Annotated in this window: 54 protein-coding genes and 1 other RNA gene (1 of these 55 cut by a window edge); 31 read left to right on the top strand and 24 right to left on the bottom strand. The window is 56.6% G+C overall.

All coding sequences use genetic code 11. The annotated features are described in order from the left end of the window. The 11 genes from MV985_RS05010 to MV985_RS04960 all read left to right on the top strand — a co-directional run. Positions 1-623 carry the 3' portion of a TrkA family potassium uptake protein gene (locus tag MV985_RS05010; protein ID WP_297463807.1) on the top strand. 76 nt of this gene lie to the left of the window's left edge, so 623 of the gene's 699 nt are visible here — the last part of the coding sequence; its start codon lies off the left edge, out of view; it ends in the stop codon at positions 621-623. Positions 624-742: 119 nt separating this feature from the next. Beyond that, positions 743-1,054, top strand: coding sequence for a V-type ATP synthase subunit H (locus tag MV985_RS05005; RefSeq protein WP_297463805.1), 312 nt, complete (start codon positions 743-745; stop codon positions 1,052-1,054). A 1-nt stretch (position 1,055) separates the two neighbouring features. Next, on the top strand, positions 1,056-3,035 hold the full coding sequence (locus MV985_RS05000; protein WP_297463803.1) for a V-type ATP synthase subunit I: 1,980 nt from the start codon (positions 1,056-1,058) through the stop codon (positions 3,033-3,035). Between the two features lie 15 nt (positions 3,036-3,050). Further along, entirely contained in the window at positions 3,051-3,536 is a 486-nt protein-coding gene (locus tag MV985_RS04995) for a V-type ATP synthase subunit K (protein WP_297463801.1), read from the top strand. 37 nt (positions 3,537-3,573) lie between these two features. Beyond that, complete coding sequence (locus MV985_RS04990; protein WP_297463798.1) at positions 3,574-4,185, top strand: V-type ATP synthase subunit E; 612 nt, start codon at positions 3,574-3,576, stop codon at positions 4,183-4,185. Positions 4,186-4,190: 5 nt separating this feature from the next. After that, positions 4,191-5,291, top strand: a complete 1,101-nt coding sequence (locus tag MV985_RS04985; protein ID WP_297463797.1) for a V-type ATP synthase subunit C — start codon at positions 4,191-4,193, stop codon at positions 5,289-5,291. Next, positions 5,288-5,596 (top strand): V-type ATP synthase subunit F, encoded by a 309-nt coding sequence (locus tag MV985_RS04980; protein WP_297463796.1) that lies wholly within the window; start codon positions 5,288-5,290, stop codon positions 5,594-5,596. The genes MV985_RS04985 and MV985_RS04980 overlap by 4 nt, the downstream gene beginning before the upstream one ends. A 5-nt stretch (positions 5,597-5,601) precedes the next feature. Further along, positions 5,602-7,359 (top strand): ATP synthase subunit A, encoded by a 1,758-nt coding sequence (locus MV985_RS04975; RefSeq protein ID WP_366085213.1) that lies wholly within the window; start codon positions 5,602-5,604, stop codon positions 7,357-7,359. Positions 7,360-7,364: 5 nt separating this feature from the next. Beyond that, complete coding sequence (locus tag MV985_RS04970; protein ID WP_297463792.1) at positions 7,365-8,756, top strand: ATP synthase subunit B; 1,392 nt, start codon at positions 7,365-7,367, stop codon at positions 8,754-8,756. Positions 8,757-8,785: 29 nt separating this feature from the next. Then, positions 8,786-9,439, top strand: coding sequence for a V-type ATP synthase subunit D (locus MV985_RS04965; protein ID WP_297463790.1), 654 nt, complete (start codon positions 8,786-8,788; stop codon positions 9,437-9,439). 47 nt (positions 9,440-9,486) lie between these two features. After that, positions 9,487-10,713 (top strand): DHHA1 domain-containing protein, encoded by a 1,227-nt coding sequence (locus MV985_RS04960; RefSeq protein WP_297463788.1) that lies wholly within the window; start codon positions 9,487-9,489, stop codon positions 10,711-10,713. 1 nt (position 10,714) lies between these two features. Here the strand turns inward: MV985_RS04960 and MV985_RS04955 are convergent, their stop codons facing one another. The 8 genes from MV985_RS04955 to MV985_RS04920 form a co-directional block, all read right to left on the bottom strand. Further along, a complete protein-coding gene (locus tag MV985_RS04955; protein WP_297463786.1) occupies positions 10,715-11,983 on the bottom strand; it encodes an ABC transporter permease in 1,269 nt (422 codons plus the stop codon). Beyond that, positions 11,980-12,531 carry an ABC transporter permease subunit gene (locus tag MV985_RS04950; protein ID WP_297463783.1) on the bottom strand — a complete coding sequence of 184 codons (552 nt, stop codon included), beginning with the start codon at positions 12,529-12,531 and terminating at the stop codon, positions 11,980-11,982. The genes MV985_RS04955 and MV985_RS04950 overlap by 4 nt, the downstream gene beginning before the upstream one ends. 5 nt (positions 12,532-12,536) lie before the next feature. Then, the gene (locus MV985_RS04945) at positions 12,537-12,944 is read right to left on the bottom strand and encodes a hypothetical protein (RefSeq protein WP_297463782.1); all 408 of its coding nucleotides are present in this window, start codon (positions 12,942-12,944) and stop codon (positions 12,537-12,539) included. 110 nt (positions 12,945-13,054) lie between these two features. Next, on the bottom strand, positions 13,055-13,885 hold the full coding sequence (locus MV985_RS04940; RefSeq protein WP_297463780.1) for a 7-cyano-7-deazaguanine synthase: 831 nt from the start codon (positions 13,883-13,885) through the stop codon (positions 13,055-13,057). Between the two features lie 31 nt (positions 13,886-13,916). After that, positions 13,917-14,609, bottom strand: coding sequence for a hypothetical protein (locus tag MV985_RS04935; RefSeq protein ID WP_297463845.1), 693 nt, complete (start codon positions 14,607-14,609; stop codon positions 13,917-13,919). Between the two features lie 84 nt (positions 14,610-14,693). Continuing rightward, positions 14,694-15,602 carry a radical SAM protein gene (locus tag MV985_RS04930; RefSeq protein WP_297463778.1) on the bottom strand — a complete coding sequence of 303 codons (909 nt, stop codon included), beginning with the start codon at positions 15,600-15,602 and terminating at the stop codon, positions 14,694-14,696. Between the two features lie 47 nt (positions 15,603-15,649). Continuing rightward, the gene (locus MV985_RS04925; protein ID WP_297463776.1) at positions 15,650-16,351 is read right to left on the bottom strand and encodes a dihydroorotate dehydrogenase electron transfer subunit; all 702 of its coding nucleotides are present in this window, start codon (positions 16,349-16,351) and stop codon (positions 15,650-15,652) included. Beyond that, the gene (locus tag MV985_RS04920) at positions 16,335-17,561 is read right to left on the bottom strand and encodes a dihydroorotase (RefSeq protein WP_297463774.1); all 1,227 of its coding nucleotides are present in this window, start codon (positions 17,559-17,561) and stop codon (positions 16,335-16,337) included. The genes MV985_RS04925 and MV985_RS04920 overlap by 17 nt, the downstream gene beginning before the upstream one ends. A 359-nt stretch (positions 17,562-17,920) precedes the next feature. On the opposite strand from MV985_RS04920, the gene MV985_RS04915 reads away from it, so the two are divergent. From MV985_RS04915 to rnpB, 12 genes are all read left to right on the top strand, one after another. Beyond that, positions 17,921-20,383, top strand: coding sequence for an ABC transporter substrate-binding protein (locus MV985_RS04915; RefSeq protein ID WP_297463772.1), 2,463 nt, complete (start codon positions 17,921-17,923; stop codon positions 20,381-20,383). A gap of 171 nt (positions 20,384-20,554) precedes the next feature. Then, a complete protein-coding gene (locus MV985_RS04910) occupies positions 20,555-21,610 on the top strand; it encodes an ABC transporter permease (RefSeq protein WP_297463770.1) in 1,056 nt (351 codons plus the stop codon). Between the two features lie 11 nt (positions 21,611-21,621). Continuing rightward, the gene (locus MV985_RS04905) at positions 21,622-23,082 is read left to right on the top strand and encodes an ABC transporter permease (RefSeq protein ID WP_297463767.1); all 1,461 of its coding nucleotides are present in this window, start codon (positions 21,622-21,624) and stop codon (positions 23,080-23,082) included. 10 nt (positions 23,083-23,092) lie between these two features. Next, complete coding sequence (locus MV985_RS04900) at positions 23,093-24,052, top strand: ABC transporter ATP-binding protein (protein ID WP_297463765.1); 960 nt, start codon at positions 23,093-23,095, stop codon at positions 24,050-24,052. Positions 24,053-24,062: 10 nt separating this feature from the next. Continuing rightward, positions 24,063-25,070, top strand: coding sequence for an ABC transporter ATP-binding protein (locus MV985_RS04895; RefSeq protein ID WP_297463763.1), 1,008 nt, complete (start codon positions 24,063-24,065; stop codon positions 25,068-25,070). 24 nt (positions 25,071-25,094) lie between these two features. After that, entirely contained in the window at positions 25,095-25,577 is a 483-nt protein-coding gene (locus tag MV985_RS04890; protein WP_297463761.1) for a hypothetical protein, read from the top strand. Then, the gene (locus MV985_RS04885) at positions 25,574-26,338 is read left to right on the top strand and encodes an NAD+ synthase (RefSeq protein WP_297463759.1); all 765 of its coding nucleotides are present in this window, start codon (positions 25,574-25,576) and stop codon (positions 26,336-26,338) included. Before MV985_RS04890 ends, MV985_RS04885 begins: the two co-directional genes overlap by 4 nt. 9 nt (positions 26,339-26,347) lie before the next feature. Beyond that, a complete protein-coding gene (locus tag MV985_RS04880; protein ID WP_297463757.1) occupies positions 26,348-27,181 on the top strand; it encodes an EamA family transporter in 834 nt (277 codons plus the stop codon). 111 nt (positions 27,182-27,292) lie between these two features. Beyond that, on the top strand, positions 27,293-27,700 hold the full coding sequence (locus MV985_RS04875; RefSeq protein ID WP_297463843.1) for a DUF61 family protein: 408 nt from the start codon (positions 27,293-27,295) through the stop codon (positions 27,698-27,700). 5 nt (positions 27,701-27,705) lie between these two features. After that, positions 27,706-27,981 carry a hypothetical protein gene (locus tag MV985_RS04870; protein ID WP_297463755.1) on the top strand — a complete coding sequence of 92 codons (276 nt, stop codon included), beginning with the start codon at positions 27,706-27,708 and terminating at the stop codon, positions 27,979-27,981. A gap of 41 nt (positions 27,982-28,022) precedes the next feature. Further along, positions 28,023-29,648 carry a hypothetical protein gene (locus MV985_RS04865; RefSeq protein WP_297463753.1) on the top strand — a complete coding sequence of 542 codons (1,626 nt, stop codon included), beginning with the start codon at positions 28,023-28,025 and terminating at the stop codon, positions 29,646-29,648. Positions 29,649-29,686: 38 nt separating this feature from the next. Further along, positions 29,687-30,008: RNase P RNA component (gene rnpB / locus MV985_RS04860), an RNA gene on the top strand. Between the two features lies 1 nt (position 30,009). Here the strand turns inward: rnpB and MV985_RS04855 are convergent. The 3 genes from MV985_RS04855 to priL are packed head-to-tail and all read right to left on the bottom strand — an operon-like array spanning position 30,010 to position 33,107. Then, on the bottom strand, positions 30,010-30,855 hold the full coding sequence (locus tag MV985_RS04855) for an EamA family transporter (RefSeq protein ID WP_297463751.1): 846 nt from the start codon (positions 30,853-30,855) through the stop codon (positions 30,010-30,012). Further along, positions 30,845-31,885, bottom strand: a complete 1,041-nt coding sequence (gene priS / locus MV985_RS04850) for a DNA primase catalytic subunit PriS (RefSeq protein WP_297463749.1) — start codon at positions 31,883-31,885, stop codon at positions 30,845-30,847. Before priS ends, MV985_RS04855 begins: the two co-directional genes overlap by 11 nt. Continuing rightward, positions 31,878-33,107: a DNA primase large subunit PriL gene (gene priL, locus MV985_RS04845; RefSeq protein ID WP_297463747.1), complete on the bottom strand. Its 1,230-nt coding sequence runs from the start codon at positions 33,105-33,107 to the stop codon at positions 31,878-31,880. Before priL ends, priS begins: the two co-directional genes overlap by 8 nt. A gap of 175 nt (positions 33,108-33,282) precedes the next feature. Here priL and MV985_RS04840 point away from each other — a divergent pair, with 175 nt between their 5' ends. The 3 genes from MV985_RS04840 to MV985_RS04830 all read left to right on the top strand — a co-directional run bounded on the left by MV985_RS04840 (position 33,283) and on the right by MV985_RS04830 (position 36,381). Continuing rightward, positions 33,283-34,041 (top strand): ATPase domain-containing protein, encoded by a 759-nt coding sequence (locus MV985_RS04840; protein ID WP_297463746.1) that lies wholly within the window; start codon positions 33,283-33,285, stop codon positions 34,039-34,041. Between the two features lie 64 nt (positions 34,042-34,105). Continuing rightward, on the top strand, positions 34,106-35,272 hold the full coding sequence (locus MV985_RS04835) for a hypothetical protein (RefSeq protein ID WP_297463745.1): 1,167 nt from the start codon (positions 34,106-34,108) through the stop codon (positions 35,270-35,272). Next, positions 35,254-36,381: a tripartite tricarboxylate transporter permease gene (locus tag MV985_RS04830; RefSeq protein ID WP_297463743.1), complete on the top strand. Its 1,128-nt coding sequence runs from the start codon at positions 35,254-35,256 to the stop codon at positions 36,379-36,381. The genes MV985_RS04835 and MV985_RS04830 overlap by 19 nt, the downstream gene beginning before the upstream one ends. Before the next feature lie 8 nt (positions 36,382-36,389). Here the strand turns inward: MV985_RS04830 and MV985_RS04825 are convergent, their stop codons facing one another. Further along, on the bottom strand, positions 36,390-36,698 hold the full coding sequence (locus tag MV985_RS04825; RefSeq protein WP_297463741.1) for a DUF5748 family protein: 309 nt from the start codon (positions 36,696-36,698) through the stop codon (positions 36,390-36,392). Positions 36,699-36,766: 68 nt separating this feature from the next. Here MV985_RS04825 and MV985_RS04820 point away from each other — a divergent pair, with 68 nt between their 5' ends. Then, positions 36,767-37,957 carry a class I SAM-dependent rRNA methyltransferase gene (locus tag MV985_RS04820; protein WP_297463739.1) on the top strand — a complete coding sequence of 397 codons (1,191 nt, stop codon included), beginning with the start codon at positions 36,767-36,769 and terminating at the stop codon, positions 37,955-37,957. 70 nt (positions 37,958-38,027) lie between these two features. On the opposite strand, the gene MV985_RS04815 is transcribed toward MV985_RS04820, so the two are convergent. The 4 genes from MV985_RS04815 to MV985_RS04800 all read right to left on the bottom strand — a co-directional run bounded on the left by MV985_RS04815 (position 38,028) and on the right by MV985_RS04800 (position 41,408). Next, positions 38,028-38,771, bottom strand: a complete 744-nt coding sequence (locus MV985_RS04815) for an RlmF-related methyltransferase (RefSeq protein WP_297463736.1) — start codon at positions 38,769-38,771, stop codon at positions 38,028-38,030. 21 nt (positions 38,772-38,792) lie between these two features. Further along, positions 38,793-39,593 carry a serpin family protein gene (locus MV985_RS04810; protein ID WP_297463841.1) on the bottom strand — a complete coding sequence of 267 codons (801 nt, stop codon included), beginning with the start codon at positions 39,591-39,593 and terminating at the stop codon, positions 38,793-38,795. Positions 39,594-39,621: 28 nt separating this feature from the next. After that, complete coding sequence (locus MV985_RS04805) at positions 39,622-40,059, bottom strand: serpin family protein (RefSeq protein ID WP_297463734.1); 438 nt, start codon at positions 40,057-40,059, stop codon at positions 39,622-39,624. 86 nt (positions 40,060-40,145) lie between these two features. Continuing rightward, positions 40,146-41,408: a M20 family metallo-hydrolase gene (locus MV985_RS04800; RefSeq protein WP_297463733.1), complete on the bottom strand. Its 1,263-nt coding sequence runs from the start codon at positions 41,406-41,408 to the stop codon at positions 40,146-40,148. 112 nt (positions 41,409-41,520) lie between these two features. Here MV985_RS04800 and MV985_RS04795 point away from each other — a divergent pair, with 112 nt between their 5' ends. Then, positions 41,521-42,336 (top strand): MBL fold metallo-hydrolase, encoded by an 816-nt coding sequence (locus tag MV985_RS04795; protein ID WP_297463731.1) that lies wholly within the window; start codon positions 41,521-41,523, stop codon positions 42,334-42,336. Here MV985_RS04795 and glmM read toward each other — a convergent pair. From glmM to MV985_RS04760, 7 genes are read right to left on the bottom strand one after another with little or no spacing between them, the layout of a single operon-like run. Continuing rightward, positions 42,333-43,709: a phosphoglucosamine mutase gene (gene glmM, locus MV985_RS04790; RefSeq protein WP_297463839.1), complete on the bottom strand. Its 1,377-nt coding sequence runs from the start codon at positions 43,707-43,709 to the stop codon at positions 42,333-42,335. The genes MV985_RS04795 and glmM overlap by 4 nt on opposite strands. A gap of 13 nt (positions 43,710-43,722) precedes the next feature. After that, positions 43,723-44,133, bottom strand: coding sequence for a UPF0146 family protein (locus tag MV985_RS04785; RefSeq protein WP_297463729.1), 411 nt, complete (start codon positions 44,131-44,133; stop codon positions 43,723-43,725). Between the two features lie 32 nt (positions 44,134-44,165). Next, on the bottom strand, positions 44,166-45,284 hold the full coding sequence (locus tag MV985_RS04780) for an ABC transporter ATP-binding protein (RefSeq protein ID WP_297463727.1): 1,119 nt from the start codon (positions 45,282-45,284) through the stop codon (positions 44,166-44,168). Positions 45,285-45,312: 28 nt separating this feature from the next. Continuing rightward, positions 45,313-49,353 carry a glucodextranase DOMON-like domain-containing protein gene (locus MV985_RS04775; RefSeq protein ID WP_297463726.1) on the bottom strand — a complete coding sequence of 1,347 codons (4,041 nt, stop codon included), beginning with the start codon at positions 49,351-49,353 and terminating at the stop codon, positions 45,313-45,315. Between the two features lie 9 nt (positions 49,354-49,362). Further along, positions 49,363-50,613 (bottom strand): ABC transporter permease subunit, encoded by a 1,251-nt coding sequence (locus MV985_RS04770; RefSeq protein WP_297463725.1) that lies wholly within the window; start codon positions 50,611-50,613, stop codon positions 49,363-49,365. Continuing rightward, positions 50,610-51,515, bottom strand: a complete 906-nt coding sequence (locus MV985_RS04765; RefSeq protein WP_297463723.1) for a sugar ABC transporter permease — start codon at positions 51,513-51,515, stop codon at positions 50,610-50,612. The genes MV985_RS04770 and MV985_RS04765 overlap by 4 nt, the downstream gene beginning before the upstream one ends. Positions 51,516-51,550: 35 nt before the next feature. After that, positions 51,551-52,861: an extracellular solute-binding protein gene (locus tag MV985_RS04760; protein WP_297463721.1), complete on the bottom strand. Its 1,311-nt coding sequence runs from the start codon at positions 52,859-52,861 to the stop codon at positions 51,551-51,553. 237 nt (positions 52,862-53,098) lie between these two features. On the opposite strand from MV985_RS04760, the gene MV985_RS04755 reads away from it, so the two are divergent. Together MV985_RS04755 and MV985_RS04750 are read left to right on the top strand one after the other, a co-directional pair. Further along, complete coding sequence (locus MV985_RS04755; RefSeq protein WP_297463719.1) at positions 53,099-54,121, top strand: TrmB family transcriptional regulator; 1,023 nt, start codon at positions 53,099-53,101, stop codon at positions 54,119-54,121. Positions 54,122-54,153: 32 nt separating this feature from the next. Continuing rightward, on the top strand, positions 54,154-55,506 hold the full coding sequence (locus tag MV985_RS04750; protein WP_297463717.1) for a glycogen/starch synthase: 1,353 nt from the start codon (positions 54,154-54,156) through the stop codon (positions 55,504-55,506). Here the strand turns inward: MV985_RS04750 and MV985_RS04745 are convergent. Beyond that, positions 55,503-55,865 (bottom strand): ribonuclease P protein component 2, encoded by a 363-nt coding sequence (locus tag MV985_RS04745; protein ID WP_297463716.1) that lies wholly within the window; start codon positions 55,863-55,865, stop codon positions 55,503-55,505. The two genes, MV985_RS04750 and MV985_RS04745, sit on opposite strands and share 4 nt — an antisense overlap. A 62-nt stretch (positions 55,866-55,927) precedes the next feature. Between MV985_RS04745 and MV985_RS04740 the strand changes: the two genes are divergently transcribed. Then, a partial coding sequence (locus tag MV985_RS04740) for a radical SAM protein (RefSeq protein ID WP_297463837.1) occupies positions 55,928-56,626 on the top strand: 699 nt, incomplete at its 3' end.

Genomic DNA, 56,626 nt, shown 5'->3' with positions numbered 1-56,626 from the left:
TTACCATAATCGAGCTCAACAAGGAGCGGGCAAAGGAACTCTCGATGCAGATAAACGGGCTCGTCATCGAGGGCGATGCCACCGATCCGAAGACCCTCGAGGAGGCCAACATAAAGCAGGCCGATGCTTTCGCGGCCCTAACCGGTAAGGACGACGCGAATTTGCTCGCGTGCATCCTGGCGAAGCACCTGAACCCGAAGATAAGGACATCCCTCAGGATAGGCAACCCCAAGAACAGAAAGATATTCGAGGAGGTAACCGACCTCAAGCGGTACTTCGACTTCGTTATCTCCCCCGAGGAGATAGCGGCGGAATACATAAGCAGGAACATAACGACGCCGGGCTTCAACAGGGTGCTGTTCCCGAAGGAAGGTGCCGAGATAGTCAAGTTCGATATAGACGAGAACAGTGAGATAGCTGGGAAGCTGGTGAAGGAACTCGATCTGCCCAAAGACGCGCTCATAATAGCCGTCTACGACGAGAAGGGCAACCTCATCATACCCTCGGGTGATACGAAACTCCCCGAGAGGGGCCAGGTGATAGTCTTTGCCAAGAACAGCGCCCTGGAGGGCCTCAAAGCCCTTCTTGAAAAACGGAAGTCGGAGGAGGAAGACTCGGGTTAACGGCCGGACGGTTCATCCCTTTTTTATCCCCTTCGGTGGCCAAAAACTATTTAAATCCATTAGGGAAGCCAAAGGCGACGTGCAGGGAGGACCTGTTTTAGAGCATCGGGGGGCTAGTCATGGAGGACGTCATCAAGCAGATTGTTGACGCGGAACGGGAGGCAGAGGCCCGCATCGAGAGGGCCAAGGAGGAGGCGAGAAAAATAATCGAGAGGGCCAGGGAAGAGGCCAAGCTCATCGAGAAGGAGATCATCGAGAGCGCCGAAAGGCAGGCCCGGGAGCTCGTAGAGAAGGCCCGCCTCGAGGGTGAGGAGGAGGCGAAGAAGATACTCGAAGAGGGCGAGAGGGAGATTGAGGAGCTCAAGATCCGGGCGACCAACAACTTTGAAAAAGCGATCTCCGCGGCGATAGCGATAGTGCGAGGGAGTTAGCATGTTCCGTCCCGAAGAGATGGTCAAGATCGAGGTAATAACGCTCAACAGGTACAAGGACGCGCTCCTGACGTACCTCCACGAGAAAGGAGCGGTAGAGATAAGGGAGCTTGACGTAAAGGTGGCCCAGAGGGACTCTCCTAACGAATACCATCGGAAGGCAGCGTCCTACAGCATAACCATCTCCCGGCTGGTCGAGTTCCTGGCGGCTCACCTCAGGCGAAAGGGAGGGGGCATAAAGGAGTTCTTCTTCCCCCCTGAGAGGAAAAAGCGGAAGTACAGGTACGAGGGCATTGAGAAGCTTATAAAAGATGTGGAGGAGTTCCTGTCGAGGGTGGAGCCCCAGGTGAAGGCGGTCGAGGGGAAGATAACCTCCATCCAAACGGAGATGGAGAGAATAAAGGGCGAAATAGCCGTTCTTGAGCTCCTCTCTGGACTCAACATTGACGTTTCCTACCTCCGCCCCACGGATATGCTCGAGATAGTCGTCGGAACCGTTGATCGGAATAAATTCAAGCCCCTCGTTGAGGAAATACGGAAGGCAACCGGTGGAAGAGTCGTTGTCGTTTCCAGGGACCTTAAGGATCGGGTTTTAGCGGTCTTCGTCTTCCTCAAGAGGGATCAGGATAGAGTCAACCCGATACTGGCCAAGTACTCCTTCGAGAGGATCGAGGTTCCTGAGGGGAAGGGCACCCCTGAAGAACTGATAAAGGCCTACCGGTCGAAGCTGAAGGAGAAAGAAAAGGAACTCGAGAAGGCCAAAAAAGATGCCGAGAAACTCGCCGAAAGACACTACGACGACGTTGTGTTCTACCACGAACTCGTGGAGAACGAGCGCGATAAGGCGACGGTTCTGCCGATGCTCGCGAGGACCAACATGACCTTTGCCCTAACCGGCTGGCTTCCGAGGGTGAGAGTACCGGAGATCCTGGAGGGCATAAAGCGGATCACCCGTGGTAAAGCCTACATCAACGTGCGCGAGCCAACCGATGAAGAACTGGAGGAGATCCCGATAAAACTCAAGAACCCCTGGTGGGCAAAGCCCTTCGAGATGCTCACCGAGATGTACGGCGTTCCGAGGTACGATGAAATAGACCCGACACCGATAATAACCTTCACATACTCGTTCTTCTTCGGCTTCATGCTCACCGACTTCATGTACGGCCTCATACTGGCGATAATCTCCGCCCTTCTCGTCAAGGGTCACAAGAAGTTCAACGACGGCACCTACAAGTTCTCCTACACGCTGCTCGTCAGCTCTATATTCACCATGATCATGGGCGCGATATTCGGCAGCTACTTCGGCAACGCACTTGATTTAGCAGGATTCCACGTTCCGCGCGTCTGGGACACCTTCAAGGACGCCCTCGTCGTCCTTCAGCTGGCGCTCGCGATAGGTCTGGCGCACCTCTTCACGGGCTATACCATAGGCTTCATAGTAAAGCTCAAGAACGGCGACGTGAGGGGTGCCGTTCTCGACCAGCTCTCCTGGATGCTCATTATACTCGGAATAGTCGCCTTCGTCCTTGGAAGCAACAGCCCAAGCGGTTCGATGATAGCCAAGGCCCTCTTCGGAGTCGGCCTGGTGCTCTTCGCGATAGGTGAGGTGGTCAGCAACGGCGGACTGGCGGCACTTCTCATAATCTCGGACTTCTTCGGCTTCGTGGGCAGCTGGCTCAGTTACGCCCGTTTAATGGCGCTGGCTTTGGCGACGGCAGGAATAGCGATGGTCATCAACATCCTCGTCCAGATGATATGGGGCGTTTCGATAGGCCCCGTTCCAATAGGCATAGTCATCGGTTTGATCCTCTTTGTCGGCGGCCAGCTCTTTTCGGTCGCCATCAACGCCCTCGGGGCGTTCGTCCACTCGCTCCGTCTCCAGTACGTGGAGTTTTTCGGAACGTTTTACTCGGGTGATGGTAAACCCTTCGAGCCCTTCAGGGCAAAAAGAGAAGTCTCTGAGCTGGAGTTTGAAGCTTAAGGAGGTGTGTGAAAGATGGACCCAATAGTTTACGTATCCCTTGGAGCGGCCCTCGCGGCCGGTCTCGCCGGAGCGGCTTCGGCCTTTGGCGTTGGTATTGCAGGTGCAGCGGCTGCAGGAGTCGTTGCCGAGGACGAGAAGAACTTCAAGAACGCCCTGATACTCGAGGGTCTGCCAATGACCCAGAGTATCTACGGCCTCATTACCCTGTTCCTCATCCTGATGGTCTCTGGAATCCTCGGCGGCGGCTTCAAGTTCACCGCGGACAACCCGGACAACATAGTCAAGAGCGCCATACTCCTTGGAGCAGGCCTCACCGTCGGCCTCACCGGCCTTTCGGCCATACCGCAGGGCATCATAGCCAGCGCCGGCATCGGTGCCGTTGCCAAGAACCCGAAGACCTTCACCCAGGGCATCATCTTCGCGGCGATGGCCGAGACCATGGCCATCTTCGGTCTCGTTGGCGCGCTGATCATGATCGTCACCGGAGTCGGCTTCTGACTCCGCCGGCTTTCTTTAATTCCAAGGGGGAAGGAGGATGGAAGGGGCAGAGCTGATCATCCAGGAGATAAACAGGGAGGCGGAGCAGAAGATACAGTACATACTCAGCGAGGCTCAGAAGGAGGCCGAGAGGATAAAGGAGGAGGCCAGGAAGAGGGCAGAATCGCGGGCCGAGTGGATACTCAGGAAGGCCAGAACGCAGGCCGAGATAGAGAAGCAGAGGATAATAGCCAACGCCCGCCTTGAGGTCAGGAAGAAGCGCCTCCAGGTTCAGGAGGAGCTGATTAGGGAGGTTCTCGAAGCGCTTCGCGAGAGGCTTGCGGAACTGCCGGACGATGAGTACTTTCCGATTCTAATCGACCTCACGGCAAAGGCCGTCGAGGAGATCGGAAGCGATGAGGTGGTCATCCGCTCCAACGAGAGAACTCTGGGGCTGATACTCGCCAGGATGGAGGAGTTCGGAAAGGCGCTTGCAGAGAAGCTCGGGAAGGAAGTTCGGATCAGCCTGGGCAAGCCCGTGAAGACCATAGGCGGTGTTATAGTCGAGACCCCGGACGGGACAGTCAGGGTGGACAACACCTTCGAGGCCAGGATGGAGCGGTTTGAGAGCGAGCTCAGGGCCGAGATAGCTAGGGCTCTCTTCGGGTGAGGGGAATGGAAACCGGAGCCGTTAGCGGAATACTCAACACGACCCTGGCGCTCATATTCACCTGGGTTGGTTACAAGACCTCCAAGATCATCTACAAGTACACTCCCTACTCCTATCCCAACGCCAGGATAAAGGCAATGGAATCGAAGCTCCTGACGGAGCAGAGGTTCAACGAGCTCGCAGAGAGCAGGAACCTTCAGAACTTCATCGTTAACCTGGAGGACACCGACTACAGGGACTACCTGGCGGAGGTTCAGGAACCGGACGTCGAGTCGGTGGAGAAGGCCCTTGAGAAGGCACTCGCGGGGACCTATGAACTCATGGCCAGGATACTCCCCCGGAGGGTCAGTCCCTTCTTCAGGCTCCTCCTGGAGGAGTGGGACGTCAGAAACATCACGAGCGTCGTCAAGGCCAAGCTCGCCGGGGAGCCGGCAACCGACTACATAGTCGAGATCGGCCCGATGCTCCCAAAGGTCAAGGCCATGGCGGAATCAAAGAGCATGGAGGAGATACTCGTCATCCTCGAGGGCACTCCCTACGAGGAACCCTACCAGAGGCTCCTCCTCGGCGAGATAGACGTCAGGACCTTTGAAACCGAGCTCTACAGGATGTACTACGGCAAGCTGCTTAACTATGCGCTCTCGAAGAAAGAAGAAGAACGAACGATCCTGGAGGAGTTCGTCCGGCTCAGGATAGACAGGATGAACATACTGACGGTGCTCAGGGGTAAGGTGGCGAAGCTTTCGGCCGAGGAGATAAGGCCAATGCTCATCCCGGGCGGAAGCGTCAAACTCGACCCGCTCCTTCACGTAGAGGACCTGGGCATGGCCCTGGCAGAGCTTGACTCCACCAGGTACGGCCCCGTCATCAGGGACGTTAGGGAGGAGGTCGAGAGAGACCTCGGGGTACTCGAGAGGGCCCTTGAGGGTTACATCATCGAGAGGATGAACGAGCTCAACAGATTCTATCCCCTCAGCGTGGCCACGCCGCTGGGCTACGTACTCCAGAAAGGCAGAGAAGTGAAAAAGCTCAGGGCCATAGCAAAGCTTATCAGCGACGGCCTCCCACCGGAGAGGATAAAGGAGCTCGCGGGTGATGTCGCATGAAGATAGCCGTTCTCGGCGACAGGGACACCGCCCTCGGCTTCAAGCTGGCCGGTGCCCATGAGGTTTACGCTTTCGATGATACTCCACTGGAGATGGAGAGACTGAAGAACAAACTGGGGGAGCTCGTCGAGAGGGGAGACGTTGGCATAATCCTGATAACGGAAAGCTTTGCCCGGAAGGTTGAGCTCCCCGATGTTACGCTTCCAATCATCCTTCAGGTTCCGGACAAGTCCGGTTCAAGATTTGGTGAGGAGACGATTAAGGAGATCGTTAGAAGGGCCATAGGTGTCGAGTTGAAGAGGTGAAGAAAATGGGAAGGATAATCCGCGTTACGGGTCCGCTCGTCGTTGCCGACGGGATGAAAGGAAGCAAGATGTACGAGGTCGTTCGCGTTGGAGAGCTTGGACTCATAGGGGAAATCATCCGCCTTGAAGGCGACAGAGCGGTCATCCAGGTCTACGAGGAGACCACGGGCATAAGACCCGGCGAGCCCGTGGAGGGAACCGGTGCCTCGCTCAGCGTTGAGCTCGGTCCGGGTCTCCTAACGGCAATGTACGACGGAATTCAAAGACCGCTTGAGGTTCTTAAAGAGCTCAGTGGTTATTTCATAGCGAGGGGTTTGATGGCTCCCCCCCTGCCCAGGGACAAGAAGTGGCACTTCACACCAACCGTCAAGGTCGGCGACAGGGTCACCGGCGGAGACGTCCTCGGTGTGGTTCCAGAAACCAGCATCATCGAGCATAAAATTCTCGTCCCCCCGTGGGTCGAGGGCGAGATAGTTGAGATAGCGGAGGAAGGCGACTACACCGTTGAGGAAGTCATAGCGAAAGTTAAGAAGCCCGACGGAACCATCGAGGAGCTCAAGATGTACCACAAGTGGCCAGTCCGCGTCAAGAGGCCCTACAAGAACAAGCTCCCGCCCGAGCTTCCGCTCATTACCGGGCAGAGAACCATTGACACCTTCTTCCCGATCGCCAAGGGTGGAACCGCCGCGATCCCGGGCCCCTTCGGTTCAGGAAAAACCGTCACCCAGCACCAGCTGGCGAAGTGGAGCGACGCCCGGGTGGTTGTTTACATCGGTTGCGGCGAGCGCGGAAACGAGATGACGGAGGTTCTCGAGGAGTTCCCCAAACTGAAGGACCCGAAGACAGGGAAACCGCTTATGGAGAGAACGGTTCTCATAGCCAACACCTCCAACATGCCGGTCGCTGCGCGTGAGGCTTCAATCTACACCGGAATCACCATCGCCGAGTACTTCAGGGACCAGGGCTACGACGTCGCTTTGATGGCCGACTCAACGAGCAGGTGGGCGGAAGCGCTCCGTGAAATTTCAGGAAGGCTTGAGGAAATGCCCGGTGAGGAGGGTTATCCGGCCTATCTGGCTTCAAAGATAGCTGAGTTCTATGAGAGGGCCGGTCGCGTCGTAACTCTTGGAAACGAGCCGAGGGTTGGTAGCGTTTCGGTCATTGGAGCGGTTTCACCGCCCGGTGGAGACTTCAGCGAGCCGGTCGTTCAAAACACTCTGAGAGTCGTCAAGGTCTTCTGGGCCCTCGATGCCGACTTAGCCAGGAGGAGGCACTTCCCGGCAATCAACTGGCTGAGGAGCTACTCGCTCTACGTTGACGCAATCCAGGACTGGTGGCACCAGAACGTTGACCCAGAGTGGAGGAAGATGCGCGACACGGCGATGGCCCTTCTCCAGAAGGAGGCTGAACTGCAGGAAATCGTTAGAATCGTCGGTCCGGATGCACTGCCCGACAAGGAGAAGGCCATACTCCTCGTCACCAGGATGCTCCGTGAGGACTACCTCCAGCAGGATGCCTTCGACGAGGTGGACACCTACTGCCCGCCGAAGAAACAGGTTACGATGCTTCGCGTGATCCTCAACTTCTACGAGAAGACGATGGAAGCGGTTCAGAAGGGCATCCCCGTTGACGAGATAGCAAAGCTCCCGGTGAGGGAGAAGATAGGACGCATGAAGTTCGAGCCCGACGTGGAGAAGATCAGGGCGCTCATTGATGAGACCAACGCCCAGTTTGAGGAGCTCTTTAAGAAGTACGGAGCGTGATTGCCATGCCGGGAATGGAGTACTCAACCGTTAGCAAGATTTACGGGCCGCTCATGATCGTCGAGGGCGTTAAAGGAGTTGCCTACGGTGAGGTCGTTGAGATCGAGACACCCACCGGTGAGAAGAGGAAGGGTCAGGTTCTCGAGGCCAGGCTGGATCTCGCGATAGTCCAGGTCTTCGAGGGTACCCGCGATTTAGACGTCAAGAACACCCGCGTTCGCTTCACAGGTGAGACACTTAAGGTCCCCGTTTCAATGGACATGCTCGGGAGGATCTTCAACGGCATCGGCAAGCCCATTGACGGCGGACCGGAGATCATCCCCGAGGACAGGAGGGACGTTCACGGTGCGCCACTTAATCCCGTCGCCCGTGCCTACCCCAGGGACTTCATCCAGACAGGTATTTCGGCAATAGACGGTATGAACACCCTTGTTCGTGGCCAGAAGCTGCCCATATTCAGCGGTTCAGGTTTGCCCCACAACATGCTCGCGGCCCAGATAGCGAGGCAGGCGAAGGTTCTCGGCGAGGAGGAGCAGTTCGCGGTGGTTTTCGCGGCTATGGGTATCACCTACGAAGAGGCCAACTTCTTCAAGAAGAGCTTTGAAGAAACGGGCGCAATAGAGAGGGCCGTCCTGTTCCTTAACTTGGCTGACGACCCGGCAATCGAGAGGATCATTACTCCCCGTATGGCCCTTACGGTTGCTGAATACTTGGCTTTCGACCACGACATGCAGGTTCTGGTTATACTCACCGACATGACCAACTACGCGGAAGCTCTGCGTGAGATTTCAGCAGCGAGAGAAGAGGTTCCCGGAAGGCGCGGTTATCCGGGTTATATGTACACTGATTTAGCGACCATCTACGAAAGAGCGGGTCGTGTAAGGGGCAAGAAGGGAAGCATAACCCAGATGCCCATCCTGACGATGCCCGACGACGATATAACTCATCCGATTCCCGATCTGACGGGCTACATCACCGAGGGTCAGATAGTCCTCAGCAGGGAACTCCACAGGAAGGGCATCTATCCACCCATTGACGTTCTGCCTTCGCTCAGCCGTCTGATGAAGGACGGTATAGGTAAGGGAAGAACGAGAGAGGACCACCCGCAGCTCGCCCAGCAGCTGTATGCCGCCTACGCTGAGGGCAGGTCGCTGAGGGATCTCGTCGCGGTCGTCGGTGAGGAAGCTTTGAGCGAGATCGACAGGAGGTATCTCCGCTTCGCGGATCGCTTTGAGCGTGAATTCGTCGCCCAGGGCTACGATGAGGACAGGAGCATCTTCGAAACCCTCGACCTCGGCTGGGAGCTTTTAGCTGAGCTCCCGGAGAGCGAACTCAAGCGCATCAGGAAGGAGTACATCCTCAAGTACCACCCCAAGTACAGAAAGAGGGGCAAATGAGCCCCTCAAAATTTTAACCGGTGGTCGAGATGGCAGAGCTGCTCAACGTGAAACCGACGAGGATGGAACTCCTCAACCTCAAGAGGCGCATCCAGCTGGCCAAGAAAGGACACAAGCTCCTCAAGGACAAGCAGGACGCTTTGATAATGGAGTTCTTCACCATCTACGACGAGGCCCTCAACCTGCGAGGGGAACTCAACCGGAAGATGGAGGAGGCCTTCAGGGCGCTTCGTGAGGCGGAGATTGACGTTGGAACCCTCCGCCTAAAGGAGATAAGCCTCTCGGTGAGACCCAACCGGGAAATCGAGGTCAGGAAGAGAAACGTCATGGGCGTCCCTGTTCCGCTCATCGAAGCCGGTTCCTTCAGGAGGAGCGTCAGGGAAAGGGGCTACGCTTTCGTCTCGAGCTCCGCTAAGGTTGACATCGCGGCTGAGAAGTTCGAGGAGGTTCTCGACCTGGCCGTCCGTTTGGCGGAGGTTGAGGAGACACTCAAGAGGCTCGCCAGGGAGATAGAGGTCACCAAGAGGCGCGTTAATGCCCTTGAGTACATCATCATACCGAGGATGGAAGCAACAGTCAAGTTCATCAAGCAGCGCCTCGATGAGATGGAGCGCGAGAACTTCTTCAGGCTCAAGAGGGTGAAGGCCCTCATTGAAGCCAGGGCCCGGGGAGAGAGCCACTGAAGGCAACCCTTTTATTCCCGGTTTCTTCTTTTCTCTCGGGTGGTGGCATGACGGAGAAGCTGTTTTACAGGAATCCTTACCTCTGGGAGGCGGGGGGCACGGTTCTGGCCGTTGAAAAAGGTAACAAAAGTGCTAAACTCCTCCTCGACAGAACGATATTCTACCCTGAAGGCGGCGGTCAGCCCTCCGACCGGGGGATAATAGCCGGCGAGGGCTTCAGAGTCCTCGTGGAGAAAGTCTACGGTAAAGACGATGTGTGGCACGAGGGGAAGCTCGAGGGCCGCCTCCCGGAACCAGGGGAACCGGTCAGGATGGTTCTCGACGCGGAGTGGCGCTACGAGAACATGAAGAACCACACGGGTCAGCACATCCTTTCCGCGGTCTTCAAGGAGCTGTACGACGCAAACACGACCGGCTTCCGGATATTCGAGGGCTGCAACAAGATAGAGATTGACTACCCCGGCGAGCTGGACTGGGACATGGTTCTGGAGGTCGAGAGGAGGGCAAACGATGTAATCCGGAGAAACCTCCCGGTTCAGGTGGAGGTCTACGAAGAGCTCCCGGAGGAGTTGAGGAAAAACCTCAGGAAAGCGCTCTCCGAGAGGGTGAAGCCGCCCATACGCATCGTCTCGATTCCGGGGGTTGACGTAACTCCCTGCGGCGGAACCCACGTGAGAAGCACCTGCGAAATCGGTTTCATAAAGGTCGTCCGCTTTTATAGAAAGAGCCGGAAGCTCTGGCGGGTGGAGTTCGTTGCTGGAAACAGGGCGCTGAAGTATCTCAAAGAACTTCTCGACGACTACTGGAGGAGCCTTGACGGGATGCCCAACAAGAACAGGCCCCTCTTCGAGCGCGTTGGAGAGCTCAGGGGCGATGTGAAGAGGCTCGAGGCGGAGAAGGATTCCCTCAGGAGGGAGCTCTGGGAGTGGAAGGCGAGGGCTTTGCTGGACAATGCCATGGAAATCGGCGGAATAAGGGTGATAGCACACCTGGAAAAGGCACCTCTGAAAGATGCACAGGCCTTCGTGGTTCATTTAGTGGACAAAAACCCGAATACGGTAGCCCTAATCGCCGGCGAGAACTACGTCATCTTCGCCAAGAACAAAGGGGTCGAGGGTATTTCCATGAACGATCTCCTGAGGGAGGTTCTCTCGAAGACCGGCGGCGGTGGGGGCGGCAGCGAAGTCCTCGCGAGGGGCGGGGGCTTCAGGGCATCACCGGAGGAGGTTCTTGAGCTTGCCCTGGAGGAATTGAGGGGGAGGCTTTCCCCCTGAACTACCCCCCTGATAGGAACCTCTCCTCCAGCTCGCGGTTTATCAGGACGAAGGCCAGGGCGAAGACCACGAGGGCAAGGCCTATGGGCACTATCATCCACCAGGCCATGCTGTATATCGCGTTCTGGCTGAGCACCATCCCCAGCATGGTTCCCCAGTTGAACCCCGGCGCGACCCTGAAGAAGCCCAGTATCGATATCAGTGCGATCACCTTGGGCGCGAAGAGTGAGAGCTGATAGATTAAGTAGGGCCCCACTATCTTCAGTATGTGTCTCCGGAGTATCCACCTCCTGTCGGCGCCGAGACTCTCGGCCGCTGCAACGTATTCCCTGTTGAGTTCGGTCCTGACGATGGCCCCAATGTTCCTGGCTATCTTTCCGAAGAGCAGAAACGCCAGCGCCGGTACAAAGACCCACGCGGGTATGTTTATTCCTGCCCTGTATGACACACTCCCGGTCAGGGGTATGAAGGCTATCATGAATGGTATAAGGGGGATTATCGTGGAGAGCTTCGAGATTGAATCCACGACCGTTCCGACCCTTCCCCCCAGCGATGCCGCCAGGCCCGCGATGGTTCCCAGGATCACCGCCACCACCGCGGTGAGGTATACCAGCACCACCGTTTGCCTCGCTCCCCAGAGGAACGCCGCCCCGACGTCCCTGCCGTAGGTGTCCGTTCCCAGGACGCCGTAGGTGTCGCCCACTATCTTAACGGTTGAGTTCAGCGCACCCTCCACAGTTATCGTGTAAATCCCGTGCTCGGGAACCACCTCACCGCTCCGGTTCACGAAGAACAGCGGCAGCAGGCCCCTTCTGAACGCGGTGTCCTCCATCCTGAATTCCACTCCCCTCCCTTCTGCCACCTCCATCAGCACCTTCCACTGGTATGCGAGGGCGACCTCCCCGGCGGTTCCCCGGTAGAACCTGTAGCTCTCCCCTGAAGGGGTGGTCACAGTTACCGTCACGGGCCTTCCTTCGCTCCCGTTGAACTTCACGATTATGTCCTGGGGTGGCTTTGAGTACCTGAAGTCGTACTCGAAGACCTGAAGGCCGGGCCGGTTCTTTACCGGCGCCAGTTCCTCAGTTGGGGGCAGGCTCTTCCCGAAGATGTTCACCCATGAGGGCGGAACGAGTTTGGGATTGTCCTTCCAGTAGAGGCCGTTGTGCCAGTTCTCTATCTTCTCCTCGTCCACGAGGCAGGGGGCGATGAAAGCCACGATGTTGTATATCACGATAATGGCCACTCCAAGTTTGAGCTTGTTGGCTCTCACTCTCCCTCCCCTCCGGAGCGCGGGTCCAGATGCAGGTACAGGCCCTCCATGACCACCGCGTTGACGAAGTAGAACAGCATCATAACTGCAGTCGCGAAGAACAGAAGCTCCGGTGCGTAGGTAAAGCCGAACCCGTCTCCAACGCGGGTTAGACCGAATGAAATCGCCATCAGATAGCCAAGGTCGTGGATGTTGAATATGACCTCGATGAGCATCATTCCTGTCAGTATCTCCAGGAAGTTGTACGTCGTGAAGGTTAGAAAAGCCGGGAGTGCCGTTTTAAGGAGTTTGAGCATTATCTTTCCCTCGGGCAATCCCCTTGCGACATCGTAGAGCACGTGGTCGCTGCTGCGCTCGTTCACAACAATGTTCCTGACGTTGAAGGCATACTCCCACAGGCTTGAAAACACCAGAGTGAGCACCGGGAGGGCCAGAGCCCTCAGGTAGGTGCCGGTGGACAGGGTTCCGTGCATCTCCGCCCAGTTGATAGTGTCCTCGAAGTCGAGGGGAAACAGGGAGAGCTTCCAGTAGAAGAGGAACAGGAACACCACGCCTATGAACAGGAGGGCATGGCGGAGAATATGGGCGCCAGTACTGAGACAATCTTATCGGCCCACCCCCTGTAATAACCCGCCCTTAGACCCAGAAAAAGTCCTAGGCTCAGGAGAAATATCTCGGTCAGCACGAGGAGGGCGAGGCTCTTCGCAACGAAGGTTTCAGGACTACCTCCCCTCAACCGGGGCGGGTTCGTAAGGAACTTCCAGGTGGCTGAAAAGTAGTCGCCTACCCTGTCCAGCAGACCGCTCCCACTTCTGGGGTAGAACCGGTAGACCTTTCCCGGGTCGTTCTTTTCAATCCGAAGTTCTCCACCTGCTATAACGGTTCCGACAACGAGGAGAGCCAGGAACAGTACCAGGAGGTTCCGCAGGATTGCTCCCGCTACCGCACCCGCTCTGACCATAGTCTCACCGATGGGTGACATAGGTGTACCATTTAAAGCTTTTACCCTACGGGGTAATTTAACTGCCCGGAGAACAAAAACAAGGGCCACGATTCCACGAAGTTAATCCATCAATCTTTGAAAAACGTATCGAGTTTTAACCTGCGGTACACGAGCTTTCTCTGCTCCTTCGGAACCATCGGTCTCTCAAGTTCCCTCTCTGCTCTCTCCCTGCTCATCAGTCCGTACCTCACAAGAGCCGCTATCCTCCTCTGCTCGAAGCTGTGTCCGTGTTTCTCCCAGTAGAGTTCAAGAGCTGGGCCTAAGACGAGGCAGTTGGTTGTATAGCCCGGCAGCTCCGGGAACTCGAAGGGGAGCTTTTTCAGGATTTCAAAGCGCTCCTCCTCCGTCATCATCGAAAGGAGCCTTATCTGGGTCACCCCACCGGACATCAGCCGGTATGGGTGGTGGCCGAAGGGAAGCTCGTGGCCCGTAATTATGTACCGGTAGCCGTTTCTCAGTGCGTACTTCCTCAGCTTCTCCATCGTTCGCTTTGAACAGGCCCTGCAGGGGCTCTGGGCCTTTAGGAGGGCCTCGCGGAAGATGTCCGAGTAGTCGTACCTGAGGAGTTTGAACGGAACCCCCAAGTGCTCCGCTATCCTGCGGGCGTTCTCTATGGCCTCCTTTGCCATGAGTCCATGGTCTATCATAACCGCCTCAAGCTCCGGAACTTTGTAGATCTCCTTTGCGAGGTAGAGCGCAACCACGCTGTCCTTTCCGCCCGAGTAAGCAACGACGGCCCTGTCAACTTTCTGCATTACCTCCTCGAGTTCCCTCCTGATAGCCTTCCTGTCTATCGGGTGCCTCAGATAAACCTGACACTCCCTGCAGATTGGTTTCCCGTCGATTACGTCGATCTTAGCGGTTCTCTCATCGTGAACGCAGAGTGAGCACTTGAGCATGGTTGAAGAGAAAGGAGGGTGCTTAAAAAGGTTATTTGCGGGTTTTCGATACTCCCGAGAGGAGCTTTTCGGGAGCCTTTTTGACCGCATCAACGGTTTCATCGGCCTTTTTCTTGCCCTTCCGCAGTGCGAAGAAGCCCACCGTGGCTATGGCGTTTCTCATAAGGATTCCGCGGTTGTTCCTGGCAATGAACCACCCGAAGAGCAGGCCGAAGAGAAGACCGGCGAGCCAGAGGTAGAGAATAAAGGCACTCGCGCTCCTCCCTCCGGGATTAAGCGTTACAGACAGCGTCTTGTACAGCAGGGCGAAGGACACCACGAAAAGGGACTCGAGAAGAAGGGATAGCTCTGTGGCCCTTCCGACTATCCTGAGTAGCCTGCTATCCCCCGTGTACTCTTCAATGATTTTCCTGTCGTGGAGGCTGTAGACGAGGGTTCTGGTTATGTTGGCACCGCTCCTGAAGGCCAGGAAGCCGAAGACCGCCGCGACGACCCTTGTTAAGCTCCAGCCCCAGAGTTTCCAGAACGCCCACAGCCCGACTGCAAGCCAGATTAGGGTATAAAGCCTTTCCCAGCCCTTCTTCTCGTTCTCCGGAAGGTCAAGGCGGAGGACTTTTCTCCAGGTCACCCCGGCAAGACTCCCAAAGATCCTCATCAGCATCAGGGATAGGTTGATAAAGAGGAACGCCGTCAGAAACAGGAAGGCCAGTATCTCCCGTATCATTGCAATCACCGGCTGCAAAGATTGGAAAAAGGAATATTTAACGCTTCTCCTGACCCCGGGCCCAGCGACGTGGATGGTTGAGCACTAAGTTGGGTTCCTGTCCCTCTTCATCGCCGGCGCGACGTCCCTCGCGACTCTCCTCGCGCTGAAGAGCGTCAGCGGGTCCATCGTCCTGTAAACGGCCAGCTGGCAGCCGCTTATCCTCACATCAATGTGCTTTTTAGCTTCCATCGCGGCCTTCAGGAACTCCCTCACGCTCTCGGCCCTATCAAAGTCGAGGCCCGCTTTCTTAAGCCTCTCGACGTTGAGTTCGTGGATGGTTAAAGGTTGAAGCATCATCTCATCTACCCCGAGTGAAGCGGCAAGCTCGGCTATCCTTGGAATGTCTTCATCGTTTATCCCGGGCATGAATATCGTTCTGACCGCGGAGCGAACGCTCTCATCGCTTCCGACTATGCGGAGGGCGTTAACAACTGCATCGAAAGTGTCGGCGTTTGTGATCTTTAGATGCTTCTCCCTGCTTGCCGCATCGAGGCTTATCATCACGAGGTCGAAGTCGAGCTTCTCCCACAGCTCCTCGGTCAAAAGCGAGCCGTTGGTCTGGAGGTCGAGCCTCGCCTTTGGAAACCTCTCCCGGAGCATCCCGTTGACCTCAACTATGCGAGGACTTAACAAAGGCTCGCCGTACTGGGAGACGGTTATCGCATAGGGCTCTTCCCAGCCGTAGTAGCCCGGTTTTGGAGCTTTTCCGAGCTTTACCGCCACATTGGAGTAGCAGAAAATGCAGTCGTGGTTGCACGCTGGGGTTAACTCGTAGCTCGGGTGGTGGACTGGATTCGGGTTGCTTAAATCCAACCCCTGACAGCCCTGACAGTGGGTCGGGAACTTCAGATCCATCACGAACTTCTTTAAAAGTCTCGCCTCCCTGTTTTCCAGAATCCGGGGCTCGACGCCCATGCTTCTCGCGAACTCCTCCCAGCTCATCCCCTTCATTATCCCACCAACCGGGGCTGAGAAAAGGGGTTTAAAAAGGTCGTTGGTCAGAGAAGTCCCCTCAGCTGGAAACCATCGAAAACCGGCCCGTCCCTGCAGACGAGGTATTTGCCGAGGTTGCAGCTTCCACAGACGCCTATTCCGCACTTCATGTAGCGCTCCGCCGATATCTGGACGTTTCTATAGTCCATCACCCGGAGGGCCGCCTTCAGCATCGGCTCCGGGCCGCAGGCGTAGACCCCATCAAACCTGTCCTTCCTCTCCGCCAGGACTTCCGTCGGGAAGCCCTTCCGTCCCGCGGAGCCGTCGTCCGTTGTGATTACAACTTCATCGACGTAGTTCTCGATGTCCATAAGGGCAAGCTCCTCCTTCGAGCGGGCGCCGTAGATTAGGGTCACCCATTCAAATTTCTCCCGGTAGGCTCTGGCCAGGGCGTAGAGTGGGGGTATCCCTATCCCACCGGCAACGAGGGCTACTCTTTTTCCCCTCGGGGTGAATCCCCTGCCGTAGGGTCCGCGGAGCCACAGGCTATCGCCGGGTTCAAGATCGAAGAGCCTTGAGGTAAAGGGACCAACGCGCTTAACAACTATGATGTCTTTCCAGGCCAGGCTGAAGGGTTTTTCTCCCACACCGGGAATCCAGATCATCGCGAACTGACCCGCCTCGAAATCAAACCGCCCATCGAACCTGAAGGCCTTAACGTCCTTCGCAACGTCCCACTCTTCTAGGATCTCAACCACCCTGTACATTCAGACGGACCCCCTCCGGTTTTCCGACGATTTCATCATCTTCCATCACTACCTCACCCCGGAGAACCGTTATCACGACCTTCCCCCGGAGCTTTTTTCCTTCCCAGGGACTCCATTTGGCTTTGGTGTAGAACTCCTCGGGCTTTACGGTCCACTCCCTCCCGAGGTCCACGACCGTAAAGGTAGCCTCTCCACTCACTTCAACCCCGCGCCCCCCAATCCCGAAGGTCCTCAGGGGGTTGTCGTGCATCTTCTCCACTATATCAAAGATAGTTATGATGCCCCTGTTGACGGCATCGAGGAGAAGCGCCACCTCTGTTTCCAGCCCGGGGATACCGGCTGCACCTTCTTCCTTGTCTTCAAGCGTATGCGGCGCGTGATCGCTCGCTATTATTGGAATCTCTGAGAAGTTTTTCCAGAGGGCTTTTCTGTCCTCTTCGCTTCTCAGAGGAGGATAGACCTTGAGGAGTGGATTCCTCTCGTAGTCTCTCTTTGTGAGGAACAGATGATGTGGCGTGACTTCAAAGCTAACCCATGGCAGACCCGAATTCAGAATGGCCCCCACTCCGTCCGCCGTGGAAACGTGGCAGATGTTTAAAGGTTTTCCCAGCCTCTTTGAAGCCAGGAGGGCGCGCCGTATGGCCCTAATCTCAGCCTCCGGGGGCCTCTCAGGATCTTTTGATACAACCTCAGCATCTTCGGCGTGGACACTAACGATCCCGGGGGAGCAGGAGTAGTCTGACTCGAAGTTTGCCGAGAAGATTCCTCCCGTTGAAGCACCCATGAAGATCTTGTAGAAGTCCGCGTTGACTTTCCCCGCTTCTCTGCAGTTATCCTTCAGGAGAAAACCGAGCGCGTAATCGGTGTATGATCTTCCCTCGAAGAGCTTGACCCTCCGCTCGAAGGTTTTCCTGTCAATCACCGGCGGCTTCGTGTTTGGCATGTCAAAGACCGCGGTTATTCCCCCGTGGAGGGCTGCCTTCGTTCCGCTCTCGACAGTTTCCTTGTCGGTCTGTTCAAAATCCCTGATGTGAACATGGGTGTCCATGAGCCCGGGGAGGATTATCCTTTCCCTTTCGATTTCAACGACCTCTTCGCCCTTGAGCTCGCCAGTGGACAGCCGCGCGATCTTACCATCGGAAATCCCTACGCTGCCTTCCATCAGTTTCCTACCCGTTAGGAACTTTCCTTTTAGAACGAGGTCGTACATAGTACCCGCGCGGGTCTTAACCGGCGCATATTTTAAGTTTTTTGATTCAACAGGGATGGCTGTCCTATTAAAAATGCCCGCCAACGATTTTTTCGAGTTTCTACACAATTTTGACAACTCGTTTCTGGGTTCTTAGTGTTGTTGTGGTGTTTTTATTAAAAACAAGCCCCAAACACGAAGCAATATGGGTTTTTATCTTCTTGAGCAGTTCATTCTGGTAGTTCTCAATGTACGTGCTTTTTTTCCGCGGGTTACTTTCACAGGAACGTAACCCTTAAATAGGCTTTCAATGTATAATCCCATGCCATTGTACCCCACATAGGGCAAGGCTGCCAAAAAATGAAAGGAGGCAGAAGGATATGAAGAAGGCTTTGGGATTGTTTATAATGGGTGTGATGCTGTTTAGTTTGTTTGCCATCCACCCCGTCAGTGCGGCGGACTACCAGCCTAAGGACATACCACTGAAGAGCGATGAGGCAAAGGCCCGCTTCAAGGCCGACCTCCGGTGGTACCTCAAATACGGCCACATGGCCATCAGCAACGGTCCGTACATGCTCGTCATGTACTCCCCGGAGAACCTCTACCTCAAGCTTGAGAAGTTCAACGGTCCGAGGAAGGTCTTCACCGATACCCTCCCGAGGGAAGGTCACGCCGATGTCATCGAGTACCAGGGTGTCCAGAACCCCGAGAACGTCATCCTCCAGATCGCCAAGGGCGAGTACGACCTTGGAATGTTCTCCTTCCCGGCCGGAAAGTACCAGGGTCTGGGAAGCGACGTCCTTGAGAAGCTCAACCTCTACAAGAGCGCCAGCTCCTACAACGAGCTGACCTTCAACACCTACCACGACCCTGACAAGGACGCTCCGATCGTTACCGTCGGCGACAAGGTCTACTTCAACCCCTTCGCCATCAGGCAGGTCAGGTTCGCTATGAACTTCCTCATAAGCAGGGATTACATCGTTCAGAACATCTACCAGGGTAGTGGCGCCCCAATGCTCGGCTGCATCAGGCCCAGCCACCCGGCCAACAAGTACTTCGTTCCGGTTTACAATGCCCTTAGTATAACCGGTGCCGGCAACGAGGAGTTTGCCCTCAAGCTCATCGCCAAGGCCATGGACGATGCCGCGAAGGAGGTCGCCAAGTACGGCCACAAGCTCGAGAAGAAGGCCGACGGCTTCTGGTACTTCGACGACCAGCCGGTTGAGGTCAAGTTCATCATCCGTATAGAGGACGAGAGGCACGAGATCGGTCTCTACGTCGCAGACCTCCTTGAGAAGAAGGTTGGCTTCAAGGTTGACAGGCTCGAGTGGGACAGGAAGAAGGCAGGTCAGGTAGTCTTCGCCAAGCCGCCGAGCAACTACGAGTGGAACATCTACACCGGCGGATGGGGTGCCGGCGGTATCCCAAGCGTCTGGATTGACGACTACACCGCCTGGTTCTACGCCGCCTGGTACGGCTACGTGCCCGGCGCCGTTGAGCCGAAGCACGTTAACACCGTCACCGTTGAGGACGCCCTCAAGTACATAGGCAACGGCAACGTTGACGCCGGTCTGCAGAAGATCGAGACCACTTACTACAAGAGCGCCGACAGCCTCGGCCCGATGCTCAAGTGGACCGAGGAGGAGCTCACTTACCTGTTGACCTACTTCACCATTGACAGGAAGTCCATCGAGGGAACCCCGCACCTTCACCCGGACCTCGTCCCCGAGGAGCCGATCAAGATAACCACCGAGGGCCAGTACTGGGACCTCCAGAAGATCAGCATGCTCATCGGTGTCCTTGAGAGCGCCAGGGTGTTCCTCATCGAGACCTGGGAGTTCTACCCGGCCAACAAGGAGAGGGTCATCAAGATCGTTGCCGACCCGAGCACCGGTATCGGCCAGCGCTGGAGCATCATGACGGCCGAGACCCCGGACAAGCACCTTAAGATCGCCCAGTTCGCCTCAACCGGTGCCATGTTCATGAGCGCCTTCAACCCGGTCGGCGGTCTCAACGACGTTTACAGCACCCGCGTCTGGAACCTTGTCAGGGACTACGGATCCTCCACGAACTTTGATGGTATAGTCAGCCCGTACAGGTGCAAGTGGGACCTCGAGCGCGGTCACTTCACCGTTCCGGACGATGCGGTTATCTACAACCAGACCCAGGGCTGGATACCGGCGAACAAGGGCAAGGACGCAGTCGTTAAGATCAAGATCACCTGCGACTTCGGTGAGTGGCACAACGGCGTTAAGGGCAACATCGACGACCTGAAGTACTACATCGCGTTCCTCTACACCTGGGCCTACAAGGACGGTGCCGACGACCCGTACTACGACGAGAGCCTCGGTGGAACTGCTGCAGCCCTCTCCAACATCCTCGGCTGGAAGTTCACCGACGACGGCTACATCGCCTACGGAACCTACGAGCACCCGCTCGCCGACGACATGACCGCAGGGTTCTACGTCTTCTACCCGCAGCTCCCGTGGGAGCTCTACTGGGCCATGGGTGAGCTCGTCGCCAACGCCAAGGAGTACGGCATTGACAAGACCTACTCCTTCAGCAGCGGCTCGGAGGGAGTCCTCTGGCTCGACCTCCTCACCAAGGAGCACACCGACGACCTCGCCAAGGTCATGCTGAAGATCTCGGGCCTTACCTGGGAGGACATAACCAAGACCCCCACCACCAGCCAGCCGAGCAGCAGTCCGACCACCAGCAGCCCGACGACCGCACCCAGCACCACCCCGAGCGGTGGAGAGGGCGGCAACACGACCACCTACGTCGTGATCGGCCTGGTGATAATCATCATCGCCGCGGCCGCCTGGTACTTCATGAAGAAGTGATTTCGTTCTTTCCTCTCTTTTTCCGGTTTTGAAGTCTGCCCTTTGACCCTGACCGACTCTTCTGCTCACGTGCTCAAAATGTGTACATCGATGCAGTAAGATATATAAAGTCAGTTTTACAATGCTGAAAAAGATACGTCAAACCCAATCGGTATACTTGGGGGTGGAAAGATGGGGTATCTCAAGTACCTGCTGTTTAGAATTGCGAACGCAATCCTTGTGCTGCTGATAGTGACCTTTATAATCTCGGCGCTCTTCGTTAAAGTTGCCGAGGAGAGCAACCGCTCGAAGATGTATGAGGAGTTGATGCAGTGGGAAAGAACCGAGGGTGCTAAAATCAAGCAGAGCCAGGGTTTGGAAGCCTTTGAACAGGCCAAGGCCGCGAAGCAGAAGGCCCTGGAGGAGAAGTACGAGCTCAACATCCCCTACTGGCAGAAGGTTTATCGTAAGGCGATACGTACCTTAAAACTGGATTTTGGGACGACCAGCATGCCGATCTTCGGAACCAACGACGTTGCGGAGATCATCAAGGTTGCCGTTCCCAGGAGTATACTGCTCTTCACCACGGCAACGGTAATAGTTATCATACTCGGTATATATCTCGGTGTCAGGGCGGCCAGACACGCCGGCAGTCTCTTTGACAGAAGCCTGTCGATTTTTGCGCTCCTGACCTACAGCCTGCCGATGTGGTGGACGGGAATGATGTTTCTCCTGATCTTCGCCTACAAGCTCGGCTGGTTCCCGCTGAGCTCGATGTTCGACCCACAGCTGACCGGCTGGGAGCACGTCAAGGACGTTATCAAGAAGCTCGCCCTTCCCGTCTTCACCTACGTCTTCGTCGTCTTCGGCGGCTGGGCCTGGACGACCAGGAACATCATGATCGGCACCCTCCAGGAGGACTTCATCATGGCGGCGAGGGCCAAGGGTGTCCCCGAGAGGAAGATCATCTACGGCCACGCCCTCCGTGCTGCAGCTCCTCCGATAGTCACCATGATCATCTTCGCCCTCCTGGGTTCACTCGGCGGTGCCATCATCAGTGAGCTCGTCTTTAACTACCCAGGAATGGGCAGGCTCTACTGGGTTGCACTTCAGCAGAACGAGACCAACCTCCTGATAGGACTCACGTACTTCTTCACGGTGCTCTACCTGGCGGGAGTTGTCCTCGCGGACATGGTCTACGGATTCCTCGACCCGCGTGTCAAGGTCGGTGCTTCCGCCAAGATGTGAGGTGATTCACGATGAGATGGGTCGATATCAAGGAAGGATTTAAGGAGTTCCTCGCCGAGTTCAAGCGTGAGAAGACCGGCATAGCCGGTGTTCTCCTCCTTGTCCTCCTCGTACTGGTAGCGCTTACAGCTCCATACACCACGATGCCGGATCTTCCCGAAAAGTGGAGGAGCTCGGCCTACTGGGAGGACAACCCCAAGAACGTTCCCCCCAACTGGTACAATATGTTCACCTCCCACAAGCTAGTTCCCCAGAGGGTCTACTACGTTGATGACCTAAAGATAAACCATCCCAGTGACACTGAGACCATAATAGAGGCCGACTACGACTTTCCCAAGGGATATTACAAGGGACCGCAGGGCATAATCATAAGGGGCCTCAACGTGACCCTAAACGCTCCATCCCAGGCGCCGACCATGGACATATACCTCCTCCGGCCCGATGGAAAGAGGATACCGCTCCTCAAGAACAAGCCCCTCACCTCGAGCACCACCATATCCATCGGAAGGGACAGCACGGTCTCGACCAACGTCTACATCTGGCTCGTCAACGTCACGGAGGGCAGGGAGATAACTCCCTTTGAGGTGCCCCTCCAGACCATACTCATCAGCGACATGGTAGCCCCGATGTTCGCCAAGGTTGAGCCGGGTATGGATGTTGAGAAGATAATAGAGAATCCCGAGCCTCTGTGGGGCACTTACAAGCTCGTGCTCGACGTCAAGAACCCCGCTCCCAAGTACAACCAGGTTGACTACAGCAACATGAAGGTGACCTTCCTCGGCAGGGTCTATGGAACGATGGGCACCGACTACCTCGGCAGGGACCTCTGGGCCGGAATAATCTGGGGAAGCAGGGTCTCCCTCACGATAGGCATACTCGTGTCGGTCCTGAGCACGATAATAGGCCTCGTGTACGGTGTTACGAGCGCCTACCTCGGTGGCAACACGGACGAACTGCTCATGCGTATCAACGAGATCTTCGCCTCGATACCGAGCCTGCCGATACTCATCCTCATTGGTGCTACGGTTGGAAAGGTTACGCTGTGGTTCATAGTTGCACTGCTCGTTATCTTCGGGTGGATGGGAATAGCCAGGATTGCCAGGAGTATGGCCCTCCAGATCAAGGAGCAGACCTACATCGAGGCCGCCAAGGCCCTGGGGGCCAGCAACGGAAGGATAATCTTCAAGCACATACTCCCGCAGCTGCTGCCGTATGCCTTCGCGGTCATAGCCCTCAGCGTTCCTGGAGCCGTTATAGCAGAGGCTTCCCTGAGCTTCCTCGGTATCGGCGATCCGAGCGCGGTAACGTGGGGTCAGATACTCAACGCGGCCCAGGCTCAGTCGGCGACGACCAAGGGCTACTGGTGGTGGGTCCTCCCGCCCGGGCTTGGAATAGCGGTCGTCGGTCTGACCTTCGTTCTCATAGGAACGGCCCTTGACAAGATACTCAACCCGAGGCTCAGGAGGCTGTGAGGTGGTACGAATGGCAAAAAACGTGCTCGAAGTTAAGGATCTCAAGATGTATTACTTCACCTCGAAGGGTGTCGTCAAGGCCGTGGACAACGTCACCTTCAACCTCAGAAAGGGTGAGGTGCTTGGACTTGCCGGGGAGAGCGGCTGCGGTAAGTCCTCCCTCGGCTTTACTCTCCTTGGCATGCCCACTCCCCCCGGCAAGATAGTCAGCGGCAGCATCAAGATTGACGGGCGGGAGATAGTTGGCCTTCCGGAGGATGTTCTCAGAAAGGAGATCCGCTGGCAGAAGATCTCGATGATCTTCCAGGGGGCCATGAACGCCCTCAACCCCGTCTACACCGTCGGCTACCAGATGGTCGAGCCCCTCATCCTCCACAAGGGAATGAGCAAGGACGAGGCGATAGACAGGGCCCAGAAGTACCTCGAACTCGTTGGCCTCGATCCGGAGATAGTTTACCGCTATCCCCACGAGCTCTCCGGCGGTATGAAGCAGCGCGTCATCATAGCGACCGCCCTTCTCCTCGAGCCGGAGGTGGTCATAGCGGACGAGCCGACTACTGCTTTGGACGTCGTCGTCCAGGCCCAGATCATCAACCTCCTGAAGAAGCTAAAGAAGGAGCTCGGCCTTTCGATGATATTCATCACCCACGACCTGAGCATCCTCGCCGAGATCAGCGACCGTGTTGCCATCATGTACGCCGGAAAAATCATCGAGATAGGCGACAGCGAGAAGATCTACTACGAGCCTGCCCATCCCTACACACAGAAGCTGCTCGCGGCGATACCGAGGCTCCACGAGGACATTGACAGGCTCGAGTTCATCCCGGGTCAGCCACCCAACCTGATCAACCCGCCGAAGGGATGCCGCTTCCACCCGAGGTGCCCATACGTCATGCAGGTCTGCAGGGAACAGGAGCCCGAGCTGAAGGAGATTGATAAGGACCACTACGCCGCATGCTGGCTGCTGTGAGGTGTGAGAAATGGCCGAGCCGATACTCAAGGTTGAAAACCTGAAGAAGTACTTCCCGATTAAGAGGAGTCTCATAGACACCCTCAGGGGAGTTCCCCAGAAAATGGTGCACGCGGTTGACGGCATCAGTTTCGAGATATACAAGCAGCAGGTCTTCGCGCTCGTAGGTGAGAGCGGCTGCGGTAAGTCAACCACGGGCAAGCTCATAGTCAAGCTCCTCGAACCGACCGACGGCAAGATCTACCTGGAGGGCAGGGACGTCACCCACATCAGGAGCAAGGAGGAGATTCTCGCCTACCGCAGGCGCGTTCAGATAATATTCCAGGACCCTTTCAGCTCCATGAACCCGCGCTTCAGGATCTTTGACATACTGGAGGAGCCGCTGCTCATCCACGGTATAGGTGAGACCAAGGCCGAGCGCGAGGAACTCATCTACAAGGCCCTTGAAATGGTCAAGATAACCCCGCCCGAGGAGTACGTCGGCAGATTCCCGCACATGCTCTCCGGTGGTCAGAGGCAGCGTGTGGCCATAGCCAGGGCCCTCATCCTGAACCCCACATTCATCGTCGCCGACGAGCCGGTCTCGATGCTCGACGTCTCGATAAGGGCCGAGATCCTGGAGCTGATGAAGGAACTGAAGGAGAAGATGGGCGTCACCTACCTCTACATCACCCACGATATGTCAACGGCCAGGTATTTCGCGGACTGGATGGCGGTGATGTACCTCGGAAGGATAGTTGAGATGGGTCCGGTCGAGAAGGTCATAGACAACCCGCTCCACCCGTACACAAGAGCCCTGCTCGCTGCGGTTCCAGAGCCCAAGCCTGAGAGGAGGAACATCATCAAAGAGCTGCCTATCAAGGGTGAGGTCCCCAACGCCGTTGACATTCCCCCAGGATGTCGCTTCCACCCGAGGTGCATTTACGCCCAGAAGGGACTCTGTGACGTCGAACAGCCTCAGCTCATCGAATATGAACACAACCACTGGGCCGAGTGCCACCTCGTGGGCAAGTACTGACCCTCCTTTTCTTTTAGTTTGGTGATGCCGATGGGAACCCTCAGGGACGCGCTCTCGTACCCGGTTCTCCGGGCGGGCATTCTGATGCTCCTGATAGCACTTCTTATAGCGATCGCCGGGCTTTACCGGGTCGACAGGCACTACTCCTCTTCTGGAACCCTCGGGGAGGGAATGCACTACCTCGGGGACGACCGTTTCGAAAACGAGTACCTCTACCACAACAGAACGCTTACGCTCTCATCCAACAACGCGACCTTCTCCCTCCTCCAGGGAAACGAGATGTGGAACTACACCCTCATCAACGAGTCGATAACCCTGCATCCCTCGATGCGCCCGGTTATCTACGTTTTCCACGGTGAGGTCAACTACAGTTACGATGCCAGGGCAGTTGATTACCCCTACGCCATCTACTCGATGGTGGCCTTCGTTATCATGCTGGTCGGTATTGTGCTGTCCTTCATCGGCTACACCCAGTTCCTGAGGGATGTTAGGGAGGGAAGGAGATGAGGAAGCTCGACTACCACGCCGCGATTGAGAGGATAACTGCCTTCATCCGGGAGAAGGTTGATGAAGCGGGTGCTGACGGCGTTGTCATCGGGATAAGCGGTGGAATAGACAGCGCCACCACGGCCCATCTTGCGGTTAAAGCTCTCGGAAATGAGAAAGTTCTGGGCCTGATAATGCCCTACTACGAGAAGGGTGACGTTGATGACGCCAGGCTGGTCTGTTCATCCCTGGGGATTGCGTGCAGGGAGATAGACATAAAGCCAATCGTCGATTCCTTCGTTGCCCAGCTTGGCTTTCAACCGGATAAGCGCTCCCTCGGCAACATCATGGCCAGAACGAGGATGGTTCTACTCTACGCCCACGCCAATCAGCTTAACAGGCTCGTGCTCGGAACGAGCAACAGGAGCGAGTTCCTCACCGGCTACTTCACCAAGTGGGGCGACGGCGCCAGCGACTACGCGCCGCTCATAAACCTCTACAAGACGGAAGTGTGGGAAATAGCCAGGCTCCTCGGCGTCCCCGGGAGGATAATCGAGAAGAAACCCACTGCCGGCCTCTGGGAGGGTCAGACCGACGAGGACGAGCTGGGAATAAGCTACCGCCTGCTGGACGAGATACTGTGGAGGCTCGTCGACCTCAGGATGCCGAAGGAGAGAATCGCGGAGGAACTTGGCGTTCCGGTTGAAAAGGTAGAATACGTTCAGGACCTCGTCAGAAGGAGCGAGCACAAGAGAAGGCTCCCCACGGGTCCTGAATTCTGAGGTGAGTCGATGGGAAGGGACTACCTCTTCGTTTTTCTTGCCGCGAGCATGTGGGGAACCCTGGGGATATTCGCCAAATACTTGGACGGCTTTGGTTTGGATACGTTCACGATGGTGTTTTACAGGGTTTTCTTTGCAGTCGCCCTTCTGTCTGCGTACCTCAGGCTCAGGGGCATCGGTTTCCCCATCGAGCGCTCCAGACTGAAGTTCTACGCCCTCTACGGGTTCTTCAGCGTTTTCCTCTTTTACAGCCTCTACTTCTATACCGTCACGATATCATCGGTTTCCTTCGCGGTTTTGCTCCTCTACACAGCTCCGGTTTATTCGATGATCCTGGGTAGGATTCTTTTCGGGGAGCGGCTCACCCCAGGAAAACTGCTCTCCCTCTTCCTCGTGATGGCCGGCGTTGTCCTCGTCAACGGGACGGGGGGAGGCTTTTCAACCCGGGCGCTCGTCTTCGGCCTGCTGACCGGCTTCACCTACGCCCTCTACGGTGTCCTCGGAAAGTTTGCGGTCAGAAGGGAGGAGCCGGAGAAGGCCCTCTTTTACACCCTCCTGTTCGGCCTGATGTTCCTGCTCCCCTTCGCGGACTTCAGCGTTCCGAGGGGGGCCCTTCCCTACCTCCTCGCTCTGGCTCTCTTTCCGACCTTTCTCGGCTATGTCCTCTACAACCACGCGCTGAGGAAAGTTGAGGTGAGCAGGGCCAGTATAATAGCGACCGTTGAACCCGTGGTTGCGATAGTTCTGGCCTTCATATTGTTTGGGGAGAGGCTAACGGTGGAGCAGCTCATCGGCGCGGCGTTCATCATCGGGGGCTCGCTCATCGCTCACACCGGAGGATAGCCGGTAAAATTTGAATTTGACAGATATAAGTCAAAGTTTGGGGCTAGAGGCTATTAGATTAGCGTCTAAAAGTCAAACAAAGCTTTTGGGGTGGTGTCCGCATTGAGGATCATGCAAGGTGTGGAGGATCTTTTGATGCGGGAAATCGCGGGGATAAACCTTCACCTCCCCGCCATCAGGCCGGCGCTCTCCGAACTGCTCCGGTCCGACGAGCCGAGGGTCAGGCTGCGGAACGGGAGTTATCACCACTTCAGACGCTCCGAACTCGAATACCTGGCGAGTCTGCTGGAGGAAGATGAAGCCGATCGCCTGAAGGTTCCCATAGTCCTCGAGATAAGCACCCTCCACAGGGGCTACTTCAGGGTTCGTGGAAGGGTCGAGGTTAAGGTCATCGAGAAGGTTCTCGGAACATACGACCCCCTGGATGAGAGGGACGAGGGGCTGTACCCCAGGTACCTGCTCCCGAGGATTAGGAGGGCCCTCCCAACGACAACAACATACGCATTCGTTCCGGAGTGATGAATATGGACGAGGAAACCAGGGTGTTGAGGGATTACCTGGCCTTCACGGTTCCCCACGTCACCGTGCTGGCCGGGGCGGTGCTCGGAATACTTCTTCTGGCAGGGATTCAGGTCAGAGTCGCCCTTGGGGTATTTGCAATCATCTATGGCCTGATGCTTGCTGTTCTCGTCCTCATTATACGGCCCCACGTCTCCAGAAGGGGTCTTTATCTGCTCTCAATGGGCCTTGCCCTGGGGTTGATGGTAGTAGGGGTCCTCGTACTGGCCATCGGGGAGTAGGTTTATATTGGAAGCAGTACAATGGGCTGTGGTGAGAACGGATGAGGAAGACGGTGGTGTTTCTGGTTCTGCTGTTGCTGGTGATCTCCTCTGTGCCCCCTGCATCCGCCCAGTTCGAGCACCTCGTGACCAGGGACGAGATAACCGTGGTTAGGGGTGATTATGCCACGGGAGAGCTAAGTTTGAAGAACGAGGGTGGATACACCTACAAGGTTGTAAGCCTTCAGAAGTTCTGGGTCGAAGACAGCGGGGGAAGGGTCGTTGAGGGCTTCCGATTCGAGGCTTTCCCGAGGGTTTTCGGCAACTGGAACCCTGGGAGAGTTTATTCCATGTCCTATAACCTGACCTGTCCGTCCAACGTTTCGGGCGGGAACTACACCCTCTACCTTCGGTTCTGGGCCGTTACGGGGGACAATACCATGTACATCCTGGTTACGAAGGTTCCCCTCCATGTTATACCCGAACCCCTTGTTTTCAGGGCGGCCGAGGCCTACGTTCCGAGCAGGCCCGGTTCCTCCTATGTTCTCAACGGGGAAAGGATAGTCGTTGTCTCCCACGTTATCAACCTGGGCCATTTCCCGATACGGGCCCTTGGAAGCGTCTCACTCATCGGGAAGGGGAGGGCTTACTTCCACGAGGATCGAAACCTGACCTTTATTCCTGGGGACAACCTGGTGAGGTTTGAGGTGCCGGTGGGATACGACCTCCCTGAGGGGGTCTACCGGGTGGATTACAGGATCCGGTACTCCGACGGCGAGTACACCTACTCCCGGGACTTTCAGGTCAAGTTCGGGGTAACGCTTGTTGGGGTATCCCTGAAGTCCGAGGAGGTAAAGATCAACGAGGAAAACACCGCCTATCTTACGCTCCTCTCGGAAAGGGTGATAGACCTCAACCTGACTGTGCGGGCCTACAGAAACGGAACCCTAGTATCAAAGACCGTGGAACCGGTTCACATCACTGGGGGAACCAACGTGATCGAGGTTCGGCTCCCCACCAACGTCTCGGGCAACATCACCGCGGTGCTCGGGCTTACCTATGGGAACAGGGTCGTGGGCGAGGGCAGGGTGACCTACAGGGTCCTGGCACCTCCGATTCTCAAGGGCGTCTCCTACGAGAGAACAGGCGACAACGAGGTTACCTTCCGGGTTCTGATAGAGAACCCCGCCGACGTGCCCGTTGAGGGCGTGCTCTCCTACCGCATATCCACCGATGAGGGCGTCCTGTACAGGGACTCGGTAAAGCAGTCCATACCCCCCGGAATCAGTGAGGTTACCGTGAAATTCCAGGTACCCGCGGGAAAGACGATCTACTACGAGTTTTCCCTGCTGGCGGAGGGTGAGAGCAGTTCAATAAGTGGCCATCTCTACGTAGAACCGCCGGCCCCACCCACCACGACAGGTTCCACAACGACCACGCCCTCCACAACGAGCACACCAGAGACCACCACGACCGCAGGCGGCAGCGGTTCCAGGGGGCACTGGATGGTCCTCGTCCTTGCGGTCTTCCTGATCTTGGCGGTGGGGGCGTGGTACTACCTCCGCGAACAGAGAAAAACCCGGAAAAAGCGTGTTCGCCCCAAGCCAAAGCGCCGTTCTCCACTGGGCAGGTTCAGGAGGCCCAGACGCCCTCACTTCAGGGAGAGGGGGGAACTCCCCAGAAAGTAGCCAAAGGTTTTTATTATTCTCAGTATAACCTACATCCGGCGAGGGGGTCGGGGACTCCCGGGGCACTCCCGAGGAAGTTCCGCCCACCTCACCGGGGCCGCGGTGCCGCAAGGCACCTCCCGAGAGGGAGGGCAACGGCGCAGAAACGACACGGCCTCCGGGGGATGTGGATGACGCGCGCGAAGGGGCTCGCGAGAGTCCCCGAGTTAACCCGCAGACTATCCCGGAGGATGCGGTGAAACGGCCGTCCCGCGGGGTGCAAGGCCGAGGGAGGGGCGATGAGTTCCCGGTGCGAGCCCCGTGGTAGGCCGCTCAGTCGAATGTCCCCTTGATACAGAAGGCGGGCTACGACCCCCTCGCCTCACCTTCTCAGAACGTCCAAAGCGGAAGCGAGGAGTATGAGAGCACCCCCGATTGCCGTGGTTGCCCCGGGAACCTCGCCGAAGACCAGGAAGGCATAAACCACTGCACTAAGCGGATCCAGATAGCTGAGTAGAGCGGCCTCGTTCACCTCCACCGTTTTAAGACCATCCATGTAGAGGAAGAGCGCGAGGACGGTGTGAACCACCACCAAAACCAGGATGGCCCACCAAACAGGTTCTCCTGTTTTCTGGACTACCACGAAGGGAAGGAGAACAAGGGACGCTATTCCAAGCTGGAGGAGCGTTAGAAGCTTTCCATCAACGTCCCGAAGGAACCTGCCAAAGTTTGGAATCAGCGCGTAGAAGAGGGCAGCAATGAAGGCCAGGATTACACCAACGAAATCCCTGTCGTCGAGACTGAGCTTCTGACCGCCTATTATCAGCGCCAGCCCGAGGAAGGCCAGCCCTATGAGCGCCCACCTTTTACCCGAGATTCTCTCCCCCAGGAAGCGCCAGGAGATGAGGGTTGCCAGTATTGGGGCGGTGTAATAGACGAGGACCGCGTTCGCTATGCTCGTGTAATTGAAGGCTGTGAAGAGAAACGCCCAGTTGAGGGCCAAAGCGGTGCCAAGGCCCAGGAGGGGCTTCCACCTTTCCCTTATCAGTCCCGGGATTTCATCCAGACTCTCCCGGTCAAAAAGCCCGACTACAGCAAGAAGAAGGAGAAACCCGAGAGAAACCCTTGCGAAGGCCACACCCGTCCCGGAAAGCCCCGAGAATCGCGCGAAGATTCCGACGCTTCCCCAGATGAGCATCGCACTTGCTATTTTGACCTTACCATTCATCCCCGTACTCCTCGCGCCATTTTTTGTAAGCCTCCTCAACCTCTTTTCTCCGGAACTCCGGAACCGCATCCCGGAGGGGGTCGAAGCGCTCGAGCTTTCTCTCATCCTGCCCGATGTAGGTCGTCACGAGGCCGACCTTTGAGTGTAAGCTCGACGGCAGGCGGAGGATCCTCTTCACATCAACCGTAACCCTGCCGTCGAAGTAGGCCTTTGAGAAGGTGCTTGAAAGTGCGAAGAGCTTCGTGAGGCTCCTGTACCCTATCCCCTGGGGAAAGGCCGTCAGGAGGCCCTTTCTGACGAAGTTCTCGTATATCTCTTCCCGGTTCTCCAGGAGCCTTTCCACCCGGGATTTGTTGAGTCCAATGTTGAGGAGATGGTTCGCGTTGGCCCTCTTTATGAAGTATCCGAAGCGCAGGCGGAAGACCCGATAGTAGCCGGAGGAGAGCATTATCCTTCTGCTCCGTATGTCCTCGAAGGTTATCTCCTCCGCGGCACTGATGTAGGAGAGAACCCTTTCCCTCGCCTTTCCATCGAGGGCCATCGCCCAGTCGTCGAGAACCCTGATGTGGTACCCCCTGCCCGAATAAACAACGTGAACCCTCTCAACGTCAAAGTCCTCCTTGAGAACAATAAGCGTGTCCCTCGCGAGTTCCTTTGCATCCTCAAGACAGATGGGGCACACCTTTCCGTGTTCGTGGAGGTCCTGGCATCTTCTCAGCGGCAGGTCCTTGGCGTCTATGTCGAAGACAAGCTCCGCTCCAAGCCATCCCTCCATCTCGCGGGGGTTCTCGTAGAGGGCCACGGATGAGTAGACCGCGTAGGGGGCGGTTGCCTTCACGTAGTCCTCAAGGTCACGGACGTCGAGAAAGACGTTCTTCCTATCGCTCGGCCCCTCGCCGGTATGATCGAAGCCGAACTCCCTGTTCTCAAGGGTCTCAACTATGAACTTCGGCAGTTTCTTCGCGCTCCATTCTTTCCTGTAATACCTGGAGCGCTCGGCCTTCGTTGCCTCCCTGAAGAGTTCACTCATCCCCGCGCACCCCCGACCCTTCGGAACCCTCGTCCTGTCCTTTCCCCTGATTCTCCCGTCTGCTCTCAAGGTAGAGCTTCCTGAGGTAATAGGTTAGGGGATTCTTGATGTTCCTGCAGTCTCTGTCCGGCTTGCAGAGCTCCGGCGCGTTGGCCCGTATCTTGGAGCAGTTGGGTGGAAAATACCAAGGTGAATTCCCGCTGTCCTCAAGCGTTGGCTTGTCGGTGAGGCCGAAGCCGAGGTGGTACCAGATGTTCTTTATCTCATGCGGCTGGTCCTCGAAGAGGGGCGGCTTGCATCTGTTCCCGGCCTCGATGATGACTGGGAGTATCTCCCTCTCTATGACGTCCAGACTCTCAACGCAGTCCCTAACGCGGACGTCCCTCCTGGGCGGATTGGGACAGAGGCGCGCGTAGCTCAGGAAGCTCGTGAGGAGAACCGTTATCGCGTAGTTCCTCAGACCGGCCGGAACGCCGCCGAGGGCCGTCTTGACGCACGGCGGGAAGAGGTCGAAGCGGAGAGGCCCTGCTTCCGCTCTTCCGAACTTCTCGAGCCTCTCCCTGAAGCGCTCCCTCGCTATCTCTCCAAGCCTCTCGTAGAGTTTCCTGTAAAAGTTTGGCAATTCATCGCGGACTTCATAGAGCAGGTTTACCGCCCTCTCAAAGTTCCTCTCAAAGGAGCGCTTCCACAGTTCGAGGGCCTGATCCCTGGTGACGTAGGCGTATCCCTTTCTCACGTAGACCTCCTTGAGGGAGCCGTCCCACAGGCTGAGAAAACGGCTGAGGTGAACCCTGTAGGCGAGTCTAAGTTTCTCCTTCTCCCCCCCGGATATCTCCCTGTGATGGGTCTTCTCCAGTATGGCCCGGTCCCGGGGTGGTATCTCATTTCTTTTCACCTTCTCCAGCGGGACGGAGAGACCCTCCAGCGAGGGGGACAGTTTTATCCTTTCCAGGTAGACCCTCAGGTTGGCCTCCCTCACAAGCTCCATCTCGATGCCGTAGGGGGAAAATGCAAGGGCACCGAGGAGCGCGTAGAAAGTCAGCAGATCTTTGATGTCCTCGAGCTCCAGGAGTTCCCGGGGAACGTGATCCCAATCGAAAGAAACCCTCTCGAGTGCCTCTTCTTCGCTAACGTAGGAGGGGATGATCGTCAGCAGCTCTGTTATACCGCCGAACTCCTCCTCAACAAGCCTCCGGGCTTCCTCGCCGAAAGGATCCAGCATGCCGTCACCTCCAGTGGATAGGGAAATCTCAATAAAACGCTTTCCCCTGAGACGTTTCCGCGGGGGGGTGGTGAATCCGAACCCAATGTTTCCCAAAAGTTTTATATCTTCCCTGGTTCCATATGTTATATCCGGAGGGAGCCGGAATTTCACAGTGATCCCCAGGGTGATTTGAATGGTGGAGGGACGCAGAGTGTATAGGATTGAGAGGGTGAAGAGCGGGATTAAGGGTTTCGATGATCTGATCGAAGGCGGCTTCCCGCGGGGGACAACGGTTCTCGTCACGGGCCCGACGGGTAGCGGCAAGACCACCTTCGGTGTTCAGTTCGTTTACAGCGGCGCGGCACTCTACGATGAGCCCGGCGTTATAGTCACCCTCGAAGAGCGGGCCAGTGATTTAAGACGCGAAATGCTCGCCTTTGGCTGGGACCTGGAGAAGTACGAGAGGGAAAGGAAGATAGCCATCGTGGACGGTGTCAGCACAGTGGTTGGACTTCCCTCGGAGGAGCAGTACGTTCTCGAGGGCAACCTCAACACCGAGGACTTTCTGCGCTACATCTACCGCGTCGTCAAGGCCCTAAACGCCAAGAGGCTCGTCATTGACTCGATACCCTCAATAGCCTTCAGGCTTAAGAAGGAGGAGGAAGTGCGCTCCGTTCTCCTGCAGCTGAACACGATACTCCTTGAGATGGGAGTTACCTCGATTCTCACAACGGAGGCCCCCGATCCCGCGAGGGGTAGAATAAGCAGGTACGGCGTTGAAGAGTACATAGCCAGGGGTCTGATCCTCCTCGACTTCGTGGAAAGGGAGGTTGAGCTGAAGCGCTACCTTCTCATCAGGAAGATGCGCGAAACGAAGCATTCGATGAAGAAGTATCCCTTTGAGATAACCGAGGAGGGCATCGTCGTTTACCCAAGCGGTGAGCTCTACTGATCCCCACCCGTTCTTTCCCCAATCCGGAGTAAACCTTTTAAGGACCGATGCGTTACTCTCCCATATGGTCAGTAGGAAAACCAGGATTATGGTACTGATCATCGCGATCATCATGGTTATGGGAGCACTCCTCCGGACAGGAAACGAGAGGATGGACTCCAGCCATTTCGTCGGGCTGTGCGTTCGCACCGGGGATGGCTTCTCCGTTCTGACGGACGGGAAGAGGACTGTGGGAGTTTACGCCTCACTTGAAATTGGGAGGGTATACCTCGTTAGGGGGATTCTCCTCAACACCACCCGCGGGCTGAGAATGAGGCCCGAAACAATTGGGGAAGCGGAACCAACCTTTCCCCTTGATCACATCACCGGCGCCTACTGGCCATCCCGCGGTTATTCTCTCCTCACCCCTGAAAGGGTAAGGCTGGCCCTTCCCCTCCAGGTCAGAAAGGGAGAGCTCGTTGAGGTGGCCGGCCTGTGGTACGGGGGAAGGTTTTATCCAATCAACACCACTTCCAGGGGTTTTCTCACCCGCCCCGAGGATGGAATGCCCTGGACGGTCGAGGGCACCGTTATCGGCACGGGCGCTGGGACGATCCTATGGAACGGAAGCGAGGAGATAGTTCTCTACCTCCCCTACGGCATCAAGCCGCGGCCGGGGGAGAGGATCAGGGTTACTGGAAGGACGAGGTTCTACTCCCGGCTCTCCCTCCTTGTGGATTCCCCCGACGATGTCGTGGTTCTCGGACGGGCTGCCGTGAAACCCCTGGAGGTGGCCCGGATAGGGGAGATAGCCGCGGGCGAGTGTGCCGTAACGGGAACGGGCCGTTTTCTCCGGTTGAACTGCACGGGACTTAAGCTCGCCGGCTTTTCCGCCAGAACCGGTGACACAGTTCGCTTCGAGGCCCTCCGGAGGAAATCGTCCCTCCTCTGTCTCAACTGCACGGTAACGGTTCCGAGGGAGGATCTTCCCAACGGCATCTGCTCCTTCTCGCCCGGAAGACTGGCGAGGATCTCCGGGAAGGTTTCATGGGTTCGAATTTATCGGAACGGGTTTGGACTCGCCAACGTTACCCAGGACCGCTGCTGGGTTCTCCTGAAGCTCAGGAAATCCCTTGGGGCGTCCATTGAAACCAACGGGAGCGTAACGGCGTACGGTCTGTTCACCACGTATAGAAACATGCCTGCCCTCGAAATCAAATCCGGTGATGACCTGTGTTCCGGGAACTGCTGATGGGGATCGCTGGGGGAACTCTCAGCGGCATCCTCCCCGGGATTCACGTGAACACGCTCGCGGCCCTCGTGTCCCGTCTTGGGGTAGGCGACAACTTGGTTCTGCTGGCCATGGGTCTGACCCATACTTTCCTCGACGTCGTCCCCTCTGCCTTTCTGGGTGTTCCCGACGAGGGAACGGCCCTGGGTGTTTTGCCTGCACACCGGTTGGTTCTTGATGGCAGAGCCATGGAGGTGGTGAGAATCGCTCTCTGGTCCAGCCTCCTGGCGATCGTGATGACGGTGCCCCTGCTGCCCATCTACCTGAGGCTGGCACCCCTCTACCGACCTTCGGTCGGACGATTGGCGGTTCTCTTCCTCGCGGCCATGATTATATTTACCGAGACGGGGATGAGGAAGCTCCATGCTCTGGCGATCTTTCTGCTCTCGGGCATCCTTGGAATCCTCACCTTCAGGCTGGAACTGAGCCAGCCCTTCTACCACCTGTTCACGGGGCTCTTCGGGATCCCGGTGATTCTGACATCACTCCATAGGCGATCGCATCCTCCCCTGGAGCCGGGAGGGGCGGACGTCCTGATGGAGGGCTGGAGGTTCGGCCTCTTCTCCCTGCTGGGAACGGTTCTCGGTATGGCGGCCTCGCTGGTGCCGGCTTTCACCTCGTCTCAGGCGGCTCTTATCGGGTCGTTCCTCTCCAGGGATGAGCGCTCCTTTCTGACGGTGGTGTTCTCGGTCAATACGGCCAACTTTATCTTTTCACTGGTGAACTTTTTCTCAACGGGCCGTGTCAGAAACGGGATCGTGGCCCTCATGCATCCACATTCGGTCGGTCTGGGCACGTTGGTGATGGCGTCGCTCTTCGTCGGATTGGCGGTGACACTGTACGGCGAGCCCCTGGCGGAGGCGGTGCTGATGCTCCTGAGGGGGATCCCCTACCGTCCTCTGAACGCCGCAGTGCTGGTTTTTCTGGTGGTTCTCTCCCTGATTTTCGACGGTTTTTCTGGCCTTCTCGTCCTCCTCGGAGCCTCCCTTGTGGGGCTTCTCGCGGTTATCCTCGGTGTCAAGAGGACGAACTGCATGGGGGTCCTCATGCTGGGGATAATAATCGGGTAAGAAAGGAATTAGGCGGATCTCTCCTTGAGGACCCTCTGGAAGCCGGAATAGTCGGTGACTATCCTCTTTCCGTCGAGGGTCTCGAAGTAGACCTTCTTTATCTTGACCTTCCTGACGTCGGTGTACTTCATCCGGGGTGGATCATAGGAGCCGGGCTCCACGACCTCGTCCTCGACGACGTAGGTTTTGAGCTCGGGCTGGCCGATGTACTTCCAGACCTCGTAGAACACATCCGGCCTGAGGTGAATCTCGCCCTCGAGCTCTGTCCAGTCTGCCCCGATTTCCTCTAGAAACTCCTTCACGACCTCGAAGTGCATAGAACCACCAGCATAGTATAGAACGCTAAGGGTTATATACCTATCGCCGAACACCAGACGGTGGTGAGATGGCCAAGGTAATAGTTGACGCCCAGGCGGCGAGGGCGATAGGTAAGGGCGCGATGATAGTTTTCAAGAAGGGAGTGGTCAGAACCGAAGGTGAAATAGAACCCGGTGGGATAGTCGAAGTGTACACGCGCGGTGGCAGGTTCCTGGGCAGGGGTTTTGTGAATCCCAACTCCAACATAATGGTCAGACTCGTAACAAAGGATCGCGAGACCGAGATAAACAAGGAGCTCTTCCGCGAGAGGATACAAAAGGCGAACGACTACCGCAAGGATGTGCTCGGCTACGATAGGGCCTACAGGATGGTCTACGGCGAGGCCGATTATCTGCCGGGATTGATAGTTGACCGCTTCAACGAGATAGCCTCCCTCCAGATCTCGAGCGTCGGAATGGAGCGCTTCAAGATGGAGGTTGCAGAGGCGATAATGGAGGCGGAACCTGAGATAGAGACCGTCTTCGAGAAGAACACGGGAAGATCGAGAAGGAGGGAAGGGTTACCCGAGATAGAGCGCGTTCTCCTAGGCAAGGACAAGTACCGGACGGTAATCGAGGAGGGCAAAGCCAAGTTCATCGTCGATATGCGCGGGCAGAAAACAGGCTTCTTCCTCGACCAGAGGGAGAACAGAATCGCCCTGGAGAAGTACATCAAGCCGGGAATGAGGGTTCTGGATGTGTTCACCTACACCGGCGGCTTCGCCATTCACGCGGCAGTTGCAGGAGCCGGTGAAGTTGTGGCCGTTGATAAATCTCCCTGGGCCATCGACATGGTGAAGGAGAACGCCAAACTGAACGGCGTCGAGGACAGGATGAAGTACATCGTTGGCTCGGCCTTCCAGGTTATGGAGGAAATGATAAAGCGCGGTGAGAAGTTCGACGTGGTGATACTCGATCCTCCGGCCTTCGTCCAGCACGAGAAGGATTTGAAGCGCGGATTGAGGGCCTACTTCAACGTGAACTATGCCGGCCTTCAGCTCGTCAAGGATGGGGGAATATTAGTTACCGCCTCGTGCTCCCAGCACGTTGATCTGCAGACCTTCAAGGACATGGTCATAGCCGCGGGGGCCAAGGCCGGGAAGTTCATGAAGATGCTTGAGCCCTACAGAACCCAGTCCCCCGATCACCCGATACTCCTTGCCTCAAAGGATACCGAATATCTTAAGGCCCTCTTCCTCTACGTTGAGGACATGAAGTGATTGAAGGGGACGATGAGGAGAATGCACCTCCACTGAACCCGGCAGATGATGAGGAAACGGGTCCGAGTCCCTAAAGCGTTAAAATCAGGCTGTGCCTCCAGCGGGTTCCGGCTTTGAATCGGATGTCCCTAACGGAGTAGCCCAGCTCTTCCCCCCTTTTTGTTATGACATCTATCAGCGGCTCCTTGTCGGGAAGGAACAGCGCAACCTTTCCTTTGGGGTTCAGGTAGTCAAGCGCCTCCTCTATAAGCCTAACCGAGAACCCCTCGCCGTATTTGCCGCCTCCAACCCCTTCCCTCTCCGTCAGAACGCCCTTAGTTGGGGCCTCGTAGTAGGGTGGAGCGGAGAAGATTACATCGAAGCGTTCTCCCTCAGGAACCACACCGCGGATTATCCCGCCGTTGCTCCGGAGAAGCCTCACTCCAGCGTTATTCCTCTCGATGTTCCTTCTCGCGTACTCGAAAAACTCATCGTCGATTTCAGTCGCGGCAACGTCGCAGCTGAATATTTTGGCAGCCATGATGGCCATCATCGCGGTATGCCCGGTCCCGATCTCCAGAACCCTTTCACCGCCCCTCAAAAACGTCTTCAGGAAGAGGTAGCGCGAGACCGGTGTTGTAACGAGGCCCCGCGGGTGGTATTCTATATCGAGCCCGAAGACGGCCTTAGCTATCGCCCGGTTGTAGAGTATTCTAGCCTCTCTGTTCGAGAAGTCGAGCCTTCCGCGCTCGTCGAGATATTTTCCCAGCTCGGGGAATATTTTGACGGCTTCCCTCACCGGCAGTCCGAGCTTCCCGTCCCTCCACGTTGGCATGGAAAAAGTTGGAGGGGGGATTTAAAAGCTCACTCCCCCGGGTTCACCAGCCTGCCCATGAAGAGTATCGCGCCGGTTTTCCCTGTCGTAGATGAGGAAGATGAAGGGGTGGTCCGCGTTGAATACCTTGTACTTCGGCTTTTCTCCGGGTGCAGAGGCTGATATGAGTATCACTGCAGTCGCCGCTGCTGCCTCGGTTCCGTTCTCGGCGACGCTTATGAAGGTCTTGTGGATGACGTCGCTTATCGCCAGTTCCCCCTTCGGCGATATCCCTAAGAAGTCAGGCACCGTGAACGCTTTTTCCATTCCCATATCCATGAGGGCATTCCTGAGGCGATACGTCTCCTCGAGCCTGAACTTTGGAAGGGTCACCTTCACGCTCTCCTTAGTCGTCCCGTTCAGGATTTCCCAGATGAAGCCAGTGCTCAGTTCTTTCTCCACCTCGCCAAACTTCCCCTCCCCCGGGAGGATTATCAGCATGCCCATCCTTCCGCCCTCGTAGGGCAGTTCGAGGGCCTGAAGCTCGTCGTTCTCAAAGTAGGGGAACTTCCAGGTCTGGTGCATCATCGGCACCGTGACCTGGCCTTTTGGGGAGTGAAAAGTCCCGTTCCACGTGCCGCCGTCGAACCTGCTCGACCAGTTGGCCCTGAAGTAGACCGCGTTCGTTATTATCAGCCTCGTATCCCCGCTGGGCTTCGACACAATGTCCCTGATCCTGCCGTTGGTCCGCTCCTCGACCCAGCCGTTTATCTCCCTCGCGGCACCGTTGGGGTCCTTCACGAAGTCTACCTCACCAACCTCCCCGAGGTAGAACTCCCTTATGATTTTGGGGTACTCCTCGTTTATCGGATTAGCCCCTCTGGACCCAGAGCGCGTTAGCCGTTCTGAGGATGTATGAGCTATTCGAGGTTTTCAGGGAGAGCAGCAGGTACCTGAAGCCCGTCCACCTTGCCTCATCCTCGGATGGCAGGTGGAGAACCTTCCCCATGTCCTCTCTTGTGACGCCGGTTGCCCCCTCGTAGGCCATGGCCAACGCGGTCTCAACGCTGTAGGGGGAGAAGAAGAGGTTGTCGTTTTCCTTTGCCAGCTCCATGTAGAGGTCGATGGCGAAGGCGTTGATCCCCTCAACCACCGCTTTTTCCTGCTCTTCCTTCAGAACGTCATGTTTGGTATCCTGCGGTGTGATGGATGAGCTGCCCGGGGTTGTGGATTTACCGTTCTCGGCCTGCCCGAGACAGCCCCCCACGATGACGGTGAGAAGTAGAACCAGCAGAACCAGTCGCCGCATGGAATCACCGGGAATTACTACGTTGAAGATGTATAAATATCTGGCGATGACTTCAAAACTACCCGAAACAAAATGATGTAAAAGAATCAGAGGAGCGCCAGGGCCGCCATGACCTTGGCGTCCTCGACCATGTTGTCTATCTTCGCGTATTCGTTGGGCTGGTGTGCGGTTTCGTCGAGGGTCGCCCAGACCACCGCGGGAATACCGAGTCGCCTGAAGAAGGCCGCGAAGGTTCCGCCACCTATTCCTCCGACCTTTGCTTCTTTCCCGCGGAGTTCCTTGAGGGCCTTCTTGAGGAGTTTGACAATCTCGCTGTTTGGATCCGTTGGGGCGGGAGCGTCGAGGCGCTGGATTACCTCTATGGCTATCTCTGGCAGAACCCTCCCCTCAATCTCCTTCCTGTACTTCCCCCGGATCTTGTCGGCGAGGGCCTTAGCGTCGTTGAGTATGTCATCGAGGCTGTACCTCGGCAGAACCCTGCAGTCAAAGACAACCTCGTGCTCGCCCGGAACTATGTTCGGTGAATCCGCTGGATTTTTGACCATCGTCGGCTCGAAGGTGCTTTCCGCTGGCTCGAAGAGTTCATCTCTCTCGGAGTACTTCTCGTGGAGGTGTTTATCGAGGTGGTAAGCTAGGTCGAGCGCAACGCGGTGGGCGTTGAGGCCTTTTTCGGGCATGCTCGCGTGAACCTGCTTTCCATGAACTTTGACCTTGAACCAGAGGATGCTCTTTTCTGCTACCTCGATGAATGTTCCCTCCTCGTTTCCACCATCGGGAACCAAGACGAGGTCGTCCTTCCTGAAAAGCTCCGGGTGGTTCTTTATCAGCCACTCAACGCCGTATTTGCTCCCGGTTTCCTCGTCGCTTACGAAGGCTAAAATCACGGTCCTCTTAGGCCTTATCCCCAGGTTCATCATGGCTTTAACGGCGTAGAGAGAAGCCACCAAACTCTGCCCGTTGTCCTCGCTTCCCCTTCCGTAGACCTTTCCGTCCTTAACGACCGGCTTGAAAGGGTCACTCTCCCACTTGCTCAAATCCCCCGGAGGGACCACATCGAGGTGGGTTAAAATCCATAGCCTCTCGCTTTCCTCGCCCTTCTTGCCGTAGTAATAGGCCAGGATGTTGGGCCTTACGCCGTTCTTGGCCCTCTGATCGGGAGCATTGTATACCTCGATCTTATCGAAGGACCAGTCCTTTATTATCTCGAGCAGCTTCTGAGCCTTCTCATACTCCCCTTCGCCGCCGTAGTCAGGGCTTATCGCTGGGATTTTTATGAGCTCGATGAGGGTCTCCACCATCTCCTCCCTCAGTCCCTCTATCTCCCGGGAAACCGTCTGAACATCGGTCATGCCACCACCGGGGTTAGTCCTCCTTCAAGCTTAAACGGTTTTCGAAACCCAACCCCTTATATACCCTCCCGGGAAAATTCACCCGTCCGCAGAAGGAGTGGAGGGGGTGTGAATGATAGAGATAACCTTTCTCGGGAGCGGGGGCGGGCGGTTCATAACGATAACCCAGTTCCGCTCCACAGGGGGCTTTCACATAAGAGCCAGCAGGAACATCCACGTTGATCCTGGACCGGGGGCGCTCGTCAGGAGCTGGCGATACAAGCTCGATCCCAGGAAGCTCGATGCCATCTTCGTGTCCCACAGGCACGTCGACCACTGCAATGACGTGGAAGTTCTGATAGAGGCGATGACAGGTGGGGCACTCAAAAAACACGGCACGCTGATAGCGTCCAAGAGCGTCGTCTACGGCGACGAAACGCACACGCCGGCGGTGAGTAGGTACCACCTCAACGTTCTCGAGAGCGTCCACATCCCGGAACCCGGAAGCAGAATACCGCTGGGCGGTGAAGAGATGCTGATAACCCCCAGCCAGCACTCCGATCCCACAACCATAGGCTTCCGCCTCAAGACGTCAGTTGGGGACATCTCCTACATTCCCGACACGGCCTACTTCGACGATCTGAGGGAGTGGCACGATGGGGCAAGGCTGCTAATAGCGGCCATAACGCGGCCCAGGGACATGGGGATCCCGTACCACCTCAGCACCGACGATGCGGTCGAGATGCTCAAGGGGATGGAGAGAAAACCGGAGGCGCTTATAATGAGCCACATTGGAATGAAGATGCACTTCGCCAACCCCTACAAGGAGGCAAGGTACATAGAGAACGTCACAGGCGTCAAGACCTACGTCGCTAAAGAGGGCTTCCGCATAATAATGGAAAAGAACGAGATAGCGGTTAGAACTCTCAGGCCGGCGAGGTTCGTCTAATCTCCATCCGGCTTTTTCCCCTTCTTGAGTCCTTCCACAACCCTTAAAACCGTCGAGTAGGCCATCTCGAAAAGCTCGTCCCTCTTCCTCTCGCTCGGTGCCTCAACCACGACCCTTATCTTCGGCTCGGTTCCACTCGGTCTAACGAGAACCCAGGAGCGGTCCTTCAGGTTGAAGCGGTAGCCGGAGATAGTAAGGATTTCCCTTATCTCATCCTTGAGTTTATCCTCCAGTATCCTCGCGGCGCCCTCAACGGCTTTTCCCTTCAGCCCATCCGGACAGGGAACGTTCTTCTTCGTGAGGTAGAACTCCGGGACGTTTTCCCTCACTATCTCCGAGAGCGGACCGTTTTCGTCTATCATCTTGATGAGAAGACCCATCGTCACGAAGCTGTCAATCCATGGTCCGAACTTCGGGTGTACGAGCTTCCAGGGTTCAGCGGCGAATATGGCCTTATAGCGCTTTATTCCGTCGTGGGGCTGGCCGAGGGGTATCCTAACGACCCTTCCACCGGCTTCTTCAACAACCTGGTCTATCCTCGAGCCTGTGTCTATAGAGACCACCACCGTTCCGCCACCGTGCTCCTCAACGTAGCGCTTCGCGAAGAGCGCTATTACCGTGTCCTCGTTGAGGTAGTTCCCCTTCTCATCGAAGACCGCTATCCTGTCCGCATCGCCGTCCTGGGCAATGGCCAGATCAACGTTCAGCTTTCTCACGAGTTCGCCAAGGTAGGCTATGTTCTCGTACCTCGGCTCCGGTTTCCTCCCAGGGAAGTGGCCGTCCACGTGGGCGTTGATGCTCACCACCTTCGCCCCTATATCACGGAGGAGGTAGGGGGCGAGAACACTTCCGGCCCCGTTGGCACCGTCGTAGAGCACCTTAAGGCTCGTCTCGTGGTTCACGAAGTCGAGAACGGCTTTGATGTAGTCGCCGATGACATCAATGGGCTTAACCGTTTTGATCTCGTTCCACTTAGCCTTCCTGAAGTTTCCGGAGAAGTAGAGTTCCTCCAGTTCTCTCTCCTGCTCGACGTAGAACTCGGTTCCGTCGCCGTTGAAGACCTTTATTCCATTGTCGGTCGGCGGGTTGTGGCTGGCGGTTATCATCACTCCCCCATCTGCATGTTCTCTCGTCGCCCAGGCTAAAGCCGGGGTGGGAATAAGACCAAGGTCGAGAACCTCTTTACCGGTACTCAGAAGTCCGGAAATCATCGCGTTCTGGAGCATCACGCTTGAAGTCCTTCCGTCCCTCGCGACGGCAACGCTCTCCCCTTCAACGTAAGTTCCTATCGCGGTTCCCATCCTCAGGGCAAGCTCCGGTGTGATCTTTTCCCACAGCGTTCCGCGTATCCCCGCGGTTCCGAAGAGCTTCATGAACACCACCAAACTAAGTTCCCGTGGGGTTATAAACGTATATCGCCAATCCTTTGAAGTTCACGAGCCTCATGGTTTTTGGCATCGTGTCCCCGCTCAGCGGAAGGATGTAGGCCGGAACGCCCAGTCTCCTGGAGAGTTCGAGGATCGGCTTTACTATCTCCGGGGTCGGCCTGATTGAGTAGAGCGCCTTAACACCTCGGTAGAGCTCGAGGTTCGGAGAAAAGACGTCGTCCCTCACCGCGTTGATTCCCAGGTTCCGGGCCCGTCTAACGGATTCGGGGTTCCAGTCAATCGCCAAAATGTCGTAGCCGAGTTCTTTTAGCTTGAGAGCCACCTTGAACTGGAAACCTATTCCGAGCTCCGCTATCCCTCCCTCTGGAACCTCTCTGGCCAGAAACTCCGCGAAGTCCTCGATCGGCATGGAAGAAAATGGGGGATGGGGTTTAAAAAGCTTCAGAAAACAGCTTTTCCGCTTCCCTTCTCGAAGATGTGTGCTTTCCGCATGTCGAAGACGACGTCCACCTCCTGTCCTTCCTGAACCTTTGACTCCGAGCGGAATGAACCAAGGAAGGTGACTTTACCGACGCGAAGGTGGACTATCTTCTCGCTTCCGAGGTTCTCGATGATGTCAACCATCGCGCGGATCATGTTCTCCCCCGGAACCTTCACCTGGGCGAACATTGCATCGTAGAGGTCCTCCGGGCGGATTCCGAAGATGACCTCCCTTCCAAGGAGGTTGGCCTCCCTGAGAACCTCGACCTGGTCCGGAAGGAGCTTCAGCCTGAACTCCCCGAAGTCAGCGAAGCCGTCCTCTGTTACGGTCGCGTCCATGAAGTTCATCGGCGGCGAGCCTATGAAGCCCGCGACGAAGGTGTTCGCCGGGTGATCATAGACCTCTTCCGGCGTTCCAACCTGCTGAAGCTGGCCCGCGTTTATCACTGCAATCCTGTCGCCCATGGTCATTGCCTCGACCTGATCGTGGGTGACATAGATGGTGGTGACTTCGAGCTGTCTCTGGAGTTTCTTGAGCTCGGCGCGCATCTTAACCCTCAGCTTGGCGTCGAGGTTGCTCAGCGGCTCGTCCATGAGGAAGACCCGGGGTTTTCTGACTATAGCCCTCCCGAGCGCTACCCTCTGCCTCTGGCCGCCGCTTAATTCTCTCGGCTTCCGCCTGAGGAACTCTGTGAGGCCGAGCATCTCAGCGACTTCCCTGACGCGCCTATCTATCTCATCCTTCGACACCTTCCTGAGCTTGAGGGGGAAGGCTATGTTGTCGTAGACCGTCATGTGAGGGTAGAGCGCGTAGCTCTGGAAAACCATCGCTATGTCCCTGTCCTTCGGCGGGACGAAAATTCCCTTCTCGGGATCGGCAACGAGTTTGTCCCCGATATAAATCTGCCCTTTCGTGGGCTCCTCAAGGCCGGCTATCATCCTCAAAGTCGTCGTCTTTCCGCAGCCGCTGGGCCCGAGGAGTATCATGAATTCCCCGTTCCTGATTTCGAGGTTCATCTCCCTCACTGCCGTGAAGTCCCCAAACTGCTTCCAGACGTTAATGAGCTTCACTTCGGCCATCCTACCACCTCAATAAAATTTGGGAGGATCAGTGCCTCCTCCCGAGGAGGAGCGGTATTACCGCCAGTCCAATAAGTAGGGCTGGACCGCAGATTCCTCCTCTGCCGGTGGTGGTCGGGCTGGAGCTCGGTGAGGTCATGGGTGTGGTGGTCGGTGAGGTGGTTTCGCTCGGAGTTGTTGTCTCGCTCGGGGTGGAACTGGGTGCAGTCGTCTCCGTCGGGGTGGGGCCCGGCTGCTCCCCACCGGTGCCCTCCACGAGGGGTATCATGAGGACTGTGGCGAGCTTGCCGTTCTGGGCGTCGTAGCTCTTCAGCTGCTCCTCCTGAGTTGGCTGGAAGCCCGGTGGGACGAGTTCGTCAACGACCCTCGGTGCTACGCCGTTGATGACGGCCTGTGGATCCGCTCCGCCGAGCTTCCACTGTTCCGCCTCGACCGCCACAGGCCTCCACTTGTCGGGACCGTAGCCGTCCTGACTTCCCACAAGGACGGATGTGTAGAGCCCGTAGTCACCAATCTCGGGCAGGTACTTCTTCGGGAGCCTGACGATTATCGCGTTCTTCGTTGGGTCGGCTGAGATCTTCATCTCGCCCTGGATCACTGTCCCGTTGGGCAGGACTATGAGGTTTCCGTAGTCCCAGCCGGCTATTCTCAAAGCCACATCCCACGGATGCCTCGGATCGAGGTTGACGTTGGCCCCGGGACCATCCGGGAACATCTTTATCGCGGTGACGTTCCCGCCGTCCTTGAAGTCGAGGTAGACTTCAATGATCTGGAGGCTGAAGCCGTTGGGCCCGTTCCACGGGTTGCCACCGAGGTCTTTGAAGTAGAACTCGAGCGTCCAGTAGGCGTCGTCGTCTTTCATGGCGAACCTGAGGAGGTCAAAAACTCCTGGTTTGAAGACCTCGTCCGTCGGGTAGGTGTAGGTTCCAGGCCCGTGGTCATCTCCTTCGGGATCGTTCACCACTATGCCCCTCTTGAGGAGGGGGATGGCCTTAACCGTCGCCAGCTTCCCGGCGTTGGCGTCGTAGCTGCTCAGCTGTTCCTCCTGAGTCGGTTTGAATCCAGGTGGAACGAGTTCGTCAACCACCCTCGGTGCTACGCCGTTGATGACCGCCTGCGGGTCGGCTCCGCCGAGCTTCCACTGTTCCGCCTCGACCGCCACAGGCCTCCATTTGTCCGGCCCGTAGCCATCCTGCGAGCCTGTGAGGACGTCTCCCCAGAGGCCGTAGTCCTCCTTTATCTGGATGTACTTCTTGGGCACCCTCACGACTATGGTGTTGGTCGAGGGATCGGCTGAGATCCCCATCTCACCCTGGATCACTGTCCCGTTTGGGAGGACGATCAGGTTTCCGTAGTCCCAGCCGGCAATCCTGAAGGCAACGTCCCACGGGTGGTCGGGGTCAAGGTTGACGTTCGCTCCCGGTCCGTCCGGGAACATCTTTATGGCCGAGCTGTTTCCACCGTCCCTTAAGTCAAGGTAGACTTCAATGATCTGCAGGCTGAAGCCGTTGGGTCCGTTCCACGGGTTGCCACCGAGATCCTTGAACTTGAACTGCATGATGTAGGAATCCGTCTGCTCGAGGAGCTTGAACTCGAGGAGGTCAAAGACGCCGGGCTTGAAGACCTCGTCCGTCGGGTAGGTGTAGGTTCCAGGCCCATGGTCGTCCTCCTCCGGGTCCTTTACCTCTGCTATGACGACTCCCCTGACCTCGGTGGGGAGCTTGAGCTCGACGGGGGTCGTTATGATCTCGAGGTTGCCGTTATCAACGGTCGAGGTCGCAAAGTAGAAGTCGTTGGGGGTCTCGATGTACTCAAAGGGAACCGTTACGTCAACGGTGTTCCCGCTCTTCTCAACGGTCAGCTCTCCGAGCTTCTTGCTTCCCTCGTAGTTGGTGGAGTTGTAGATTTCCGCCTTCCCGTCCCTGTAAACGATGTGCTTGGTTATCATGAGGCCGACGCTGTCCGCCGAGTAGGGCCAGAGGGAGAACCTCAGCTCGTCGGGCCTCTTCTGGAGAAGGGTGAAGGTGTTGCCGACGCGCTTCCCGGCCTCGTACAGGCTCACCTCGAACTCGTCCACGTTGCCGGTCAGGACGAAGTGCATGCCATCCTTATCGAAGTAAACGCTCACGTTGCTGGCCTTCGGCGAGAGGCTGGAGTATCTCTTGATCTCGCCCTTCTTGAGTCCGACGGGACCGAGCTTCTGATAGGGCTGTCCATCGGGGTAGTAGTTTCCGTAGAGGTAGCTCGGAGGCTTCACTCCAGCGAGCCTGTACATCTCGTAGAGGTAGGTCTTCAGGTAGCGGTCGAAGCTGTAGTCCTGCCCGCTGTCCTGGTCGCTTCCGTACCACCAGAACCAGTCGCTTGCCTCAGCTCTCAGCAGGTACTCATAGGCGTTATCCCAGTCCGCCCGGCTCATCTCTCCTTTGTGCTCCATCAGGTTCTTCCTGGCCTGGTAGAGCCAGTACCAGCCGTAGTTCTCCTGCGGCTCGCCTATCCATGTCGATAGTGTCCCGTCTATCCAGCTGCTCTCTGGCCACTGCATCTCCTCCTTAACTCCGATCATGTCGTAGAGCTCCCCGAGGCTCCGGGCCCTGAGGAGTGCCTTCACCCTGTCGCCGGTGAGGTCGAGGCGCTCCATCATCCTGGGGGTGAGCTTGTTGGCCTTGTCGCCGTAGAGCTTGATGTACTCGCTCGGTGTAACCGTCCTTATGAGGCCCCTCTCCTGGAGCTCCTCGAGCTTTCTGTAGAGCTCGGTGAGGAAGAGCCTGCCGTCGTAGGGGTAGTGCTCCCAGGCGTTCTCACCGTCGAGCGTTACCACGTAGACGAGTGAACCGTCGTAGTTCTCCTTCTGGATCTTGAGGAGCTCGTTGACGAAGTCTTCAACGGCCTGGTACTGGTTCATGCCGCCGTAGGTGAAGCCAACCCTGTCGCTGAGCGCGTGATCGCGCGGGAAGAGGTATATCCTCTTTCCGTTGAACTCGGCCACCCAGGGCCTGTAGTAGTTCCCGGTGGTCTTCTCGACGCCGAGCCTGTCGAGGACGAGCTGGTCCGTCATGACCCAGGTCCAGCCGTTTTCGGCGAGTATCTCGAGGGTCCTGTCGTTGAGAGCCGACTCGGCCGCCCATCCCCCCTTCGGAACCGCCTTTCCGCCGCCGAGGTACCCTTTGTAAAGCTCGCCGGACTTCTTGACGTGCTCATCGAAGTCCTTCTCCCAGCCGAAGTCGTTGAGTATCGGGCCTATGGGGTGGGCGTAGGGAACTACCGTAACCTCGACGTTTCTCGACGGGTCCACGAGGTAGTTTATCCTCTCGTGCTCCTCGAAGGTGTGGTTGAGGAGCCAGAGCTGGGCGTTCAAAACGGTCTTCACGTCCTCCCTCGTGTAGCCGCCCTCATCGACTTTCTTGTAGAGGGCCTTGAGCTTCGGGTCGCTCATGATGTAGCCGTAGTCTATCCAGGCGAGGTTGAAGAGAACCGCCAGATCGATGTAGTCCTGCTCCGTGAACTCGTTGGTGACCGCTACCTTCTGCTCCTCGAGAGGTAGGTTCGCGTACTTGGCCTTGGCCTGGAGCATCTTTTCCTTCAGCTCGGTGTACCTGTCCCAGAAGTCCCTTATCGGGTTGCCGTTCGGGTCGGTTATAGGCTCCCCGTTCCAGGGTATCGTGTGGTCAAAGAACCCTCCCGGGGTCTGGAGGATCGCCCACTTCTCGTCAACGGTTAGGGGTTCGCCGTTCGCTATCTTCCCGGTTATGATCTGGAGCGTGTCCTTCTTTCCCTTCATGTAGTCGGCTATTTGAGCTATCAGCGAGCCCGAGAGGTCTATCGTGACGTGCACGTCCGGATACTGGCTCAGGTAGTGGGCCATCTTCCAGTAGTCGTTCGCCGCGTGAAGCCTGACCCAGGGCCTCGTGTAGACGTCCTGGACCGGGTCGTAGTAGTAGGGCTGGTGCTGGTGCCACACTATTATGACGTTGAGCGGCTTCGGCTCGGCCGCGCCAACGGTCCTGAGGTTAACTCCGAGTATGCTTCCGGCAACCAAAATTGTAAGGAAAAGGGCAACCACCCGCTTCATGTTACCACCTCATTCCTTCAGGCCTCCAACGGTGAGGCCACTCTTTATGTAGTTCTGGGCCAGCATGAAGGTCACGAACACTGGCAGGGCAAAGAGCAGAGCCGCTGCCGCGAAGTAGCTCCAGTCGATCCCCCTTCCAATGCCGCCCAGCAGGGTGTATATCCAGACCGAAAGCGGCTGGTGCTCCTGCTGGAGGAGCAGACTCGCGAGGATGAACTCAGTCCAGCCGCCTATAAACGAAAATATCGCAACGGTCGCTATTCCCGGCAGTGCCATCGGTAGCAGGACGTACCTGATTATCTGAAGGTAGCCCGCTCCGTCCACTAAAGCCGCCTCGTCAAAGTCCGGGCTTATGGAGTCGATGTAGCCCTTGAGAAGCCAGGTGTTGAAGGGAACGCTTCCGGAGGCGTAGATGAAGGCCAGTACCGGCAGTTTATCGTAGAGGCCGAGCCTGACGATCATGCCGTAGAGCGCTATGAGGCCGGCTATTCCGAGACCCCCCGCGACCTGCGTGAACATCAGGTAGAAGTAGAGCACGTGCTCCCTCCCGAAGAACTTCATGCGCGAGAATGCATAGGCCGCCGGGACGACGAAGAGCAGGGTTAGCAGCACGGTGAGGGCAGCTATGAATAGGCTGTTCCTGAGGTAGCCGAAGAACTTCGAGTTGATGAACTTGCCGATGTTCGTGAAGTGCACCGTTCCAGCGTTCCTGATCACCGCGTACCTCTCCATCCTACCGGAGACCCCGGTGTTCTCTATTTTTCCGCCCGTGAGGGTGACGTTCCTCAGCAGGCCGAAGCCTATTGTCCCGTCCTCGTTGACCCTCGTGAGGATGAAGAGTCCACTCACCTTCCCTTCCAGCTTCCCCTGGGCGTTCTCCCGGCTCTGGACGTCGAAGATGAGTCCCTTCGCCGGCACCTCAAAGGTCATGCCTGTGAACGGCCCGTACTTCACCTCACCCCTAATGATCCCCTGCACCACGTAGAGCCTGCCCTCCTGAAGGTGGGCGCTTCCCTCTATCGTCCCCCTGAAGTCCTCGCTGAGTTTGCTGCCCGAGAATCCGAAGAGCACCTCCCGGTAGGAGTCGAGGCTGACGTTCCTCGGTATCAGGTGGAACTCCGTCGTCGCGAGCGTTGAGCCGGGGCTTATAGAGACCGTGAAGATGTAGTACACCGGAAAGAGGATGATGAACATTATCAGTATCGCCAGCAGCGTGAGGGCGAAGCTCTTGATGACCTCGCCCTTTCTCCGTCCCATCATCCCCTGGCACCCTCCTGGAGCTTTGTTATCCTGACGTTGACGTACATATAGACCGCCAGTATCAGCGTGGCTATGACCATGACCGCGGAGGCCCTTCCGTAGTGGGGATTGGCACCGAAGGCCTTCCGGAAGCCGTAGAGCAGGAGGAACTTGTTCTCGAAGAGGCCTGCATTGTAGATGTAGGGCACCATGAAGTACTGGAAGCTGGCCGCGCTCGTCAGTATCGTCGCGAAGGCTATGGGCTTGCCGACTATCGGAAGAACCACGTGCCTTATCCTCTGCCAGTAGTTCGCGCCGTCTATTATCGCCGCCTCGACGAGGGTCTCGGGAACCGACTGGAGGGCGGCGGTTATGACGGTGATCATGAAGGGGTAAGCCAGCCAGACCTCTATTACGTTGAGCGCCACGAAGGCCCAGAGGGGGTCGTTGATCCAGTTGGGAGGATTGCTTACCCCGATGGATTTTAGAAGCTGGTTTATGGGCCCGAAGATCGGGTCGAACATGAACTTCCACACGGTGACCGAGAAGAGGAGCGGCAGCGCCCAGGGTATTATCAGGAGCGAGCGATAGATGGTTTTTCCCTTAACGTACCTGCTGTTGTAGAGCAGGCTCAGGAAGATTCCGGCTGAAACCTTGAGGGTAACGCTGGTGAATACGAATATCCACGTCCACTTGAAGGCCTCTCTGAAACCCTCGTTCTCCAGAACCCAGCGGAAATTCTCGAGACCAACGAACCTGAGGGGTCCAACCGAGCTCTCTGGATTGTACACCGGGAAGTTGCCGAGCTGGGCGTTGGTGAACGCTAAATAAATCGAGTAGATTATCGGCCACAGGTTGAAGAACAGGAAGGCGGCCATCCCCGGCAGTATGAGGAACAGGGCGATCGTCGTTGTTTTTTTCATTGCAAAACCCTCCAAAAAGGGGGAGAAGAGAGCGCTCAGCCGTTTATGGCGTCGAGTATCTCCTGCTGGTACTTCTTGAGTATTGCCTCGAAGTCCGCCTTGGACGGGTCGTCGCTGGAGAGTATGTCGTTCAGGGCTTTTCCAACGCCGTCCCAGACGGCGCCCATCTTCGGACTCTTTGGCATAAGGTAGGCGTGCTGAACTGCCTGTCCGAAGCCGTAGATGACCGGATCGTTCTTTATCTCCGGGTCATCCAGAACAGGCTTGAGAACCGGGATGTATCCGAGCTGGAGCGAGAGTTCCTTGATGACATCCGGACTGGTTGTGAACCACTTGACGAACTTCCACGCGGCTTCCCTGTTCTTTATGCCCCTGGCGAAGTAGATGTCCTTGACGCCTCCGTAGGGCCTGGGCCAGTACTCTTTACCGTCCCTGTGAATCGGCGGGAGCGGGACGACGCCGAAGTCTATGCCGGCCTTCTTAACGCTCGCTATGCTCCAAGGGCCGTTGACCATGAAGGGGGCGCGGCCTTCCAGGAATATGCTCTGCTGGGTTCCGTAGTCAGGAGTTGGTGCCATGTACGGATAGACCTTTTTGAAGAAGAACTTGAAGCCCTCTATCGTCCTGGGATCATCGAGACCGGGCTTCTCCGTCCTGTCGTCGAAGTAGTAACCTCCGAAGGCCTGCACTATTCCCGAGATGAAGTAGGCGTCTATGGGCCAGGCGATCCCGTACCTCTCCTCGTCGGGGTTGTAGAACTTACCCATCTGAGACTCGAGCTGCTCGAAGCTGGTGGGTGCTTCGCTCACCATCTTCTTGTTGTAGATGAGCGCGACGGTCTCGGCCGCAAAGGGCATCGCGTAGTAGTGCCCCTTGTACTGCATTGCCTCAACGGCAACCGGGGCGAAGTTCTTGGTAACGTCCGAGGTGACGTAATCGTCAATCGGTTCCAGAAGGCCCGCCTCTCCGAACTTCCCGATCCAGTCGTGCGCCCAGATGAAGAGGTCCGGTCCCTGGCCCGCGGGTATGGCCGCTTTAAGGGCGCCCTCGAGGTCGGCCTTCTGCTCGAACTTGATGGTAACGTCAGGGCACATGGCCATGTACTCCTCGGCTATACTCTGGAAGACCTCGAGTTCGTTCGGCTGCATCTTGTGCCAGATCACTATCTCCCCGCTTCCACAATCGGTCTCCTGGGAAGCGGTCTCGGCCGGACTGGGTGAAGCGGTCGGGCTCGGACTGGTTGAACCGGATGACGTTTCAGTTTTTCCGTCACTTATACATCCGCTGGCCACGACGCCAAGAACCAAAACTCCCACAAGAAGCAGGGCAAACAATCCTTTTTTCATGCTTCAATCACCCGCCTTGGTCTGGTGATACAGTATCATTGGCAGTGATATATATATCTTGCGCTTTTCTGTTCAGGGCCGATAGAGGTGTCCACACCAGCATGGCGTGTATATAAAAGTGCATCAAAGCCCGCAACGGGGGACTGCCATTTGAACCCGAAAGTTTTATACACCTTCCGTCGGAGTATCACCACAGATGACTAAACTCTCCCGAGTGAAAAATCCGGAGGTTTTAGCATGCACGAGGACGAGATAATAGAAAAACTCCAAAGGCTCGGTCTCACCAAGTATGAGAGTTTGGCCTACATAACCCTTCTCAAGCTGGGCCCGAGCAAGGCAACGGATATAACGAAGGAGAGCGGCATTCCCCACACGCGCGTTTACGACGTTCTCAGCTCGCTCCACAGGAAGGGTTTCGTTGATGTCATGCAGGGTTCTCCGAGGCTCTACAAGCCCGTCAACCCGGAGGTCGTGCTCGAGAAGATAAAGGAGGACTTCATAGAGGACATTGAGAACCTTAAGGAAGCGTTCCTCGACCTCTACCGCGAGGTTCACGGTGAGGATCTGCCCGAGATATGGACGATTCAGGGTTTCGACAACACCGTCGAGAGGGCGGAGTACGTCATAAGGACCGCCAAGCACGAGGTTCTGATCAACACGCCCTTCGAGTTCCTCAAGCTCCTCAAGAGCGAGATCCGCGCGAGGAAGGATGTTCTCTTCGTCATAGTCAGCAACTTTGAGGAAATCCCGGACTGGTTGAGGGGAGACAACATAATTCTCGCCAGGACCGGCGGTGCCCCCTGGCTCATGGCCAGCTGGATAATAGGCGACATAAACTATGCCCTCTTCTTCGGCGCTCTTCCCAAGGACAGGCGTCGCGAGAAGTTCTACTCCTTCTGGGCCAAGAGCCCCAAGATAATCCAGAACTACATGCACTGGTTCTACACCATATACTTCGACAACAGCGAGATCGTAAAGCCCCTCGACTACGGGAAGCTGCCAAAGCCCCTCGCCCTCGTCAACATAAGGACCCTTATAACAGTCCTCAAGTTCGCGGGACTTCCAAGGAAGGCGGAGATCATCGGGAGGATGATAGACACAAAGGAGGTCGTAACGCTGAGCGGAACCATCGTGGATTACGAGTACACACCCCTTACAGCCAACATCACCTTCCGCTACGACGGCAGGGAGCTTAAGGTCGGCGGGATAGGCAGCTACTTTGAGGACGTTGAGGGCGAGAAGTTCATCCTCCTCGAGTGATTTCTCATTCTTTTGCCAACCGGGGTGGTTCCATGCGAATTCTCATGCTCGGCTTTGAGTACCTGCCCGTCAAGGTCGGTGGGCTAGCCGAGGCGATAACGAGCACAGCCGAGGGGCTTGTAGAACTCGGCCACGAGGTCATCGTCATCACTCCAGACCATGGGAGAAACCTTGGAAAGCCTGTGAAGAGCTTTAGAATAGCCGATTTTGGCGGGACAGTTGAGGTCGAAGTCCGAAGGCGTGAGGAAAAGGGTGTTACCGTTTACTCCCTCGCTGGAGGACTTCTGAGTGAGCCCGACGTCTACGGCCCGGGCTGGGAGGAGCTGCTGAGAAAGGCCCTTCTCTTTGGAAAGGCCTCCGCCGCTCTCCTCAACGGCATCATCGGCGAGTTCAGACCGGATGTAGTTCACGCCCACGACTGGCACACCGTTTTTGCCCTCGGGTTACTCAAAAAGTACTTCCAAGTTAGGGCAGTCTTCACCGTCCACAGGCTCAACAGGGCGAGGATTTCAGCGGAATACTTCCACGAGGCAAACCTCGGTGAGCTTGCTCCCTATCCCGAGGTAGACCCGGAGCACACCGCCTGCTACGTAGCCGATGTGGTCACAACGGTAAGCAGGAGCTACCTGTGGGAGGAGTGGGATTTCTTCCGGAACTTCGAGGGGAAAGTTACGCACGTCTTCAACGGCATAGACTGCTCCTTCTGGAACGAAGATCTTCTCGAAAATGCGAACCTTCCGAGGGAGGAGCGGAGGAGGCTCATCTTAGAGCGCTTCGGTCTCTCCGATGGAAAGGCTTTCATGTTCATAGGACGCTTCGACAGGGCGCAGAAAGGGGTGGATACACTCCTCAGGGCGATAGAGATGCTCTCGACCGACCCGTCATTCGGCGATATGCGCTTCCTGATTATTGGGAAGGGCGACCCCGAGCTGGAGAGGTGGGCGAAAGAAGTTGAGAACCGCTTCCCGGAGAACGTCAGCGTGGTAACGGAACTCCTCTCCAGGACGAACGTCCGCGAGCTTTACGGCTCGGTGGACTTTGTGGTAATTCCGTCCTACTTCGAACCCTTTGGCCTCGTCCAGCTCGAGGCCATGTGCCTCGGGGCCCTTCCAATAGCCAGTTCCGTTGGTGGGCTTAAGGACACGATAATCGACCTGAACGCCGACCCGAAAAACGCTACGGGGCTTCTCGTTCCGCCGGGGGATGCATTCGCGCTGGCAACTGCGATGATGAGGGCCAAGAACCTCGACGGGGAAACTCTAGCCAGGCTCAGGGATAATGGGAAGAGGCGCGCGAGGGAGGACTTCACGTGGAGAAAAGCCTGCGAGAGATACGTTAAGGTCTATCTCAACGAAGTTGACAGGGCGATGTCCTTCCTCCGCTAACGCCAGCCGTATTCGGCTAAAAATTTCCTCTTCAGCCTTTTTATCGTCCCTGAAACTCCGAGCGTTCTGAAGATCGCCTTTGAGCCGTTTATCTCCGTGACCAGTGTCAGGGCGAGGCGGAGTTCCTCCACGTGCTTCCTGTCGACCCTGACTATTCCTGTCTGGCTCCTCTCGTTGAATTTTATGAACCAGGGCTTTGCCTTTGCCGAGCCGAGAACTCCGAGAGTTGAGAGGCTGGCCTCCCATATTGCCTCCCTCACCTCGTCTCCCCTAAACGGTCTCTCTCCGATCAGCTGGAAGGCTATGTAGCGGTGCTTGTCCCTTAGTGTGGGCGGCAGGTACTTTGGTTTCTCCCTCATGTTCCCAACTCTGCCCGCCAACCTTTTTAAGGCCTTCCAAAAGCTGGTGGATGGTGAGAACTTTGGTTTGGGAGACACCGTACTTCTCATACGCCGTTCGCGAGCTGCCGAGGGGCTGTCAGCTCTGCGTCAGGGGGGAGAAGCTCGTCCTCTTTACTACAGGTGCATGCCCGAGGGACTGCTTCTACTGCCCCCTGAGCCCTTGGAGGAGAGAGGATGTTGTTTACGCCAACGAGAGACCCGTGAAAAGCGTTGATGACATCATCGAGGAAGCAATCCTTCAGGAGGCCAAGGGGGCCGGGGTGACCGGCGGTGACCCGATGGCGAGGCTTAACAGGACCGTTGAATACATCAGGGCCCTAAAGGAGGCCTTTGGAGAGGACTTCCACGTCCACCTCTATACCACAGGCGCTCTGGCCACAAAAAAGAACCTCGAAAAGCTCTACGATGCCGGCTTAGATGAGATACGCTTTCATCCCGACCTTTTCAACCCAAACTCAAAGCTCTTCGAGATTGAAATAGAGAACATAAAGAACGCCTTCGACTTCGACTGGGACGTTGGTGGCGAGATTCCCTCCGTTCCGGGCCAGTTCGAGAGGATGAAGTGGTATGCCGAGTTTCTTGATAAGCTCGGGGCGAAGTTTCTAAACGTGAACGAGCTTGAGTTCAGCGAGACCACGCTCAAGACGTTTACGGAGAAGGGTTACCAGCCGGTCAGCGACGAGAGTGCGGCCATAAAGGGCTCCCTTGAGCTGGGACTT

Origin of the sequence: Thermococcus sp., from assembly GCF_027012695.1 — an archaeon.
Taxonomy (GTDB): Archaea; Methanobacteriota_B; Thermococci; order Thermococcales; family Thermococcaceae; genus Thermococcus.
This window is presented reverse-complemented; position numbering and strand designations above follow the sequence as displayed.

What these genes read in the sequence shown, in the direction of transcription:
- MV985_RS05005 (WP_297463805.1), top strand. Translation starts at nt 743, where the DNA reads ATGGAGGACGTCATCAAGCAGATTGTTGACGCGGAACGGGAGGCAGAG.
- MV985_RS05000 (WP_297463803.1), top strand. Translation starts at nt 1,056, where the DNA reads ATGTTCCGTCCCGAAGAGATGGTCAAGATCGAGGTAATAACGCTCAAC.
- MV985_RS04995 (WP_297463801.1), top strand. Translation starts at nt 3,051, where the DNA reads ATGGACCCAATAGTTTACGTATCCCTTGGAGCGGCCCTCGCGGCCGGT.
- MV985_RS04990 (WP_297463798.1), top strand. Translation starts at nt 3,574, where the DNA reads ATGGAAGGGGCAGAGCTGATCATCCAGGAGATAAACAGGGAGGCGGAG.
- MV985_RS04985 (WP_297463797.1), top strand. Translation starts at nt 4,191, where the DNA reads ATGGAAACCGGAGCCGTTAGCGGAATACTCAACACGACCCTGGCGCTC.
- MV985_RS04980 (WP_297463796.1), top strand. Translation starts at nt 5,288, where the DNA reads ATGAAGATAGCCGTTCTCGGCGACAGGGACACCGCCCTCGGCTTCAAG.
- MV985_RS04975 (WP_366085213.1), top strand. Translation starts at nt 5,602, where the DNA reads ATGGGAAGGATAATCCGCGTTACGGGTCCGCTCGTCGTTGCCGACGGG.
- MV985_RS04970 (WP_297463792.1), top strand. Translation starts at nt 7,365, where the DNA reads ATGCCGGGAATGGAGTACTCAACCGTTAGCAAGATTTACGGGCCGCTC.
- MV985_RS04965 (WP_297463790.1), top strand. Translation starts at nt 8,786, where the DNA reads ATGGCAGAGCTGCTCAACGTGAAACCGACGAGGATGGAACTCCTCAAC.
- MV985_RS04960 (WP_297463788.1), top strand. Translation starts at nt 9,487, where the DNA reads ATGACGGAGAAGCTGTTTTACAGGAATCCTTACCTCTGGGAGGCGGGG.
- MV985_RS04945 (WP_297463782.1), bottom strand. Translation starts at nt 12,944, where the DNA reads ATGGTCAGAGCGGGTGCGGTAGCGGGAGCAATCCTGCGGAACCTCCTG.
- MV985_RS04940 (WP_297463780.1), bottom strand. Translation starts at nt 13,885, where the DNA reads ATGCTCAAGTGCTCACTCTGCGTTCACGATGAGAGAACCGCTAAGATC.
- MV985_RS04935 (WP_297463845.1), bottom strand. Translation starts at nt 14,609, where the DNA reads ATGATACGGGAGATACTGGCCTTCCTGTTTCTGACGGCGTTCCTCTTT.
- MV985_RS04930 (WP_297463778.1), bottom strand. Translation starts at nt 15,602, where the DNA reads ATGAAGGGGATGAGCTGGGAGGAGTTCGCGAGAAGCATGGGCGTCGAG.
- MV985_RS04925 (WP_297463776.1), bottom strand. Translation starts at nt 16,351, where the DNA reads ATGTACAGGGTGGTTGAGATCCTAGAAGAGTGGGACGTTGCGAAGGAC.
- MV985_RS04920 (WP_297463774.1), bottom strand. Translation starts at nt 17,561, where the DNA reads ATGTACGACCTCGTTCTAAAAGGAAAGTTCCTAACGGGTAGGAAACTG.
- MV985_RS04915 (WP_297463772.1), top strand. Translation starts at nt 17,921, where the DNA reads ATGAAGAAGGCTTTGGGATTGTTTATAATGGGTGTGATGCTGTTTAGT.
- MV985_RS04910 (WP_297463770.1), top strand. Translation starts at nt 20,555, where the DNA reads ATGGGGTATCTCAAGTACCTGCTGTTTAGAATTGCGAACGCAATCCTT.
- MV985_RS04905 (WP_297463767.1), top strand. Translation starts at nt 21,622, where the DNA reads ATGAGATGGGTCGATATCAAGGAAGGATTTAAGGAGTTCCTCGCCGAG.
- MV985_RS04900 (WP_297463765.1), top strand. Translation starts at nt 23,093, where the DNA reads ATGGCAAAAAACGTGCTCGAAGTTAAGGATCTCAAGATGTATTACTTC.
- MV985_RS04895 (WP_297463763.1), top strand. Translation starts at nt 24,063, where the DNA reads ATGGCCGAGCCGATACTCAAGGTTGAAAACCTGAAGAAGTACTTCCCG.
- MV985_RS04890 (WP_297463761.1), top strand. Translation starts at nt 25,095, where the DNA reads ATGCCGATGGGAACCCTCAGGGACGCGCTCTCGTACCCGGTTCTCCGG.
- MV985_RS04885 (WP_297463759.1), top strand. Translation starts at nt 25,574, where the DNA reads ATGAGGAAGCTCGACTACCACGCCGCGATTGAGAGGATAACTGCCTTC.
- MV985_RS04880 (WP_297463757.1), top strand. Translation starts at nt 26,348, where the DNA reads ATGGGAAGGGACTACCTCTTCGTTTTTCTTGCCGCGAGCATGTGGGGA.
- MV985_RS04875 (WP_297463843.1), top strand. Translation starts at nt 27,293, where the DNA reads ATGCAAGGTGTGGAGGATCTTTTGATGCGGGAAATCGCGGGGATAAAC.
- MV985_RS04870 (WP_297463755.1), top strand. Translation starts at nt 27,706, where the DNA reads ATGGACGAGGAAACCAGGGTGTTGAGGGATTACCTGGCCTTCACGGTT.
- MV985_RS04865 (WP_297463753.1), top strand. Translation starts at nt 28,023, where the DNA reads ATGAGGAAGACGGTGGTGTTTCTGGTTCTGCTGTTGCTGGTGATCTCC.
- MV985_RS04855 (WP_297463751.1), bottom strand. Translation starts at nt 30,855, where the DNA reads ATGAATGGTAAGGTCAAAATAGCAAGTGCGATGCTCATCTGGGGAAGC.
- priS (WP_297463749.1), bottom strand. Translation starts at nt 31,885, where the DNA reads ATGAGTGAACTCTTCAGGGAGGCAACGAAGGCCGAGCGCTCCAGGTAT.
- priL (WP_297463747.1), bottom strand. Translation starts at nt 33,107, where the DNA reads ATGCTGGATCCTTTCGGCGAGGAAGCCCGGAGGCTTGTTGAGGAGGAG.
- MV985_RS04840 (WP_297463746.1), top strand. Translation starts at nt 33,283, where the DNA reads ATGGTGGAGGGACGCAGAGTGTATAGGATTGAGAGGGTGAAGAGCGGG.
- MV985_RS04835 (WP_297463745.1), top strand. Translation starts at nt 34,106, where the DNA reads ATGGTCAGTAGGAAAACCAGGATTATGGTACTGATCATCGCGATCATC.
- MV985_RS04825 (WP_297463741.1), bottom strand. Translation starts at nt 36,698, where the DNA reads ATGCACTTCGAGGTCGTGAAGGAGTTTCTAGAGGAAATCGGGGCAGAC.
- MV985_RS04820 (WP_297463739.1), top strand. Translation starts at nt 36,767, where the DNA reads ATGGCCAAGGTAATAGTTGACGCCCAGGCGGCGAGGGCGATAGGTAAG.
- MV985_RS04815 (WP_297463736.1), bottom strand. Translation starts at nt 38,771, where the DNA reads ATGCCAACGTGGAGGGACGGGAAGCTCGGACTGCCGGTGAGGGAAGCC.
- MV985_RS04805 (WP_297463734.1), bottom strand. Translation starts at nt 40,059, where the DNA reads ATGCGGCGACTGGTTCTGCTGGTTCTACTTCTCACCGTCATCGTGGGG.
- MV985_RS04800 (WP_297463733.1), bottom strand. Translation starts at nt 41,408, where the DNA reads ATGACCGATGTTCAGACGGTTTCCCGGGAGATAGAGGGACTGAGGGAG.
- MV985_RS04795 (WP_297463731.1), top strand. Translation starts at nt 41,521, where the DNA reads ATGATAGAGATAACCTTTCTCGGGAGCGGGGGCGGGCGGTTCATAACG.
- glmM (WP_297463839.1), bottom strand. Translation starts at nt 43,709, where the DNA reads ATGAAGCTCTTCGGAACCGCGGGGATACGCGGAACGCTGTGGGAAAAG.
- MV985_RS04785 (WP_297463729.1), bottom strand. Translation starts at nt 44,133, where the DNA reads ATGCCGATCGAGGACTTCGCGGAGTTTCTGGCCAGAGAGGTTCCAGAG.
- MV985_RS04780 (WP_297463727.1), bottom strand. Translation starts at nt 45,284, where the DNA reads ATGGCCGAAGTGAAGCTCATTAACGTCTGGAAGCAGTTTGGGGACTTC.
- MV985_RS04775 (WP_297463726.1), bottom strand. Translation starts at nt 49,353, where the DNA reads ATGAAGCGGGTGGTTGCCCTTTTCCTTACAATTTTGGTTGCCGGAAGC.
- MV985_RS04770 (WP_297463725.1), bottom strand. Translation starts at nt 50,613, where the DNA reads ATGATGGGACGGAGAAAGGGCGAGGTCATCAAGAGCTTCGCCCTCACG.
- MV985_RS04765 (WP_297463723.1), bottom strand. Translation starts at nt 51,515, where the DNA reads ATGAAAAAAACAACGACGATCGCCCTGTTCCTCATACTGCCGGGGATG.
- MV985_RS04760 (WP_297463721.1), bottom strand. Translation starts at nt 52,861, where the DNA reads ATGAAAAAAGGATTGTTTGCCCTGCTTCTTGTGGGAGTTTTGGTTCTT.
- MV985_RS04755 (WP_297463719.1), top strand. Translation starts at nt 53,099, where the DNA reads ATGCACGAGGACGAGATAATAGAAAAACTCCAAAGGCTCGGTCTCACC.
- MV985_RS04750 (WP_297463717.1), top strand. Translation starts at nt 54,154, where the DNA reads ATGCGAATTCTCATGCTCGGCTTTGAGTACCTGCCCGTCAAGGTCGGT.
- MV985_RS04745 (WP_297463716.1), bottom strand. Translation starts at nt 55,865, where the DNA reads ATGAGGGAGAAACCAAAGTACCTGCCGCCCACACTAAGGGACAAGCAC.